Raw genomic sequence first — 57,671 nt, 5'->3', positions numbered from 1 at the left:
CTCGGTGTTGTTCGTGATTTCCGGAGCCGCCGTGCTGGTGTCAACGGTAAAGCTCCAGTCGCCGTCTGCCTGCGGGCCTTCGTTGCCCGCCGCGTCCACCGCCGCAACCGTCAGGTCGTGAGAGGTGCCGTCCGCCATATCCTGCTCCGGCGTCCAGCTCCACTTGCCGTCCGCGTCCACCGCTGCGCTGCCGACGAGCTCGCCGTTGTCATAGATATTGACGTGATCGATGTCGGCGGTTGCGTCGCCGGAAAGGGTCGGCCGCGCGTCGTCGGTGACCGAGCCGCTGGCAATCTCGCCGGTGATCGCACCGACGTCGTCCGTCAGGGTGACTGAGTCACTGACAATGCCGGAGTTGATGTTATCTGGAGGAGTTATGTCCGGTCGGGAACCGTTGGACGGCGGAGAGACATTACCCGCAGGATCGACAACCACGATAGTTACGTCGGTATCCCCTTCATGGACAGGGTTAGGCTGGATACTCCAGTCACCATTTTCATCAACTACAACCGTGGTGGTTTCACCGGTACTGCCATCGGAAATAACCACAGTTGAACCAGGTTCTGCTTTACCTGAGATTTGTCCATCATCATTGCTATTTATAACCGCCGCTTCTGGCGAAGAGGTGTCAGTAAACTCTTCAGTCAGGCTACCGCTATTGCCCGCACTATCAGTTACCGTAACAGTGACGGTGCCATTTGGTTGTGAAGTCGGTGCTTCCACATACCAGTTACCTTCACTGTCCGTCTGGGTCGTGATCTGGGTGCCATCAGGCAGTTGAATGACAACCTGTGAGTCAGGGCTATTCGATGTTCCGGAAAACTCTGGACGACCATCATTATCACTGTCCGCAACAGGATCAAGTGTCACCGATACACTCTTAGCGGAAGAGTCATGGCCACTGCTACCACGCCCGGACGCACCAATAGCAACGCCGCCTGCCGCGCCGCCCAGCAGCATAAAAGGCAACCAACCAAAATTGTTGTGACTGGCAGTCAGCGGATCGGCACTGGCATATCCTTCACCACCTAATACCTGTTCACCGCTCTGACCTTCAGTTAAAGCTGGCGGGTATTCAGCCACATCGCCGGAAGTCGGCACATATTCATAAAATTGACCGTTTTCGCCCAGCCCAATCAGATGAACGTTTTCATTATCATAATAATCTTCCAGTACAATATCAGGATGCTGAGAATCATCCTGGCTAAAGAAAAGCTGCAGATTATTGCCAACGCGCCTGGTTACAACCATTTGCGGAGCATGTCCTGTAGCGCTATCGATCAGTTCTATATTTAATGCACCCTGATGCGGAACTTTGATCGTTGTAGGATTTTCAGATTTTGTATCAACAGTGTATGAAGAGATAATACCCTTCACACCACGCAAGTTCACTTTCAACATAACAACCTTCTTAATTAACGAGGATTGATTAAATTCAATAGAAATAAGGCTTTCACAAACCCTTAATCTCTATATTCATATACTTCGAATAACCGTGATTTTATGACGAGATAATCTGCAATCCTGACATTGCTTCCAGCACAACTCTTGATTCTGGAGTCAGTGAACGGCATTATCAGAACTGATTAATAAAAAATATGGTGCCAGATTGCATCAATGCAGTGAGTATGCAGCGCCCTGAGCTTTACTGCTTTTATCAGCTATCTTCATAGCATTGCTCTGAGCATGACTACTGTCAGAATTTAATAGTGAAGAAGCCACCGGGTGATTCAATAGTTTTGACTCGCCCGCTTCAGAACAAGAACGTTCATTCACTACACGCGATAACGTACGTGATTGTGCTTTGAGACTGGTTAAAACAGATTCAGCTTCCTTTGCAGGCACCAGACGCGCCGTGATTTTCTGCTGATCATTTACCGCTAACTGATAGTAATAGCGCTCACCTGATTTCAGCTCTGGTGTGGGTACTTCAATTTTTGCTGGCTGGACAAAATCATGCTGGCTGAACATAACGTCCAGTTTTTTCTGGCCAGGACACACACTAATTTCAGTCCCTCTATCACCTGACATTACGCTAGTATAGTATTGATTATTAACAAATACGTTAACGACGCGTTTTGATGCGGCAGGATTTTTTTCATCAATACGGTAGACAATAATGTGCGCACGCGGTTCGTGTATCTGCTCCGGCGCCTTGTCATTTTTGACTTCTTTAAACAACGATGGCGCAGGAGCGTTCTGCAATGGCGCCGCCTCAACATAATTGCAGTACAGGTAGCCTGTAAGTAATAAAACCATACTCAGCATTACTCCCTGCATAAATTTAAAGGGACTATTCGATGCTTTGCATGTTAAACGTGAATTATTTTCCATATAACTCTCCTTAAGGTGCTTAATCACTATATTTAAAACACCTTATATCCGATGTTGAACAGGAGTTGACAACTCCTTAAAAAATAAAAAATGGGAAATTTAAACAGCGCAGAAGGGTGAGCCTACGCCTCTGGATAACGTTAAATCTCATTTACATTGATAACTCCTTTGTAAAGTTCAAGCAACGAGACATCATTGATAAATGCATTAAATTCTTTGTCTCCTTTCAGAGCGAACTTTCTCATCACATTATATTTATGTGCATAGATTGTTTTAACTGACAAATCTAACCTTTTTGCTGTCTGGATTACACTGTATCCTTTCTTCAAAAAACTAAGCACCTGAAGTTGCACCACGGTGATACGTGCAAATTCGCACCGTAAACAGTCTGAAGGCAGATATCCCATAACTCTTCCCTGAGTGTTTAACCAGGCCTTGGTTATTTTCTCAGTGATTAAACGTACCGAATCCCTTTTTGACACTTCAAGCAAAGATTGATAACAAAATGGTAACGGGTTTTTAATTTTCTCTCCGAAATCATCGGTAAATACCAATATGATACTGCCAGGCTTTCGCTCGCGATAAGCGGGTTGACACATATAAAGACGCCATTGCGAAACATTGATCAGGATGAAGTCAGCCTGCCGCAGGTTATGACTATCAAAACCTGATAAAAATTTTACTTCTGCATCAGATAGCAGTGCCTTCTCAATTACCTTTGATATGCCCAGTCTGAAGAAGTAATTGTCATCCGTACAAACCACATTAACATCCATTTTTTCCCTTCAGCATCACAAAATTCACGATGACAAATATTATATTCAGGTGAATTTACCGTTAATCAGTACCAATTCGCCTTTCTCTTTTAGTTCCTTGAGCACTCTGCAAATGGAACTTTTTGATAAATGAGAACTATTTTCAATAAGATATAGTGCTGAAAATCGTTTCTTTAAATGAGTCGGCAGTTTTTTCCATCTTTCAATCAAAGAAAGAACTTCATCATATGAGTTACTTTTTGGTAACTGAATGTAATTCATCAGATCAGAATACTGTCCTGATAAAATAGACATTGCGTCATTAAAAAGATCTTTCTCAAAAACCAATCGCCAGAACACGTCATAGTCAATGAAACTGACTTTTCCATAATCGACTCGTTCCAGATAGACTGGCGGCTCGTCTAAAGCTGGAGTGACGCCGACAACAAACGGAGCGGATAAGATATTCAAAACCTTATTCTCGCCTTTAAGTTTAAGTAAAAAATCGCCGTCAAGAATGAACATAACGCGACGTACATGATCTTTAGTCAAATGATAACGGCGCTTGCCTCTTGAAATTTCATCTGGATTAGCAATCTGCGTAAATCCTGCTAATGCATCGATGATCCGTTCATGATTTTCAGTCACTCTATACATATTAATTAACTCAATCTAACTGACGCATTGGTCAGTGATTAGCAACAATTCGTAAAATCAGTTTTTTATAGTCTCTTTCTCTTTCGCCTGGTGTACTCGCTTACCTGAGCTCGCCTCCATAACTCGGGCAGTTAAAAATAGTCTTTATCGGTTCCACTATAATAAAACCGTCCCAACAAAATTCAAAACCGCAAATACAAATAAATAAAGACATTCAGGCTAATAAAAGAAACAATAACCAGATCTTACACCATTCAAACGCTGTTTAGTTAGCACATAAATCTACTTTGTAGCACCTTACGGGCAGTGTTATAACTTTTTTCCTAAAAAAAGAATTTCCCATTACCATTTGAAAGATGATGTTATGAACATGCTATTTTAAAAGCACGCATTTAAACACCTCTCTCAATTTTCCAGCATGGCTGAAAAGAAACAAATCAAATTGGCATCAATGTTAATGCTCCTTACTAAAGTTACGCTGTCAGGCAGCATTGCATGGAAGGAATTAAACCACGGCACCCATCGAACAGACACTTAAATTGATTATCTTTAGATATTTAGTTTTTTATCCTGACATATATGATTTAATTAGCTTAAATCACCAGAAACTGGCAGATGGGATTTTTCCCTTTTTAATTCCACTTCTCAAATGACATCACATTCAGGCAAGTGAAATCATTAACTCATGACTTTATGCACAAGCTTATTCATAGATGAATCAGTTTTACTGAACCGCGTTCATGGCATGCGTTTCCCGGATGCCAGATAATTTTAAGCATCAGGCATAAGCAGTGCTGTTAATGGTTAAATCACGCATAAGAATAATGTACGCTCAAAAAATTCCAGAATACCAACAGCAGTTAATATTATGTAAAAATATAATAGCCATATCCTTGCTTACGATAACAAAAGAAGAATTATGGATGTTTTACTATTTCATTTTTTATGGCCACCCATTCTAATAGCGCCGTTCGCTAGAAGCGGCATAAATAATAATATTGAAAAAATGATACATGGAGATATCGATGAGAGAGTTAACATCTTTTGAAATGCAAAACGTTTCAGGAGCAGGTTTTTTTGACTTTATTGGTGCTGTAGTTGTCGGTGCCGTTACGGGTATTAGTTCTTTTGGTCTTAAATGGGGAATGAGTGGCGGAAGTACCGGTGGCGTGTTGGGTGTTGGTATTGTCTCTGCCGGTGTAGGTCTGATTGTCGGCGCAGTCCTTGGTCTTGTTGATGGTGCTTTATATGGTGCTATGAATGGCTGGGATAGCACGGCAGGCTGGTTTAACGCGGTCGTTGAAAACCAGTTTGATCCTAATGCATCTGTAATTACAGCTTAAGGAAACAACATGCGTGAATTGAACAATAAAGAAATCGAAGGCGTTAGCGGTGGTTCATTAACTTCGGTGATCCTGGATTTCTTTAAGCAGCTAGGCGCAAGCTCAGAAGAGAAAACTGAATGGACGCGCCCAGACTCAATTCCAGCAGCGAACCCGGTTAGTGGGTCTGCCTTTGGCATGGGTATTGTTGGTGTCGCAGCAGCAGTCGTATTTGGATTGCTGATTTTCTAATTCTCTTGTGAGGAATGAATCCTCCAGGGAAGTGAACGATTATTAAATCGTTCATTAATTGATGTTATTAATTATTTTATACAAAGGAAAGTATATGAAAAAGTTATCTATGGTTGCTCTTGGTCTGATGCTGGCTGCTGCTCACGTTAATGCTGCTGAAGCTTCAGATGGCACCATTAACTTCACAGGAAATATTGCGTCTCAGACTTGTACTGTAAGCGTAAACGGCGGCGGCAGCACTGCAACCGTTACACTGCCTAAAGTAGCAAGTAGTATTTTAAGCACATCTGGTCAGACTGCAGGTAACACTCGCTTCACTATGGCGCTGAGCAATTGCTCAGCTACGACTGGTGACGTGTACGCTTACTTTGAACAAGGTGCCAACGTCAATGCTGATGGTCGTTTGACCAATACTGGTACTGCAACGAATGTTGACCTGCAGCTGCTGGATAGCGGAAATGGCGTGTTGAACGCGGGTAGCACTGAGCAGACCACCTCTCCAAAAACTGTCGCTCTGACTGCTGGTGCAGGTACTCTGACCTATTCTGCTCAGTACTATGCAACTGGTGCAGCTACTGCTGGTACCGTCTTATCAGCTGTGAACTATTCAATCAATTACCTGTAATTGATTATGGTGGGAGCATCTGTTCCCACCTCTCTTCCTCTATCATCATTTCTGTCAAAATCATGAAAAAAAAAAGTTTTAAATTTTTGATCTCCTGTCTGCTGGCTTTTACGGTGACCTCATCGGCTTTTGCCAGCGTGACGATTATCGGCACCCGGGTAATCTACCCCGCAACAGAAAAAGAAGTCACAGTCCGCTTAGATAACCATGGCAATCAACCTGCGCTGGTACAGGCCTGGATTGACAATGGAAATCCTGATGAAGCACTGGATAAAATAAACGTACCGTTTGTCTTGCTACCGCCTGTTTTCCGTATGGAGGCTAACAAAGGACAGACATTACGTATCGTTTATACCGGTTCAAACCTGCCCAAAGATAAAGAGTCGGTATTCTGGCTTAACGTACTCGACATCCCTCCTCGCGATAAAAGCCTTGCGAATCAAAATCAGTTGCAAATGGCTATTCGTAGTCGCATCAAAATTTTCTTTCGCCCAGCCCGGTTCGATGCGATGCAAGCCACAGAAGCAGCGTCGGGTCTTATCTGGCATCAAGGGGAGAAAGCGAATCAGCTGACAGCAACCAATAACTCTTCGTTTTACGTCAACGTTTCACAGATCAATGCCGAGGATAACGCGGGGCGAAAAGTAGTCAGTGAAAAGGGAGATATGCTTGCACCAGGCGAAACAAAAAGCTTCTCCCTAAAAGGATTGAACGCAAATCAAATAAAAACAAACTTTCATTATCAATATCTGGATGATTATGGCGCTGCACGCAATGTAGACGCCAAAATTAGTCAGTAACTTTGGTAACTCATCAGGGGTAATAATGATGGCAAGGATGATTAAAAATAATAAACCAACGGCAAAAATATTTTACCGATCTTTTCTGGCGCTTTTTTTAACTGCATCAACAGGCGCCGCATTTGCAGAAAATTCGTATGATTTTGACGAATCATTTGTGAAGAATTTACCGGGCGTTAAAGTTGATGTGGCCCGCTATGCAACCGGTAACCCTATTGATCCTGGTACTTATACGCTGGATATTTTCCTGAATGGTCGTCAGATTGGTCGGGAAAATGTTCAGGTCATTCGTGAAGGGGCGGGTACCAAAGCGTGCCTTTCCTATGATCTGGTCAAAAGCTTGTCACTTAAGGACACAGTTTTTAGCCCGGGACAAGCTGAAGATTTGCGCTCTGGTAAACAGTGTATGGCGCTGGAGGAGGTAGTTAAAGAGAGTCATGCAGCTATCAATTCTGCCGATATGCAGATGGATATCTCAATTCCGCAAATTTATCTGTTGCGATCTGCGCGCGGCTACGTTGCGCCAGAATTCTGGGATAAGGGTGAAACAGCACTTACGCTAACCTATAACACCAACTATTATCGCTCTGTAAATCACGGTCAGCCATATGACTCATTTTATGGCCGTGCGCTGGCGGGCTTTAACCTTGGCGGATGGATGTTCCGTCACGATGGTTCTCTCAGCTGGCAACGTCAAAAAAACAACGAGTATCATCATTACGATGCAATTAATACCTATGTCCAGCGTGATATTCCGCAAATAAAATCACGGCTGTTATTAGGTGAAGGCAATACCAGTGGAGAAATTTTCGATACGCTTTCTTTTCGTGGTGCGCAAATATCTACAGTTGACCAGATGTGGCCAGACTCTCAGCGAGGCTATGCACCAGAAATCCGCGGCGTAGCCCGAACCAACGCTCAGGTAACTGTATCGCAAAATGGCAACAAAATTTATGAAACGACGGTCTCACCAGGCCCTTTTAATATCACCGATCTCTATCCTACAGGCTACGGTGGTGATTTAGACGTGACCGTGAAAGAAGCTGACGGCGGTGAGACCCGTTTCTCAGTTCCTTACGCAGCGATGACGCGTCTGAAACGTCCGGGCATGACTTTTTATAGTCTGACCGGTGGTGTATCCCGAAAAGACAATATGGTTTATACACCTTCGGTCTATCAGGGCACTATTCAGCATGGTTTTAGCAATAGTCTGACTGGTTACTCAGGTATTCTGGGATCAGATAACTACACCTCTGTGCTATTGGGAGGTGCATTTGGTTTACCTGTTGGTGCGATCTCACTGGATATTACTGGCGCTCAGACAAAATATGGTGATGAGAAAAAGCAAGGTGTAAGTTATCGGGCAACTTATAGTAAGAAGGTTTCTCAGACTAACACGAATTTTACTCTGGCGGCTTACCGCTTCTCATCATCCGGTTATTACAGTTTTGATAACGCATTACAAATCAATAACTATTATAAAAAAAATCATAAAAACAGTTCGTCAAATTATCTTTCGCGCCCCAAACAACGTTTTTCTATGACGGCAAGCCAAAATTTTGGGGAGTCATATGGGAATATGTATCTTACTGGTTTCGTTCAGAATTACTGGGATTCTGCCGGAACAAATACGCAATTTCAGCTGGGTTACAATAATACAATTGGTCGGGTCTCCTATACTTTATCAGCAAACCGATTATTATATTCAACCGGCGGGCATGACACTCAACTGTCACTCGACTTCTCGGTGCCAATTGGCAGCGAAAGTCAAAGTTATGTAACCGGAAGTGCGACACATAATAAACAGGGTGTGAATGCACAAACAGCAGTTAATGGTGTTCTGGGTGAACATGACCAATATAACTACAACGTTGGAATAGCGCGCGATACTGATAATGAGAAGTCCGGTTCAGTTAGTGGGCAATACCGTTCGCCCTACAGTATGCTGACGGCGTCTTATACTAAAGGGGAAAACTATTATTCTGCCTCGGGTGGTATCAGCGGTGCGGTAGTCGCTTTACCTGATAGCATTAATTTCAGCGCTTATCAGTCTACGACTTATGCTGTTGTTACCGCAGAAGATGCAGAGGGCGCGCGTGTACTTGGCTATCCAAATATTGTGTTAAACGGCAGCGGCAAAGCTATTGTGCCAAACCTTAACCCGTACCGGATAAACGAACTGGCCATCGACCCAAAAGGAATTCCACTGGATGTTGAGCTCGAATCAACTCAGCAGCGCGTTATTCCTGTTGAGGGTGCAGTCGTCAGACTTGATTATAAAACCAGCAAAGGAAAGCCACTGTTAATTCGGGCTAATCAGCCGAACGGAAATGCCTTGCCATTTGGTGCAACGGTTAATGATGAAGACGGTAACCTTATCACCACTGTTTCACAGGGTGGTCAGATTTATGTGAGGTTAAATAAAGATGTCAGCCGCCTGCATATTTCCTGGGGTAAAGCAGCCAGTGATAAGTGTCTGGTTAACCTGGAGTCTGGTGTTGTTAATTCCAGTGAAAACAACACCCTTGCAAGGCTCACAACAACATGCAGCAGCGATCAATCAAAACCTGTTCGCTACGTATCTAACGGCGAAATAAACAAAGATAATCAGGGTTAATCGGGTGACATTATGATGTTTATTAACTTAAGAAGGACACTGACCAGAATAGTCAGCATCATGACTATGGTATCTGGTTTCGTCATGCTAGCACCAATTAATGCGAACGCGGCAGATGATGTCACACTGACGTGCAAAAAATCTCTTTCTGATGCGGTATTAGATTTCCGCTCGCTGGGGATAAACATTTCGGCAGCTGTTCCGGTTGGCACGGTCGTGCATAGTGGCAATTTAACAGTCACGTTCAAATGTGCCCTGGATAATCTGCAACAGTTTTTAGATGGATTAACAGCAGAGGTTTACTTAAAGCGTAAAACAATAGCTGAAGATGCACTTGGTTATGGCTTAACCATTTATACCGGTTACGGTGGTGAAATGTCCACCGACGCTGCCATTATTCCTACCGGCAACAAGATCGCTACTTACGCGTTAACCAGTGGTGGTACAGTCGGTTCTTATACTGAGGTCACGTTAAATGTGCCTTTTCAGATTGTGCGGACGTCAAACTCGATGGCTGGCCCCAATTTGCTCCCGGACTATGTCAACGTATTTGATGTAGGCTCATTGGTACCAGGAAATGACCTGAAACTTTATGTGAGATATATTAAAAGCGGCATCACTGTGAGGGATCAAACCTGCTCAGCAGCAGGTGATGTTAACCCGAAGGTGTCATTAGGGAGTTACACAGCGAATACCAGCAGTGGTTTGGGTTCCGGTATTGGACAAACCAGCCCATCTACCGCTTTTAATCTTCAGCTTAACTGTGAGGCACTTCTTTCAGGTACCTTTGACGTTATGATGCAGTTGGATGGGGATGCGGCTGATGGGCTATCGGATGTCGGCGTAGTTTCTCTGAATTCGACCTCAACTGCCAGCGGAGTGGGTGTTCAGATTCTGAATGAAAGCCAGCAACCTGTTGCACTGGCAGCACCATACAGAGTTGCAGCTTATCCACTGTCGTCTGCATTGATAACAGTGCCCTTATATGCACGTTATTACCAGACTGCTGCCACAATAACTCCTGGTAGTGCTAACGCAGTTGCTACCTATACCATTAGTTATCAGTAACCATATGGGCTCTTCGGAGCCCTTTACCAGACTTTATAAACTGAGAAAGGATTTTATCAGTGGATAGGCCATTAAAAGGAAGGAGGTTTAAAGTTGGTGTCTCTGATGAGAGTCCTTTTATTTTTTATTCAATACAAAAAATACTCTCAACCGGATTTCACAACCTGGACATTGCAGCATACCCGGTAGAAGCAGAAAACCTTTTTGTAAAACTGAATAGCGATCCTCCTGATATATTAATTACTGATTTTTGCTTTAACTTTGAACGTAATGATTTGAACGGCGTTAGAAAACTAGAAGAAATTTACAACCATAATGCTAACCTTAAAATCATTATCTTTACGGCACAGAATAGCCCGGCCATTTTGAAAAGAATATTGCAAATTCCGGTAAATGCAATAGTGAGCAAACGTGATGATATACGGGATCTGGTAGAAGCTTTGCACTGGGTTTGCTCATCGAACTCTGAAATATTTTATTCAGAAAAGATGAAAGATCTGGCGCATTCTGCTTCAGAGGAGCCTGCACAGACACTTTTATCACCCGCAGAAGTTGAAGTAATCAGGCTTTTTGCTATCGGGTACAGTTTAATGGAGATAGCAAAATCACGTAAACGTAGTATCAGTACGGTTGCAACGCAGAAATATAACGCCATGCGTAAACTTCAGCTGCAGTCTAATACTGATTTGATTAAATATGTCTTTGCCCAGCAACTCATTTAATTTCGGGCTTAATTTTTAAGAAACAGCGAGCATCATGAAATTTTATAATTTTAAAATTGCATTTATTGTACTGTCCTGCGTGCCATTTGGATCTTATGCGACCAGCTTACAGCAGGCTGCCCGAGCCGCATTAACCTATGACTCTGCATTGCAATCCAGCCAGATGACCAGTGAAGCCGATCAGCAAAAATACTGGCAGGGTATGGCCGGAATGTTGCCCACATTGACGCTCGAAGGAAACTGGGATCGTCAGGAACAGCCGGATAAAAAATATCAAAGTGGTGTAACAAATCACAGTTACGATCTCAGTGTCAGACAACCCCTGTTTGATATGAGTAAATATGCTGGCTGGCGTAAAGGCGTTGCTATTGCCAATACCGCTGAAGCCCAGTCAAAAAAAGCTGAAGAAAAGTTATTAAATGCGATCAGTAATGCCTACTTTTCGGTGCTCTATCAGCAGGAAGTTTTACAGGCTGCGAAAGCTGCCAGTCACAACTTCAAACAACAGCAGCAAAAACTGCAGGCCGGTATTCTGAATGGACAAAACACCCGTACAGAGCTGGATGAAGCTAAGGCCAATTACGCTCTTGCTCAGGCCAAAGAAATAGAGGCGAGTAGTCAGTTATTGCTGGCTGGAGAAGCATTTCGTCGCTTATCGGGTGTCAGCCCGGACACTGTCGAGCCGGTAAACTTTCAGTGCCTTAACGCTTCGCCCTACGCTTCTTTAACTGATGCGATTAATGCCAGCCAGCAACGTAACACTGAAATCAAAATTGCCCTGTTTCAGAATGATCAGGCCGATGCTGATGTATTGGCTGCAGATGGCGCACATATGCCTGTCGTGTCACTTTACGCCAGATATGGCAAAAACTGGAGCCGTAACGATAACGACGATAATTTACTTTATGATGCTATTTTTGGCACTAACTCTAAAAGTAATAATCTGCAGTATGGCGTTAACGTTTCTATTCCATTATTCGCGGGTGGCAGCCAGATTTCACAATCTTATGAAGCTGCCTATCGCCGTCAGGCAGCGAAATATTCCACCATGGAAGCACAACGCAAAGCGGCTACAGATACACGTTCAGCATGGCTTAGTCTTACGAATGGAAAAGCGTTAATCAACGCGCAGAAAAATGCCGTCGAGTCTTCACGCGAAAAAGTGGTGTCTGTTCAATATGGCCGGGAAATGGGTTTCCGTACGGTAAATGATGAGCTTGATGCTCAGCAAAAATATTTTAGCGCACTTAAAGATCAGGCTGAAGCTCGCTTCAATTACCTGAACGCCCTCATTAATCTGGCACAAAGTACCGGATCACTATCAATCGACATGCTGAATTTTTTTCAGTGCCGTTAATCCCTTACTCATGATGATTATATAAATGGAACAGTCACTATTCCGTCAGGAGGCACTTGATGCAGCCAACCGTGGAAACCTGGGCATTGTGGCACTCTATTGCCCACCTTATCGCTGGTTAGTTATTTCCGTTGTAGTGCTGATCACTGCCGCGACAGCGCTGTTTTTTATATTTGGCAGTTATACAAAATATGAATCCTCTACCGGAGAACTTCTGCCTAAAAATGGCATGCTGATCATTCCGCCCCCCGTAAGCGCCACGGTGGTCGATATTCCGGTAAAAGAGGGCCAGCATGTAGAAAAAGACGATGTGCTGATGGTGTTGTCATCAGAGGTTTCAACACAGTTAGGTCAGACTCGTCAGGTTATTGCCGAGAATCTGAAAGGCCAGCGTGAAAGGCTTCAGCAGGATCTGGTGACGCTTGAAAAGCTTCATCAGGTTGAAATGAAGGGCCTGACCGACACTATTGCCAGCCTGAAACTGCAACAGGAGCAGCTGAAGCTGCAACTGACACACCGTCGGAAACAGGTTTCCCTGGCGAAAATGCAGTTGGACAAGCTGGAAGCCATGCACAACGAAGGGTATGCCTCAAGCCGTCAGATGGAAGAGCAGGAGTCTAATCTGCTCGATAGCCAGGCGCGCTACCAGGAATATCAACGTCAGCTGTTGGACATCTCGCAAAAAATTGTTCAGACCGAGCAACAGCTGCATGAAAAACCGCTGGATGACGAGAAAAAGCGTAACGATATCGAGCGCCAACTGGCTGATAACCGGCAGTCGATGGCTGAAAATGAAGCGCGCCGCTCGTTTGAATTACGTGCGCCTAAAAGCGGATATGTCGGCATGATTATGGTCAAAAATGGACAGATGCTCACCGCCGGTCAGTCAGCCATAGCCGTTTTGCCAAGCAATACTGAACTGGTCGCCCGCATCATGGTAAACACGCAGTCCATTGGTTTTATCCAACCGGGACAGCGGGTGGTGCTGCGCTATAAAGCGTTTCCTTATCAAAAGTTTGGTCAACAGTATGGAAAAGTTATCGAGGTTTCACGCACCGCTCTGTCTCCTCAGGAAGTCACTACGTTAACCGGCAAAAATAATATTCAGGAACAGCAGTACCGCGTGCTGGTCTCCCTGGACAAACAATCAATTACTGCTTATGCGCAGAATGAAAAACTCAAGCCGGGTATGGCGCTGGATGCCGATTTTATCGTCGACAAACGTCGTCTTTATGAATGGGTGCTGGAGCCAATTTTTGCGCTTGGACACAAAATCTCTCTCTGATTAAAAGGTCTGTTCTGTGTTGTCATTAGAGAAACTCAATTTTAAATGGTTTAACCGCCTGCCGATGATTCGTCAGTCACAGGCGACGGAATGTGGTCTTGCTTGTCTGGGGATGATTGCCAATTATCACGGTCATGAAATCGACATGATCACCCTGCGTCGCAGGTTCGCAACGTCGCTTAAGGGTGCAACACTTAGTGATGTCATTGCCATGGCACAACAACTCAATATGAGTTCCCGTGCGTTACGCGTTGATATGGAAGAGCTGTCTAAATTACGCATGCCCTGCATTCTGCACTGGGAATTGAACCATTTCGTTGTGCTAAAAAAAGTGCGTGGCAATAAGATCACGCTTCACGATCCTGCACGCGGCATTCGGGAACTGACATTTAAAGAAGCATCACCGGCGTTCACCGGCGTTGCACTGGAGCTGGTTCCCTCCTCCACTTTTGAGGTCAAAAAAGAAAAAGAAAGCATCTCGATGATGAAGCTGGTGGGCAGTGTGACAGGGGTGAAATCTGCCTTTGCCCAGGTGCTTATCCTGTCCATCGCTCTGGAGCTTTTCGGCGTACTCTCCCCCTTCTTTATGCAGTGGGTGATGGATATGGTGCTGGTCTCCGCAGATTACTCGCTACTCTCCTTGCTCGGGATCGGCTTTATCATGATTGCGTTGTTTCAGACCATGATTACAGCGCTGCGCTCATGGGTGATGAGCTGGTTCTCAAGCCAGCTCAGCGTGCAGTGGACGGTCAATGTCTGTCACCATATGTTAAAGCTGCCACTTGAATGGTTCGAATCCCGTCACGTTGGTGACATTCTGTCCCGCTATGGCTCGCTGAACACCATCCAAAGTACGCTGACCAGCCGCTTCATTAGTACTGTGCTGGATGGGGTAATGTCGATCGTGACAGTAGTGATGCTGTTTATCTATAACGCTAAGCTTGCCTGGCTGGTAATTGGCCTTTTTGTCGCCTATGCACTGTTACGCTTCATGGCTTATGATCCTGTTCGCCGCGCCAACGAAGAGCAAATCATCAGTTCAGCCCGCACGCAATCTTCATTACTGGAAACGCTTCGCGGTATCCAGGCGGTAAAAACCAATAACAAGCAGGTGCCTCGTCTCTCCGCCTATATGAATTTCCTGGTGGATACGACCAACAAAGGCATTGTGATTCAGAAGCTTAACATTTTGTTTGGTTCCGCCCAGGGATTGCTCACTTCTGTAGGCAGGGTAGTACTGGTCTGGCTGGCTGCGCTGCAAGTACTGGATGGCAACTTCTCTGCAGGTATGCTTACCGCCTTTATTAGCTTCTCCGATCAGTTTATGAGCCGCGGTGCAGGTCTGATCAACGCCGTAATCGACTTCAGAATGCTGCGTATGCATGGTGAACGACTGGCCGATATCGTGTTGTCAGAAACTGAAGTCAGCTCAGAAGCCAGTCCGGTACTGGTGAGTAAAGATACGCATGATGAGACAGAAACGCCGCAGGATATCAAACTAACGGATATCCGCTTCCGCTATGCACCTACCGAACCCTGGGTAGTAAATGGTGCCAGTCTGGAAATTAAGGCTGGCGAAAGCGTTGCGATTGTCGGCCCTTCAGGTCAGGGAAAGACCACCATGGCCAAAATCATTCTGGGTCTGCTGCACCCGGAAGGTGGAACAATCACCGTGGGCGGAATGGACATTACCCAGACAGGACTTGAACACCATCGTAACCGCATCGGCTGTGTTATGCAGGATGACATCCTGTTCTCAGGCTCGATCAGTGAAAATATTAGCTTCTTTGATAATAATCCTGACCACGCAAAAATTACCCGTGTAGCACGCCTGGCGCAAATTCACGGCGATATCATGAAAATGCCGATGAACTATCAAAGCCTTGTCGGTGATATGGGATCGTTTCTCTCTGGCGGGCAGCTGCAGCGTATTCTGCTAGCTCGCGCCCTCTACCGCGAACCAAAAATACTGGTACTGGACGAAGCAACCAGTCATCTGGATATCTATAACGAAGCGCAGATCAACAATGCAATAAAGCAAATGAAAATTACCCGAATCATGATTGCACATCGCCCGGAAACCATAAGAAGTGCAGATAAAATCGTCCTGTTAAATAACGGTACGCTCAGTGAAGTTACCGCAGAGCAGTTATTTGGCCAGACAGAAAAAACTAAAGAAATGGAGATTACACATGGATAAAAATATTTGCCGGTTTAGCGAAGGTATGATTACTTTACCGGAAGGCTACTGCGAGCGAACCCTGAACACGCTGGCGGATCCCCGTTCAGCGATGCCACCCGTCACTATTTCTCGTGATAAACTGGCCAATCACAACAATCCAGAAGAATATATCAGCAGCCAGCTCGCTATTCTGCAGAGACAAATGAAAGACTGGCAACAGCAAGCAAATCAACCCGTGGTGTTGGGCGATAATCTGAGCACAGGCATCATGATTACTTATGATTTTCTGCGCCCGGATAATATCCGGCTTTATCAAAAACAGGCGATTTTCACCTTAAACCTGGAGGATGTATTAATTTTCTCTTTGTCAAAGGCTGCCCCCCTGACCGATGAAGAAATTCAGCTGTTTAATAATATCCTGAAGAGTTTCCAGAGCTGGCCCTGATGCTTTTCCTCAGCAAAGCCTGACGACATAACGTTAAAAGAAAAACCGGGCAGGATAAATCCTTCCCGGTTTCATGCATTCTGAACACCGCTAAGTTAGCCGTTTACAGAGCTTAGTAACGCTGGCAGGTAAAGAGATAGGAGATCGGCCCACCGATAATATAGGTATTTTTATCAATCTTATCGACATCCAACTGCAGATGCGTTGGATCCAGTGTGATCTCTGCTAACAACTTATTAAAGATGACATCAGGGGTAGTATCAGTATTCGAAGTGACAACTTTGCTGATCTGATACTGGTAAGTATCATCGGAAATTTTAGCGCCATTGATTAATGCAACCCTTCTGTTAAGAATAGTAACACCGTCATTGCTCGTTGCCTGCCCATTCAGCAACAGATAGCCTGAATCCTTTTGATCAAAACGTAAATCCTGGGCAACAGCGAACTCAATTCGTTTATCGTCATTACGACTGAGATCGTAACGGCTAAATGCTGAGCAGCGAAAAGGAAAATCTTTGGCCTGATGTGTTAAGTAATAAACCCCTGCAAAAGTCACCATTAATAGCGCAGCCAGCATGAAGATAATATTAATACCAATGCTCCGCTTCATCCCATTCTCCAGTCAAGATAATAAAAATTGTCGCATGAGATGATATGACCATCGCTATTAATTTTACACGATGAAAGAATTGTTCTTCCGAAATTCTTAGTAGTAAAAGAGGTGTTTTTATCAAAAATAATCCGGTGACCCGCATCGCAGGTTTGATTATTTTCCCTTAGAATTTGCACTATTTGCTTACCCAATGCCTGTCGTTCAACCTCATCCAGACCCTGCAATAATACTGCTTCGCAGCCACCTTCAAGTTTTATGGCACTCATTGGAATAATTTGCTCGTCAGGACGCGATACCGTGAAATACCAGAGCACCATGCCCAGCACTATCAGAGCAACAGAAGCAAACCAGTATCGCCGGGTGACGTTAACGGACGTAGCTGGCAGCTGATTACCGGTCGGAGTGGCAGGCAGGACAACGTTTTCAGCAGACCCTTCAGTTATACTTCCTTCCGATATGTCATCAGTTAAAACTTCCGTCACCCCCATGACCGGGGCTGATTGACGTTCAATTTTAATATCGGTATTCAGGCGTATACCAATTTTCGGGATGGTGATAATCAGATTTTCACAACCATAAGCCGCGAGCGCCCTGCGCACAATACTCAGATATTGATTCAGATTACTATTCGATCCACGCAGGCCATATTTATCCCAGACCTCGGTCAGCAACGTATCACGCGCCAGTATTTCTCCCCCGGAATTCAGTAACTGTTCAAAAAGCCGACCTGAAGAAATACTGAGGCTCAGCGACTCCTGAGTAGGAATGTGGCTAAGCGTGCAGTCATCAGAATTGTAAGAAACCTGATCATCGATTATGTAAATCATTAAGAAATCACTGAATTCCCGCTCATTTATCGACAGTATAATTCAGCTTATATGAAGAAGCACTACAGACGCGTTAATCAGGCGATTAAGGAAATTTTTACAGATTAGCCAGCAGAACGGGCCGGGCAGAGTGCGTCCCTGCCCGGCAGCTGGTTAATAATTTAAGAAACGTCAAAGAATCATAAGGTTAGCGGCGATTTTTATGGCTGATTAGCGGCAGCAAACTCCGCATAATTACTTTGAGTAATGGTTTTATAGGGGATCCAGTTCAGTGATTCGACTTTCTGTTTATCCAGTAACGCTTTCACGACTTTCACAGCGCCTGTCGCCTGCCCTTTCGCATCCTGGAAAATAGTCAGCGTCATCTTTCCATTTTTGACGAACTGCTGACCATCAGGCGTGCCATCGATCCCGGCAACCAGAATGTGGCTGTTTTTCGCCTGATTCAGCGCCATAATAGCCCCGATAGCCATTTCATCATTATTGGCGGCGATTGCATCGATCGGTCGCTGATTAAGCAGCCAGCCCGAAACTACGTCTACCGCTTCATTACGCTGCCAGCGTGCAGTCTGTTTTTCGATTACCGCCATCTGCTTATATTTAGCGATCACCGCTTCAACGGCACGCGTCCGTTCCCGCGCTTCTTCATTTGATAATGCGCCCATTAAAATGGCGACATTGCCCCGATAGTTCATCTGTTTTGCCAGCGCTTCCATCTGCATCTCACCCCCCAGGGCAGAGTCAGAACCGACATAGGCCATACTGGACGGTAATTTCACTTCCGGTTTACGGTTAACAAACACCAGCGGAATGCCCGCCGCTTCTGCCGCTTTCACCATCGGCAGTACGCCCTGTGTATCGACCGGGTTGAGAATAATGGCATCCACGCCCTGATTGATAAAGTCTTCAACCTGCTGTACCTGAAGAGCTACATCCCCTTTGGCATCGACGAACTGCCCATCCATTTTCAGCGCTTTTATCTCATCCACCATCTGCGTCCGCAGAATCGATACGAAGTTAAGATCGAAATTAGCCAGTGCGACACCGATTTTAGGTGTTTTAGCCCAGGCGGTAACGCTGATCATCAGGCTGAGCAGCAGTGCTAACATTTTGGTTTTCATCGCGTAATCCTGTAGGGTTTATTATTGATAGAACCGCCGGGCAACAGGCAAATACCCGGCGGCAGAGCTCACAACGTAAAGTGATCGCGGAACTGTGCCAGGGCTGTTTCGCTGTCGCCTTCGGCCCAGCCCTCCAGCGCAACGACGCCGCAATAGCCGACCTGCTCCAGCGCACGGGCAATGGCGCGATAGTTAATTTCCCCGGTGCCAGGCTGCATGCGCCCCGGCACATCAGCCACCTGGATTTCACCGATAGCGGGGCCGCAGCGTCGTATCAGCTCTATCAGGTTGCCCTCTCCAATCTGGGCGTGATAGAGGTCCAGATTCATCTTCAGTGCCGGGCTGTTGACCGCTTCGACCAGCGCCAGCGTATCGGCAGCCCGTGCGAACGGCGTACCCGGATGATCAACTGCCAGATTCAGGTTTTCGAGAGTAAATACCCGCCCGGCCTGCTCGCCGAGCGCAGCGACACGCCGCAGGGTGTCGGCCGCTTTAAGCCACATCTCACCGGTAACCACCTCAACCGGACGAACCGCCTGGCCGTGAGCATCCAGCCCGGTGCCATGCAGATTCAGGCTCGGGCAGTTCAGACGATCTGCAATCGCCAGTGAGGTTTCTGCGCTATGCAGCAACTCTGCAATCTCATCATCATCAGTCAGGTTACCGTTGAGGTAGCCGGTCATGGAGGTAAAACGCGCACCTGTCGCCACCAACGCGTCGATATCTTTGTTGGCCCAGTTCCAGATCTCCACGCCAAATCCCAGCGCATGAATCCGCTCAACACGCGCGATAAAAGGCAGTTCGAGAAACACCATCTCCGCACAGACTGAAAGCTGATAACCGGCCATTAGCGTTCTCCCAACAGAATGGGTTTGCGTTGCTGCACCGATTCAATACAGGCCAGCGCAATTTCCAGCGCGTTACGCGCATCAGTGCCAGTAGCGCGCGGCGTGTCACCGTGCAGAATCGCGCGGGCGAATTCTGCCATTTCAGCAACATAGGCCTCACGCAGCAGATCGGTATCCATTCGAGACGTTGCGATGGCAATACCCTCGGCGTGATAGCGCACACAGTTGTCCTGATTGATGTTGCCCGCCTGCAGCATACCTTTACTGCCAAACACCTCACCGCGAACGTCATAACCGTAAACTGCCTGGAAGTTGGCTTCCGCAGTGGCAATGGCACCGTTATCAAAGCGGATGGTCACCACCGCGGTATCAAGTAATCCCTTATCTTTAAAATCGGGACGCACCAGCGCATCAGCCAGCGCATAGACCTCAACCGGCCGGGAACCCGGATTGAAGTGCAGCAGGGTGTCGAAGTCATGGATTAAGGTTTCAAGGAAGATGGTCCACTGCGGGATTGGGGCCGGATCGCGCAGGCCAGGGTCGCGTGTCACCGAACGGCTTAGCTGGGTGGTGCCATTGGTGCCTGCTCTGACAGCTTCAATAGCTGCGGCGAAGCCTGCACTGAATCGACGATTGAAGCCGACCTGCAACACAACGCCCGCATCCTGTGCGGCCGCGATCGCCCGATCTGCCTCATCCAGCGTTACCGCCATCGGTTTTTCGCAAAACACGTGCTTGCCAGCCCGGGCTGCAGCGATCACCAGTTCGGCGTGAGTGCGAGCCGGCGTAGCAATAGCAACGGCATCGATTTCGCTATCATTGAGTAACGCCTGGATATCGGTATAGGCTTTCTCCACCCCCAGCCGTTCTGCCAGTTTCTGCGCTGCGCCGGGTTGCAGGTCGGCGACCGCTGTCAGCCGTGCCCCAGGCACCCGCAGCGCCAGATTCTCTGCATGAAAACTGCCCATGCGGCCAGCACCGATCAATCCCACTCGTACTGTATTAAGGTTCATAACTGCTCCTGTTTTTTGTTGTCAGCCCAGTCAGGCTGAATAGGGTGTCCGGATGTCGCCTGCGCTTTGGCGGCAAAACGACGGGATTTTGAAAGCATCAGCGGCTCGATGTGCTCCAGTGAGATGCCTCGGGTTTCAGGCAGAAAACGTTTTACAAACCAGAAGGCCACCAGGCAGCCAGCGGCGCAGAGCATCAGTGGAAAAGCACCATGGAAGTGATCCATCAGCAAACGGCTACGGTTCATCATCGGGAAAGTCTGAGTAACGAGGAAATTGGCGAGATACATTGAAGAAAAGGCGTAGCCCATCGCGACGGCACGAATCCGGTTGGGAAATATTTCAGAGATCAGTAGCCAGGCACCCAGACTCCATGACATACCAAAAATCAGTACGAACGCCACCAGGCCCACGACCGGCAGCAGGCCACCGATCTGCGCTATAAAGGCCCAGGCCGTAATCACCAGGCTGACAGCGCAACCCAGCGCTCCCCAGCGCAGCAGACGCGTCCGTCCCCAGCGATCCACTGCGTTCAGACAAAACGCTACTCCGACCAGCAGCGCCAGTCCGAGGAAAATGCTGTGATAGAGGGAGGTCTGTGTATCCGGTGAGATGTTCTGCAGCAGCGACGGTGCGTAATACAGCAGGATGTTGATGCCCGAAACCTGCTGCAGAATCGCAATCGCGCAGCCGATCAGCAGGATGTAACGCATTCTGGCGTCGCGGAGCAGACGGGTTCCCTGCTGACGGGTAACAGAATCCGCGTCCGGCGCACTGATTTCTGCCAGCAGACGCCGCGCATGTTCAGGCGTCGAAAGCCGGGTCAGCACTGCCAGCGCGCGTTCACGCTTGCCGTTTAACGCCAGCCAGCGTGGTGATTCCGGCATAAAGGGCACCAGTGCCAGAAACAGCAGGCAAGGCACCACACCCGACGCCAGCATCCAGCGCCAGCCTTCACTGACTATCCAGGCATGGGGCATACCGCGTGCAATCAGGTAATTCACCACATAGACCGTGACCTGACCGCCAACCATCAGCATCTGCTGCAGCCCAAGCATGCGCCCTCGCCAGTCCTTAGGTGAGACCTCTGCGATATAGAGCGGCGTAATTGCCGACGCCATCCCGACCGCCAGGCCACCCACCAGCCGGTAAATCACAAACCCGGTTAGGGAATCTGCCAGCGCAGAACCCACCGCAGACACGGCAAACAACAGCGCGGTGATCACCAGTGTAGGTTTACGCCCGATCCGATCTGAGATCGCGCCGACACAGCCAGCGCCGACGATACAGCCGAGGATGACATTTGAAACAGCCCATCCACTTTGCCACGGCGTTAGTGCAAGGTGTTCCGTCAATGGCTCAATAACGCCGGAAATCACTGAGGCGTCATAACCGAGGATCACCCCGCTCAATGAGGCGATGGAACAGATGAACAGCAACAACTTCAGATTATGTTTACGCATAACACCTTAACTTTCCCATTGTTTTTGACAGGTGAGAGTTAGTGTCAGCGTTGCAAAGTGGATGCCAGTTTTAAAGCGGGCTTTTATGTGAACGCGCTCGCAGATGGCACATCAGAATTGAAAATAAAATTTACATGTCAACTTAACATGTCATTAAAATGGACATTCCATCGACCACGAGAGAGTGAAATGCAATCTTTGCATGATTTGCTGCCTAATAAAGAAGAGAGCGATGCCATATTCAGCCTGCCGGAAGGCGGTGATGCGGCACAGTGGGAAGCTCGGTTTGCCCGGGGCTGGCAGGCATTTAGCCAGGGTGAACAGCCGCGCTGGATCCGCCGCAGTATTTTGCAGTCATGGAACCGCTCGCACGAACATGGCATCGATCCGGTATCTTTTGAGTACAGTGCCTCCGATCCAACGGAGCTGGCCGCCGTTCTGCGTCATAACAGTGAGCTGATTACTGTGGCGCATAGCGTGATGGAGAACCTGCTGGCTTACAATCCCGACGGTCATATCAATCTTACAGATGCGCAAGGCATCGTACTGAGTTTTTGCGGCAGCGACCTGACTCCGGTCGGCAGCATCCTGCGTGAGGAGGTGCTCGGCACCAACTGCACCGCGCGCTGCCTGCGCGAGCAGCGGCTGGTCTATGTACTCAGCGGAGAAAACTGGAAAATCGCGCTGCGTGAACGTAACCGGCAGTGCGCCGCAGCTCCTATCCGTGATGCCAGCGGTCGTATGACCGGCGTACTGACGCTGACCGCCACGCCTGACAATTTCAGTGCCCATACGCTGGGCACCGTGCAGGCTGCCGCAGAGGCAATTGGCCAGCAACTCACCTTACGCCGTCTGCTGGCCGAGCAGCAGTCGATACTGGAGACCCTGAATGAGGGCGTTGTGGTCTGCGACCGCGACGGGCGCATCAAAACCCTGAACCGCTACGCTCGTCAGATCTTTGCCGGTATTGATACCGACAACGCCCTGATCGATCAGGTGCTGCAGCCCCAGTCCGGTTCATTGCTCACACTGCCCTGCTGTAATGACCGCGAGATGGTGTTCCGCCCCGATGGCAGACCCAGTGTTTCATGCCTGGTCTCGCTGATGCCGGCACCGGACGGCGGTCGCATCCTGTCGCTGCGGGAAAATCAGCGCATCCGTGCCATTACCCGTCGTGTGCTCGGCGTCAGCGCCAGCTATACCTTTGAGATGATTCGTGGTCAGGCACCCACGCTGCAGAAGGCTCTTCAGGATGCCCGCGCCAGCAGTCGCAGTGACAGTACCGTTCTGCTGACCGGTGAAAGCGGAACCGGTAAAGAGCTGTTTGCTCAGGCGATCCACAATGCCAGCAGCCGGGCGCATGAGTCCTTTGTCGCGGTTAACTGCGGCGCACTGCCGCGTGACCTGGTGCAGAGTGAGCTATTCGGCTACGTCGATGGCGCGTTCACCGGCTCACGGCGCGGCGGTTCGGCAGGTAAATTTGAGCTGGCCGACGGTGGCACGCTGTTTCTGGATGAGATTGGCGAGATGCCACTGGAGGCACAGACCAGCCTGCTGCGCGTGCTGCAGGAGAGTGAGGTGCTGCGCATCGGAGCGGCGCATCCGCTGAAAGTGGATGTCCGCATCGTGGCGGCAACCCATTGCGATCTGCTCAGTGCAGTGGAACAGGGTGCTTTCCGCCGTGACCTGTTCTATCGCCTCAATGTTATCTCCCTGACCATCCCTGCCCTGCGTGAACGCCAGAGCGACATTCCTGATCTGGTGAATACCTTCATTCACGCCCTGTGTCAGCGGCTGAATAAAACGCCTCCGCAGGTGAGCATTGAAGCAATGAACGCCCTGCAGGCATGGCACTGGCCCGGCAACGTGCGCGAGCTGGAAAATCTGGTCGAGCGGATCGTTAATCTTTGCCAGAGCAGCATCATCGACCTTGCCGATTTGCCGCCAGCGATGGTGACGCGCGCAGCCGAAAACAGACCAGCGGCCAGCAGCCTGTTGCAGGATAATGAACGAGCCTGCATCCTGCAGACCCTTCGCGCGCAGGGGGGTAATCTGCGGCAGTCCGCTAAGCTGCTGGGCATTTCTCGCACGGCGCTCTATAACAAGCTCAATCACTGGAATATCTCTATAGATACGCTGCGCCAATAACCGGCTGGTGGCACTCAGCAACACCAGCATACATTCAGCCCGTTCAAAATATGGCTTTTGATCGCAACAGGGCCTAAAATGTGACCACCCTTAACAGTGGTCACTGAATTTTTTCACCCACCTTTGATCTGCCAGGTTCTGACAATGACTCAATCCGTAACGGAAAATGGCACACGCGGCCCGGCCGGGCACAATGTGCGTGACCAGATTGTCGATGCTGCCATGCAGCACTTCGCGCATTATGGTTACGAAAAAACCACCGTCTCCGATCTCGCCCGTGCTATCGGCTTTTCCAAAGCGTATATCTACAAATTTTTTGAATCAAAACAGGCGATTGGCGAAGTGATTTGCTCCACCCGGCTTGCGATGATTATGCAGCACGTCGAAGTCGCTATCGCCGATGCGCCTGGAGCATCGGAACAACTGCGGCGACTGTTCCGCACGCTTTCCGTCACCGGCACTGAACTCTTTTTTCACGAACGTAAACTCTATGATATTGCTGCCGTCGCGTCGCGTGACCGCTGGCCGTCGGCGATGGCGCATGAAGAACGACTGCTCAGCCTGATTCAGCAGATCCTGCGCCGGGGGCGTGAAGCAGGTGAGTTTGAGCGTAAAACCCCGGCTGACGAAGCGGCGGAGGCAATCTATCGGGTGATCAAACCCTACGCCAGTCCGGTACTGCTGCAGTACAGCCTTGATGACGCTGAAGAAGCCTCTGCACAACTGGCAGCGCTGGTGTTACGTAGCCTTGCGCCCTGAACAATGCGCATGATGTGACTATTGACTTATTTAGTCACAAGAGCAACGATAGCACTCTGTCTGGTTATCGCTCAGGATTCTGATGCTGCTAAGCTTATCTCTCTCTGCTCTATTCCATCCCTGCGTTCGTCCATCGCACCATTCTACGCAGGGTCTCACCTTCCGCGCTCAAGGCGTGTATCCATTGTCTGCGGCAGCATTTCAATTACTGTCCGGACTCTCTACGGGAGTAATCCAATGAGTCACTTAGCCTCATCACAACGCATTGTCATTACCGGCGCGGGCATCGTTTCGCCACTGGGTTGTGGCGTTGAAACCGTCTGGCGGCGATTAACGGCTGGAGAATCAGGTATACGTACCCTTCCCGATACGCTTACTGCTGGCACCGGTATTTCAGTAGGTGGCAGCGTGCCGGGCATCGATGAAGATCCGCTGGCAGGTTACGACCCCGAAGCGTTCATTGCGCCGAAAGAGCGTAAAAAGATGTCGCGCTTTATAGAATTCGCGCTACTGGCAGCAGAAGAAGCGCTGAATCAGGCGGCCTGGCATCCTGAGAATGAGGCAGCGCGTGAACGTACCGCGACGATTATTGCTTCAGGCGTCGGCGGCTTTGGTGCCATTGCCGACGCGGTGCGCACCACCGATGCACGCGGCCCGCGCAGGCTCTCACCCTTTACAGCACCTTCGTTTCTGGCCAACATGGCCGCGGGTCATGTCTCGATCAAACACGGCTTCACCGGCCCGCTGGGTGCGCCCGTTACCGCCTGTGCGGCGGGAGTTCAGGCAATTGGTGATGCAGCCAGGTTGATCAGAAGCGGTGAAGCGGACATTGCTATTTGTGGCGGCACAGAAGCGGCGCTTGATCGCGTCACGCTGGGCTGTTTCGCGGCTGCACGTGCGCTATGTGTGGGCTATGAAGATCAGCCGCACCATGCCTCACGTCCGTTTGATCGTGACAGAAACGGCTTTGTGATGGCCGAAGGTGCAGGCCTGCTGGTGATTGAGTCGCTGGCCCATGCCGAAGCACGCGACGCGACACCGCTGGCGGAGATTGTCGGCTATGGCACCAGCGCCGATGCATACCACTTAACCGCGGGTCCGGAGGATGGCAGCGGAGCTGCGCGGGCGATGAGAACCGCCCTGCGTCAGGCGGGCATCAGCCCGGAAGACGTCCAGCATATCAACGCACACGCAACCTCAACTCAGGTTGGCGATCACGGTGAGCTGGCGGCTATTCGTGCAGTGTTTGGCGATGATTCGCAGGTCGCGATCGCCTCAACGAAATCCGCCACCGGCCATCTGCTGGGTGCGGCAGGCGGCGTTGAGGCGATATTCACCCTGATGGCGCTGCGGCAGCAGCTTATTCCGCCGACGCTGAACCTCCATCATCCCGATGAAGCCGCAGGCAATCTTGACCTGGTGGCGCTCAATGCACGTCCCAAGGCGCTGACTTATGCCATGTCGAACGGTTTTGGTTTTGGCGGCGTCAACGCCAGTCTCCTGTTGCGTAAGTGGCAATGACTTCAGAGTGACGATTAAGCCCGCGCTGCCAGACACCCTCTCAGCGCGGGTAATACATCGGACGTCCTTAAAAATCATGCACAGCTGTTCCCTGTGTGCCGGGGTTTATCAAAACACCCTCTGTACAACACTCGCTTTATAAATCTGTACCTTTCCTGACAAAATTGCCTCCGCCAGACCTCCTGCCCTTTTTCTTTCAGAACTACAATTAATCGGATGAAAACAACCTCAGAGAACGTTAATGAAGATTGCAGCTTTCGATATTGGTGGTACCTCTTTAAAAATGGGCGTGATTGATGAGCAGGGAAATATTCTGACCAGTGAGAGTGCTGATATTTCCCATAATTCACGCGACAAAATACTTGATGAGATCCTGGCCTGGCTGGAGAAAAATCCCGGCTGTGCTGGCATCGCCGTCAGCACGCCCGGTTATATTGATGCAGAAGCCGGATATATCGCCATGGGCGGCACCATTCGGGACTTCGACCAGTTTCATCTGAGCCAGTGGCTGACGGAAAAAACCTCACTGCCTGCCACGGTCGAAAATGACGCCCACTGCGCCTTACTGGCTGAACAGTGGCTGGGCAAAGCAAAAAAACTCAGTGATTTTCTGATGTTAACTATCGGCACAGGATTAGGCGGAGCGGCCTTCTGCAACGGCGCGCTGATCCGGGGCGGTCGTAACCGCGCGGGCGAGTTTGGCTGTCTGCTGACTTCGCGCCCCACCAGCAGCAATATTGAACGCCATACCATGAGCCAGAGTTGTACCATGACGGCGCTTCGGGAGAATTACAGCCAGCTCATCGAAAAATCTTCCGACGACGTCACGGGTAAAGATGTCTTTGACGCATACGATCGCAAAGAAGAAGCCGCGCAGCAGGTGGTGAATAAATTCTACCAGGATCTTGCAGCCTGCTTATATAACCTCTTCAGCGTGTTCGATCCGCAGATGATATTTATCGGTGGTGGAATTACCGAGCGGGAACCGTTCCTCGAGGAACTGGCAGAGCAACTGGCAAAATATGATCTTGATATCCGCATTGATACCGCGACCTACGGCAACGACTCCGGCATGTTGGGCGCAACCTGGAATTTCCTGCAGCGTCAGCCAGACAAATAATGGCTTGTAGTTCAGGACGTATGCAGGTTACACCTTTCTGATAATTATGATGATTTATCTGGTGCGGTATTCAAAACGATAACCCGGTCATGACCGGGTTTACTCTTGTTTATATTAGTGTCGTATTTGCGCCAGATCGTCTGACGTCAGGCCAGTCATTTCTATGACAGTTTTACGATCAAGGCCGTTTTGTAGCATAGTGCGCGCAATTTTCAGGGTAGCTTCACGCTGTCCTTCAGTACGACCTTTCTCAATACCACGCCGTTCACCAAGCTCGATACCTTCTGCGCGACCTTTTTCGATCCCTTTTTGTTCAAGCTGCTGTGCGATGGTCATCAGTGCGTCTCCGTGTTGTGGCACCCGCTGTGCCAGTTCGCGAACGAAAGCTTCGTAGTCAGCTGACTCACCAGCCTGCAGTAAATAGTGTATCAGCGTCATCACCTGGGGTGAAGAAAGATAATCGGCCATGAGTAGCGTGACCAGATGGTCAGTCAGGCTTGCAATGTCGCGTTGATGAATATGTTTCTGCAAAAGCGTCAGGGCGGCCATACTGCGATGAGTCATGATCTCATCATCCGGGATGACCGTAATGTCCACCAGCGGGAAGGCGCCTCTATAAAGGCTTTCAGCCACTACCGGATCATCAAATTCGTCGAACCAGCGGGTCGACCACGGATAGGGAGTGCGCTTACCGGTATAGAACAGTACAGGTATGACTAAAGGCAGTTTTTTATGGCCAGCTTCAAGGTGGCGCTGCATAGCGGCTACCGCATAACGTATCAGGCGGAATGCCATATGCCTGTCAGGGGTGGATTGGTGTTCAATCAGAACATGAATATATCCGTCACCGGTTGAGGTTCTGAGACTATACAAAACGTCACTGAAGTATTGACGCAAATCGTCTTCAACAAATGATCCGGACTCAAGCTTCAGTGTGGTGAGATCGCAGATTTTAAGCAATTTCTCCGGAAGGTGGATCTGCATAAAATCTCTGGCAACATCCGGATGCGTAAGAAACTGTCGAAAAGTAGCATCATGAGGTGTAGCACTTTTTTTATTTTTCATCAGTTCAGCCCCTGTAAATTCCATGCGCTGCTACCACAGCGAAGAGGCTATCTTAATGGATCAGATTTTAATTTATAATATTTAAACCTTGCCCAGTCTATATAGATTAACTACACCCATAGTCTTTTAAAAAATTTATTAGCAAGATGCATTATGACGCAATCTAAATTAACCACCTTAATCAATTTATATAGCGATAATTAAAACATCCGGATGTACCCGAAACTTCTAACGCTGACCATTAATGTCTGAACCGCTTTACGAAAAGTTAATTTTCTATTTAAGTCACGGCATAACCAGCCCGATCACGCTGTTTATACCGCTCGCTCCCTATCCCTGTCCCGGCGCATCCAACAGGCTAAGCGCCACGCCTGTCAGGGTATAGACCACGACATACAACAGAATCAGTGCCGCAAGCAAAAGGCGGTGGCTGCGCATCTCACTTTTCTTCATGGTGCCATTCAGAAGGTGTAGCTCAATGCCAGGGTGGCCGATGCGCCGTTGTGCCGTGCAACGATGGGGCTATCTGAAGCATGCTTATCCAGCCAGCTGTAGTCACCGATCACACTGGCAGCCCAGGCAGGCGTGAACTGATGGCTCCAGGTCAGGCTGGTATCGGTGCCATAAAATCCACCCGCGGCGTCGTACCGTTCAAATCCGCTGCGCGCACTTTGCTTGCTGTTAACGCCATACCAGGTATTCATATAACGCCCGTCGCCAAACAGTCCCGCCACCTGCAGTGCCACCGTATCGTCACTGGTCTGCCAGGGGATCAGGGTTACGGAAGTCCGGTACTGCACACCCTGACTATCACTTAATGGCAGCGTCGCTTTGCCCTCCAGCACCAGCCACGGCGTTACCGACCATCCCAGCGCCAGCGCGGTGTTCATCGTTGCGTCGATGTTCCCCATGCCTCTGAGCCGGTCATCCCCGTCACGCCAGGATGAATTCTGGTCAGAACGGCCCAGCCCGTAGCCCAGCGTATGTTCCAGATACAGTCCATTATCTGCCTGCAGGTCATAGCCAATGCCTTTCTGTGAGTCTAAAAAGAAGGCCCCGTCGCGTGCCTGGATCACCGGCATCAGCTGCCAGTGCTGCTTATCTGCGCCGCTATAGCGTGGTGCATTGATACCTGCAATGCCCAGCGTGACGCTTGGCGGCGGTGTAGTCTCATTAGCCATGGCAGTCGCGGCACTGAATCCCAGCGAAAAACAGACCATGTGCAGCGTTATTTTTCCGGTTATCATCACGTTTCCTCATTATCACATCAGGTGCGGAGCTGAGGGGTTCAGAGCCGCGTCAATGGCCGGAGTATGCGAGGCGAGTGTCAATTAACGACCAGGGATTTATGAAGAAACAGTCAAGGTGATCCGAAAATGCAGTCAAAACGTGTACTGATTATTGAAGATGATGCTGATGCGGCGGGCGTACTTGAGGCCTACCTGAAACGTGAAAATTATGAGGTCATGATTGCCGGTGATGGGCCAGGCGGGCTGGATGCCGCCAGACGCTGGCAGCCCGATCTGATCCTGCTGGATATCATGCTGCCCGGCATGAACGGCACTGAAGTGCTGGCAGCGCTGCGACGTCGTGACGATACCCCGGTGATCATGGTAACCGCGATGGGTGATGCGCCGGACCGCATCGGCGCACTGCGCTATGGCGCGGATGACTACGTGGTCAAACCCTATCATCCGGGCGAAGTGGTGGCGCGCGTTCAGGCAGTACTGCGCCGTAGCCAGCAGAGTCAGGTACCCGCGGCAGAAACCCTGCGCTGGGCGGGTTTAGTGGTGGACCCGGTGGCGCTCACCGCAGTGGTCGATAGCGACAGTGCTTCACCGCGCCGCCTCGATCTGACACCGACCGAATTTTCCCTGTTGGTCACCCTGATGCGCGCTCCGACGCGTCCGTTTACCCGCCTGTTTCTGCTGGAGCACTGTCTGCCGGAAAGCGATGCGCTTGAGCGGGTGGTCGATACCCACGTCTATAACCTGCGTCGCAAACTGGAAGCCGCGGGCATCTCTGATGTCTTACCGGCAGTGCGCAGCGTCGGTTACCGGTTCAGACAGCCATGAAGAACGATACGCATACTTCATTGTGGCGCTGGATCTGCATCCGGGTGCTGTTTCTGGCGATTGGCAGCGTGGTGCTCATTGCCATCTGTATGTGGCTGCGCTTCGCAGTGCAAGCGTACTGGGTCTATTACCGGATGCCGCCCGCGCTGCTGGATGAGTTCACCCGGTTGCGCCACCACCCTGCCAGCGATCCTGTGCGCTTTCATCAGATTATGGACCAGTGGTGGGGCATCAACTTCTCCGATCCGTCGCTGGCCTCGTCGGACTGGCTTACCGTGATCGTGCTGGTCGTGGTAACGATTCCGTTTATGGTGCTGATGGCGCTGCGTTTCGCCCGTCCGCTGTCGGCGCAGTTCAGCCAGCTGGCTACCGCGGCGCGAGCGGTTTCAAAAGGCGAATTTGGCCGATCGGCGGTAATCGTAAAAGAAGCCCCACAGGAGCTGGTACGTTTTACTGAAGATTTTAATCAGATGACGCAGCAGCTGGCGCGTTACGAGCGTGAGCTGCGCACCTCGCATGTGGCGATGGCGCATGAGCTTCGCTCGCCACTTACGGCGGCGATGGGCCGCCTGCAGGGGATTCTGGATGGCGTCTTTCCTGCCGAACCGCAACAGCTGGCAATGATCATGAAGCAACTGACGCAGCTCAGTCGCCTGACAGACGAACTGCATCTCTTGTCGCTGGCGGATGCCGGGCAGCTTACCCTGAACCGCGAGTGGTTTAATCTCAGCGAGTTACTGCGCGAGCGCTCCGGCTGGCTTCTGCCGCAGGCAGAACAGGCGGGGATTGCCATCAGCGTGACATCACCCAACGATCTGCGGCTGTATGCCGATACCTTCCGGCTGGGCCAGGTAGTGACCATCATCTGTGAGAATGCAATGCGCTACGCTGCCGACGGTGGCGCGTTGCTGATCACGGCCAGCCAGAACGATCAGGCGATCATAATGACCTTCCGCGATTATGGTCAGGGTGTGGAGCCGGACTTCCTGCCGCAATTGTTTGACCGCTTTACCCGCGCTGACTCCTCACGCGCCCGCCACTCCGGCGGCAGCGGTCTGGGACTGTCGATTGCCAAAGCGATTGTCGAGGCGCACGGCGGGTCGCTTCACGCCACACTGCCCGCCGACGGCGGTCTGCTGATCGGGATAACGCTGCCGACGAGATAAATTGTTCTGGCTTGACCATTTCTTGATGGTTCATGGAACGTTTCTGGACACATGCCGGGTTCAATGAGCACAACTCATTAAAGGAACCCGGTTATGACAGACTTCTTATCGGATGCTGCCCGCCAGGTGTGGCGTCATCTCTTCGGTATTCACATCTTTGCGCCGATCATCTTCGTGCTGCTCGGGGTATTCATCATGACCGGTTGCCGGGACAATAGTTCTGCTCCGCCTGCCGCCCCGCTCCGCCCGGTTAAATCGGTGATTGCTCCACCGCTCAGCAGTGATGCATCGCTGGTGCTGACTGGCGAAATCCGCGCTCATGAAGAGGTCGCGCTGGCCTTCAGACTGGATGGCCGGGTGGTGAGCCGTGCGGTTGAGCTGGGCGATCGCGTCAGCGCCGGGCAATCGCTGGCAGCGCTGGAAAATGATCAGTCACGCAATCAGCTAAGCAGCGCACGGGCCGATCTCGACAGCGCACGCGCCGCCGAACGGGTCGCCGCGCTTAACCTGCATCGGATGCGGCTGCTGATGCCCGGAGGGGCCATCGCCCGCAGCCAGCTGGACAGCGCCCAGGCGGACTGGCAGAGCGCACAGTCCCGCCGTCTCAGCAGCGAAGCGGCTCTGAAAAATGCCCAGGATAACCTCAGCTGGACTCAGCTGACTGCGCCTGCAGCAGGCCGGATCACCGCCATCACGGTTCAGCCAGGTCAGGTGGTCAGCGCCGGACAAAATGTGATGACGCTGGCAGCAGGGGATGCACGCGATGCGGTGTTTGACCTGACAACGCCTGCGCTGCTGCATCCTGATGATCGGACACCGCTGAAAGTGACGCTGCTCGCCGATCCCGGCGTGCAGGCCAGTGGCACAGTGCGTGACATCAGCCCGCAGGCCGATCCACAGACCCGCACATGGCGGCTGCGCATCTCACTGAATCAGCCGCCTGAGGCGATGGCACCCGGTGCCACAGTCATTGTCACCCTTCCCGATGCGCAGCCGCCGGTCATCGCCCTGCCCGCCAGCGCCCTGACCCGCTCCGCAGACAAACCCGCGCTGCTGGTCGTTGATGCGGCGTCACGCCTGCAGCTTCGTCCGGTAGTGCTGGCCCGCTTTAACGCGCAGCAAATCTTCGTCACTGCCGGGATCAAGCCGGGAGAGCGCGTCGTCACCGCCGGAGTCAGCACCCTGCAACCTGGCGAAAAAGTGGCGCTTTCGCAGGAGGCTCCATGAAAAAAACGTCTGGCTTTAACCTCTCCGGCTGGGCGCTGGCGCATCAGCAACTGGTGATCTTTTTCATGCTGCTGGTCATGGCGGCGGGTGTGCTGAGCTATGAACATCTGTCACGCAATGAAGACCCGGCGTTTACTATCAAAACCGCCGTAATATCAGCCCAATGGCCAGGCGCTGATGTGAACACCACGGTGCAACTGCTCACTGACGTACTGGAACAGAAAGTGCAGGAGATCCCGTCGCTGGATGCGGTTGAGAGCGAAACCCGCGCCGGACAAACCGTCATCTATGTCAACCTGCGCGATGACACGCCGCCCTCTCAGGTGGCCGGCATCTGGTACCAGCTGCGTAAAAAGATGCAGGATGTTGCCCCTTCACTGCCGCAGGGCGTGCAGGGTCCGGCCGTTAACGACGAATTTGATGACACCTTCGGCACCATTTATGGCTTCACGGCGGAGGGTTTTACCGCCAGAGAGCTACGCGACCGGGTCGATAACCTGCGTCGCAATCTGGCCAGTCTGCCCGACATCGGTAAAACCAGCCTGTTAGGTGTACAGGAGCAGCAGGTGGTTATCGCCTTTTCGCCGCGCAAGCTGAACGGCATGGGGCTCGATTTACAGCAGGTCAGCGACGCCATTAAAGCTCAGAACGATGTCGTTCCGGCGGGCAGCCTGCGTACCGACCGCGAGAATATTGCGCTGCGGGTCAGCGGCACCCTGACTTCGGTTGAAAATCTGCGGGCGATTACCCTGCATATCGGTGAGCGTTTTATTCCGCTGACCGATCTGGCCACCATCAGCCTGCAACCTGCCGAACCACCAGTCCCGACGTTTCGGGTTAACGGCGTTCCGGCTATCGGGCTGGCGATCTCCATGGCCGGCAGCGGCAACATGCTCGATTTCGGTCAGCAACTCAGTCAGCGCATGCAGATGCTGGCCAGTCAGTTACCGCACGGTATTACTATGACCCGCGTGGCCGACCAGTCTTCCGTGGTGAAAAACGCGGTCAGCGGCTTCGTCCGGATACTGGGCGAAGCGGTCGTCATCGTGTTAGCCGTCTCCTTTGTCTCACTGGGACTGCGTGCCGGTCTGGTCGTTGCGGCGGCGATCCCGCTGGTACTGGCAATGACCTTTACCGGCATGTTAATGGCAGGCATCGGACTCCAGCGCATCTCGCTTGGCGCGCTAATCATCGCGCTGGGGCTGCTGGTGGATGATGCCATGATCACTGTCGAGGCAATGGTGGCGCGACTGGAAGCGGGCGACAGCAAGTGGCAGGCCGCCACCTATGCGTTTAAAACCACCGCATTTCCGATGCTGACCGGTACGCTGGTAATGATCGCCGGGTTCATTCCGGTCGGGTTCGCCGCCTCCAGTGCCGGAGAGTATTGCTACTCATTGTTTGTGGTGATTACCCTGGCGCTGCTCTGCTCGTGGGTCGTCGCGGTCATCTTCTCTCCGCTCACCGGCTGCTGGCTGCTGTCGGCCAGGCACATCAAGGCCGATAAGCCGCCGGGCGTGCTGACGCGCAGCTATCACCGGCTGCTGGAGGTGATTCTGCGTCACCGGCTGGTGACGATTGGCACAGCGATGGCGGTGCTGCTGGTCAGCCTTTACGCCACCACTTTTATGCAGGGTGAGTTTTTCCCTGCATCGGATCGCCCCGAGCTGCTGGTCAGCCTGACGCTTCCCGCCAGTGCAGCCCAGGCTGAAACCACCCGCCGTACCGCACAGCTGGAACAGATGCTGCGCAACGATCGGGATGTGGCGAACTACACCAGCTACGTTGGCTCGGGCGCAATACGCTTTTATCTGCCGATGGATGTGCTGCTGGATAATGAGAACATCGCGCAGCTGGTGGTGGTGGCGAAAGATCTGGCGGCACGCGATCGGCTGCGCAGCAGGCTGGAGCAGAAGCTGGCGGTGGATTTCAGTGATATCACTACCCGGGTATCGCCGCTGGAGCTGGGGCCACCGGTCGGCTGGCCGCTGAAATATCGCATCACCGGCCCGGATAATGCCAGGGTGCGTCAGGCGGCCGATCGGCTGGCGGCGCTGATCGCCCGCTCATCGCTGACACGCGAGGTCAATCTTACCGCCGGAGAGCCAGAACGGGTCATGACGCTGGCGGTGAACCAGACCGCAGCCCGCGCAGCCGGACTCTCTTCCGAAACGATAGCCACCGCGCTGAATACTCTGATGTCCGGCAGCGTGGTGACCACCCTGCGCGATCGTAACCGCCTGATCGACGTCGTGCTGCGCAGCAATGACCCGGAGCGGCAGGACACTGACACACTGGCAGGATTGATGATCACCAATGCCAGCGGACAGAAAATCCCGCTGCGACAGGTGGCAACCCTGAACTGGGGAGTGGATGACCCGGTGATATGGCGACGTCAGCGGCTGGCTTACATCACCGTACAGACCGATATTGCGCCCGGTCAGCGGGCTGAACAGGTCTCGCAGCAGCTCGCACCAGCCGTCGCCGCCCTGCGCGCCTCGCTGCCGGCCGGATACGGTATTGAAGAAGGTGGCGTGGCGGCCGAATCGGACAAAGGCAACGGTTCAGTGTTTGCTCTGCTGCCGGTAACAATCTGCGTCATGCTGGTCTTGCTGATGATTCAGCTGCAACGCTTCTCCGGCATGCTGCTGGCGCTGAGCATGGCACCGTTTGGCCTGCCCGGCATCGTATCCGCAATGCTGCCGGCTGGCACACCGCTGGGGTTCGTGGCGCTGCTGGGGATTATTGCCCTGGCGGGAATCATCATCCGCAACGCGGTGATCATGATCAGTGAAGTCGATGCGAATAGCCGGGCCGGACTGTCCGCGGGTGAGGCAATCCGGCAGGCTGCCCATCACCGTGCACGTCCCATTCTGCTGACTGCCTGTGCGGCAATACTCGGCATGATCCCCATCGCCCATCAGGTTTTCTGGGGGCCCATGGCACTGGCGATTATTGGCGGTCTGATCAGCGGTACGCTGGTAACGCTCACGGTGCTGCCCGCCGCGTTAAGTCTGTTGATGCAGCGCGGCTCACGTTAAAACAACACCCGGCGATCCCGTGCTGAGAACGGCGGGATCGCCGGAAAGGATCAGTTCATCACCTCGACCAGAATCAGCGGGCACTTTCTGACTTTGCAGGCCTGACTGTAGGCCAGCGAGCAGACCGAACAGAGATCGCGCACGTCAGACTGGTACTCATACTCCATGAAATAGCGGAACTGGCCGCCCGCCGAATCTGTTCTCCAGAATCGCTGCGGCTCCAGAATTTCATCCAGTTGCCTGAATGTCAGGGCTGACGGGTTGTGAAACCCGACTCTTACGCGGTATGTAGTCATGCACCGATTATTGGCATCCCGGTCCCTGGCCGCCAGTTGGTTATTGTTTTCAGTTCAATAGCTGGCGCTTATCAACCCGCTTCGCCTGGTGCCGCAGGCTGTTCTGCCAGCAGCGCCAGCAGGTGCAGTACTGCTTTTGACGGGTGAAGCCGACGCCAGGCAAAGGCAACGTCGGTAAATAGCGTGTTGTTTTCGATATCGCAGAAGCTGACCCCGGGGTTATCGACGCAGCGCATCGACTCCGGCACCAGCGCAATCCCGCAGCCCGCCGCCACCATGCCCAGCGACGTAGTGATCTGCGGAGCCTGCTGAAAAGTGTGGCGCGAAAAGCCCGCCCGCAGACAGGCAGTGACAATCAACTCATACAGGCTAGGCGAGACGTCGCGCGGGAAGATCACCAGGGTTTCTCCCGCCAGCGCGGATAGTGCCACGGTGGGTGTGCCGCTGAGGGGATGGCAGCGCGGCAGCGCAATCAGCATCTTTTCGGTGGAGATGACACGCAGATTAAACGCCTTGCTGCTTTCACACGGCAGCCGGATAAAAGCGGCATCCAGCAATCCTTCCTGTAAATCCTGCATCAGCAAAGACATATTCTCTTCGCGGGTCAGAAGCTCCATCGCCGGATAACGTTCTTTAAACTGGCGGATCAGGGTGAAGATGCGTGGATTAAACGCCACCGAGCTGGCAAAGCCCAGCGACAGCTGACCACTGATCCCCCGCGCAATACCGCGTGCGTTCTCCAGCGCCTGATCGGCCAGTTGCACAATCTGCCGGGCATCCGCCAGAAACGCTTCGCCCGCTTCGGTGAGTTCCACTCCGCGCGTCAGGCGCTTCAGCAACGGTGTGCCAATTTCCTGCTCCAGCCGCAGTATCTGCTGACTCAGCGGCGGCTGCGATATGCCCAGTATCTCTGCGGCACGAGTGAAGTGAAGCGTCTCGGCTACGGCAACAAAATAACGCAGATGGCGAAGTTCCATATCAAAAACGTCTCAAAGTTAACAGGTTTCGCTATTGGACCCACCGACTGAATCGGTTCACCATTAGGTTAACACGGCTTAACGGTTAATCGATGAGGCATCAAATGAGCAATTGTGTAACTGATTGTTCCTGTGAGGATCAACTAAAACATACTGTCCTGACGCTTTCACAGGATGCACCAGAAAGCGTTATCTATCAGACCTCTTTAATGAGTGCGCTGCTGAGCGGCGTTTACGACGGCAATGTCCGTATTGCCGACCTGCTGCGTAAAGGGGATTTCGGCCTGGGTACCTTTAACCGGCTGGATGGCGAGATGATCGCGTTTGACAGCAAGGTCTATCAGCTGCACGCCGACGGCAGTGCGCACCCGGCCGATCCGGCGCAGAAAACTCCGTTCGCCGTGATGACCTTTTTTAAACCGCAGCATCTGTATGAATTTGACCGGCCGATGTCGCGTGAGGCGATCCATCAGGTGATCGACAACGAAATCACCTCCGATAACCAGTTCTGCGCGCTGCGCATCAGCGGTCGTTTCAGTCGCGTCGAGACCCGCACCGTGCCATGCCAGTGTCGTCCCTATCGCTCAATGCCGGAAGTGCTGGGCGATCAGCCGACCTTTGCCTTCAGCCAGCGCGCGGGCGAACTGATCGGATTCCGTACGCCGCAATATATGCAGGGCATTAACGTTGCAGGCTATCACGAACATTTTATTACCGACGACCGCGAAGGCGGCGGCCACATTCTCGATTATGCGCTGGAGCAGGGCACCCTGACCTTTGGTGCCATCAGCAAGCTGGTCGTGGATTTGCCGCAGGACAGCGATTTTCTCAATGCCGACCTGAACCCCGCCAATCTTGACGCCGCGATTCGTGCGGTAGAAAGCTAATCAGAGGAATGACGATGAAAACTCCAACCGATACCACACTCTGGACTTGTGGCGCTGACCTGGTGGTGGCGCAACTTGAGGCACAGGGCGTCCGCCACGTCTTTGGCATTCCTGGCGCAAAAATTGATAAAGTCTTCGACTCACTGCTGGATTCCTCCATCCAGACCATCCCGGTTCGCCACGAAGCTAACGCCGCATTTATGGCCGCCGCAGTGGGCCGCCTTACCGGCAATGCGGGCGTGGCGCTGGTCACCTCCGGGCCGGGCTGCTCCAACCTGATCACCGGCATGGCCACCGCCACCAGCGAAGGCGATCCGGTGGTGGCTATCGGCGGTCAGGTGAAGCGCTCCGACAGCGCCAAGCAGGTTCATCAGAGCATGGACACGGTTTCAATGTTTCGCCCAATCACTAAATATGCAGTTGAGGTCACCGACCCCGCTGCGCTTTCTGAATGCCTGTCGAATGCGTTTCGCCACGCCGAACATGGCCGGGGCGGCGGTGCCTTTATCAGCCTGCCACAGGATATTGTCGATCAGCCGGTTACCGGCAAAGCGTTGAGCAGCAAAGGCCGCCCGGTACTGGGCGCCGCACCTGACTCAATGATCGACGCCGTCAGCGAAGCTATCGCCGGGGCTAAAAATCCGGTCATCCTGCTGGGATTAATGGCGAGCCAGACAGAGAACAGCGAAGCGATTCATGAGCTGCTGACACGCAGTCACATTCCGGTCACCAGCACCTATCAGGCAGCAGGAGCGGTCAGACAGGATCACTTCTCACGCTTCGCCGGGCGCGTCGGGCTGTTTAACAACCAGGCGGGCGACAGGCTGCTGCAACAGGCTGACCTGATCGTCACCATCGGCTACAGCCCGGTGGAATATGAACCGGCGATGTGGAACAGCGGTAACGCCACACTGATTCATATCGACGTAATACCCGCTGAGACCGACAACCGCTATCTGCCTGACGCAGAACTGGTGGGTGATATCGCCGCCACAGTGCGTAAACTCGCCGCGCGCATCACTGCCCCACTCCAGCTGACCCCGGAAGCCGCCACCATCCTTGAGGATCGTCAGCAGCAGCGCAAATTGCTGGCGATGCAGGGTGCCAGCCTCAATCAGTTTGCTCTGCATCCGCTGCGCATTGTCCGCGCCATGCAGGACATCATTAACAGTGACGTCAGCCTTACCGTCGATATGGGCAGCTTCCACATCTGGATCGCCCGCTACCTCTACAGCTTCCGCGCCCGTCAGATCATGATCTCCAACGGTCAGCAGACGATGGGTGTGGCCCTGCCGTGGGCGATTGGTGCCTGGCTGGTCGAGCCGCAGCGCAAAGTGGTTTCAGTTTCCGGCGATGGTGGTTTCCTGCAATCCAGCATGGAGCTGGAAACTGCCGTCCGCTTAAAAGCCAACATTCTGCACATCGTCTGGGTCGATAACGCCTACAACATGGTGGCGATGCAGGAAGAGAAAAAATATCACCGCGTCTCGGGCGTCAATTTTGGGCCGGTCGATTTCAAAGCCTATGCCGAAGCGTTTGGGGCAGCGGGCTTTGCGGTGACCAGTGCGGCAGAGCTGGAGCCGACGCTGCGTAAAGCGATGGATGTTCAGGGGCCCGCCGTGGTCGCGGTGCCGGTCGATTACACCGACAACCCGCTGCTGATGGGTCAGCTGCATCTGAGCCAGCTTCTTTAATTTCTCAAAAAGGAAATCATGATGAAAAACAGAGTGGCATTTGTGACCGGCGCAGGCCAGGGCATTGGTGAAGCGATCGCCCTGCGTCTGGCGAAAGATGGACTGGCGGTTGCAGTAGCCGATTTTAATCAGGAGACCGCACGCCAGGTCGCGGAGAAGATCAACCAGCAGGGTGGCAAAGCGATTGCGCTGAAAGTCGATGTCTCGCAGCGTGATCAGGTGATGGAAGCGGTAGAAGAGGCGCGCCGCACGCTGGGCGGCTTTGACGTCATCGTCAATAATGCCGGTATTGCGCCCTCCACGCCGATTGCTGAGATCACCGAAGCGGTGGTCGACAAGGTCTACAACGTCAATGTCAAAGGGGTGATCTGGGGCATGCAGGCCGCGATTAAAGCGTTTGCTGCAGAAGGTCACGGCGGCAAAATCATCAACGCCTGTTCTCAGGCGGGTCATGTCGGTAATCCGGAGCTGGCGATTTACAGCTCCAGTAAGTTTGCCGTGCGCGGGCTGACGCAGACCGCTGCGCGCGATCTGGCACCTGCCGGCATCACGGTTAACGCCTTCTGCCCTGGCATTGTCAGAACACCGATGTGGGAAGAGATCGACCGCCAGATCTCTGAAGCAGCCGGCAAGCCCGCCGGCTACGGCACCGAGGAATTTGCGAAACGCATTACGCTGGGACGTCTTTCTGAACCGGAAGATGTGGCTGCCTGCGTCGCCTACCTGGCCAGTCCTGACTCCGATTACATGACCGGTCAGTCGCTGTTGATTGATGGCGGCATGGTGTTTAACTGATCTTCGTTCGCCTGCTGCGTTATCGCGTGGCAGGCGTTTTTCCTGACCGGGTTGAACCGTTAATTTTTTTTATCTGAAAAGCGGTTTACCATCAGCCTCTTGACCGTCTGACCGCGTATTTCCTGCCTTTTTGTCGCCACAGAGATTAAAGCTGCTTATCACCCTGCCGATAAAACAGAGACTCCTCTCCCTGTTCGAAGCGACCATGTTAACGATCAACCATAACGAAACCGCCGCGATTACGAACAAAACGCGGTACAGCACTGACTCTGTTCTGGGACGAACGGTTGAACGGTTATCATCAGGGATGAGAATTAACAGTGCCAAAGATGACGCGGCAGGTCAGGCGATTGCCAACCGCATGACGGCCAATATTAATGCCGATGCGGTGGTAGCGCGTGGCCTCAATGACGCCATCAGCTATTCCCAGACCGCCAGTGGCGGCCTTGGCAGCATCGTCGATCTGCTGATCCAGGCGCGCACCCTGTCGGTCCAGGCAGCCAACGGCACGCTGTCGGACGCCGATCGACAGAGCATCAACGGCCAGTATCAGCAGATTATGGCAGGCATCAATGAAGTGGCAGACCACACCGAGATTTTTGGCCGCTATCCACTGGCGACGAATAATCCTGATCTACCGCCTGCGAAGCTGGGTAACGTTGACCCTATCAACACGAAGTTTCCGGTGCCCGGCAAGAATTACTCCTTTACCTCAGGCGTGATCCCCCTGGCCTATATCCCGGCAGGCTCGACGGCGATAAGCATCACCATCGACTCACTGGGTATGGATGACGATCTCCAGCTCTTTACCCGCGACGGTAAGCACCTGGTCGGTACACCGCTGGACGGCAGTGCGCCTGATTACACCTGGGCCAGCAAAAGCATCACTAATGCGGCTACCGCGGATAGTCGCCTGCTGACCAGCAGTAACGGATTTGCCAGCGGTGCGGCTTATGACAGCTCGCAGTTGCTGGAGGGCGGCCCGAGCTGGACGCTGGCGGGCAGTAACAGCAGCACCTACAACGGCATGAACTTCACTTACAGCGGTGACGGCGATCGCTATGAGGATATCGCCAGCGGCGATTTCAACAACGGCACCATCACCAGTAACCGGCTTGAGCGCATCACGCTGGATACCGTCAGCGAGGATTTGATTGTGGTGGTGGTGGGCAATGGTTCCTTCACCGGTAATCTGACCTGGGGAAATCTGCCGGAACCCAAAGGTGTGCCTGCGACGCCGCCGAAGAAGAGCGAACCTATGGAGGTGGTCACCAGCGCCGATTACGGTCAGCCGATCCAGTCGGATACTATTCCGGCAACGCCATCGGATACCAAAACGCTGGGGCTGAACAACACAACGCTGCTTACAGAGGGCGATATCTCAACCACCATGAAGGCACTGGATAGCGCGCTCGAGAAGATCAGCGGTTATCAGTCGATCTATGGCGCAAAGATCAACCGTTACGAGTCCAACCGTAATGTGTTATCGCAGCAGGGTGTGGATACCTCAGCGGCTCGCAGCCGCATACAGGATGCGGACTATGCTGAAGAAGCAAGCCAGCTGGCACGCAGCCAGATTATTCAGCAGGGTCAGACTGCCGTCAGCAAAATGGCGAATAAAACCCCTGAAATGATTATTCAGCTGTTAGGCAGCTAATAACGTTAACCGGCTGAGCATCAAGGCTCAGCCGGTTACCCTGTTTCTCCACCACTCTACTACCCGCCTGATTCAGCCCCCAGCTGGCCCGAAACCCCGGTTACACTTCGACACCCTTTGATCTCAGTCACACAATCTCGTTTAAGAACCGTTTAAAGATGATCATGATCACCCTTCTTTGTTAAAGAAATGCTAAATACTGACAACTATTTATTATCATCTTTGAATGCAGGGTTAATTAAAACAACAGGTTAATCATTACCACGCTAAGTAATTACCTGAATTTTCCTGTCGATATGTAACTTTTTCATTACTTTTCCGCCATTGCGAGGGCTGTTAATTTGCTGACGATACTGGGTTTTTCCATGGTTGTTTGCTTCATGTATCTGATCATGACCAAACGCATGTCAGCCTTGATTGCGCTGATCCTGATACCAACCATATTTGCGCTGATTGGCGGTTTTTACGCAGGCCTGGGTGCCATGATGTTGGACGGCGTCAAAAAGCTGGCCCCTACCGGCGTGATGCTGACCTTCTCCATTCTCTATTTCGGTCTGATGATCGATGCCGGATTGTTTGACCCGCTGGTGCGCTTTATTCTTCGGATGGTGCGCGGTGACCCCCTGAAAGTGCTGGTCGGAACGGCGGTACTAACACTACTGGTTTCTCTGGATGGTGACAGCTCTACCACTTACATGATTGCCATTGCCGCATTCCTGCCGCTCTATCACCGGCTGGGCATGAACGTGTTGATGATGACCTGTCTGGTGAACCTCGCCAGCGGCATCATGAACCTCTCACCCTGGGGAGGTCCGACAGCCCGTGCCGCGGCGGCACTGCGCATTGACGCCCTCGATATCTTTATTCCGATGCTGCCAGCCATGCTGCTGGCCTGTGCCAGCCTAGTGGCGATGGCGGTGCTGTTTGGCCTGCGTGAGCGTAAGCGCCTTGGCGTGATGACCATGAAAGATCATCATCTCGACAACATTGAGCTGGGGCTGGGCGATGCCGAAGAGTGCGCAGCCAATCGCCGTCCGAAAATGTTCTGGCCTAACTTCATCCTGACCACCGTGCTGCTGGTGCTGCTGGTGATTGGTTTAATGCCGATTCAGATCCTGTTTATGCTGGCGTTTGCGATAGCGGTGATGCTCAACTATCCCACGCTGGAGGAGCAGAAAGCCCGCATCAGCTCTCATGCCGGTAACGTGCTGGCGGTGACCGCATTAATTTTTGCCGCCGGTATTTTCACCGGCATCCTCTCCGGCACCGGCATGGTTGACGCCATGGCGAAGAGCCTGCTGGCCGTGATCCCGCCCAGCTTCGGACCTTACCTGGCGGTCTTCACCGCGCTGGTCAGTCTGCCGTTTACCTTCTTTATGTCGAATGATGCCTTTTACTTCGGCATTCTGCCGGTTATCGCCCAGACGGCGGCCAGCTACGGCATTACCGCAGAAGAGATTGCCCGCGCTTCTATTGTCGGCCAGCCATTCCACCTGCTGAGTCCGCTGGTGCCGTCAGTCTACTTGCTGGTGGGTCTGGCGAAAGTCGACATCGGCGACCACCAGCGCTTTGCAATTAAGTGGGGGATTCTGGTCAGTCTGGTGCTGATGGCAGGCGGTCTGCTGACCGGTGCTTTCCCGCTGTTCCACACCTGATAATCCTCTGCTTTCTGGCGGATAACCGGCAATTTTGCCCGGTTATCCGCTTCACCGCTCCGCCTACTGCGTCATCCCTCTCTACACTCTATAGCCAGGCTGATGTGCTACGCGCCGGACAGGCCATAGCCTCTCAGAGATATCCCCATTGCCCCTATGGAGGCCCGATGAAAATTCACCACCTTAACTGTGGCTGTATGTGTCCGCTGGGCGGCGCGTTCTATGATGGATTCAGTAAAGGCCTGAAAGCACATCTGGTCTGTCACTGTCTGTTGATTGAGACGGATCGCGACGGGCTGGTGCTGGTGGATACCGGCTTTGGTCGCCAGGATATCCATGCGCCCGGCAGCCGCCTGTCCGGCTTTTTCCGCGCATTAAACAATATTCAGCGCCGCGATGAACTGACCGCACTGTCACAGGTTACGTCACTGGGTTTCCGGGCTGAGGATGTGCGGCATATTATTCTGACCCATCTCGACTTTGATCATGCTGGCGGACTGACCGATTTTCCGCAGGCGCGAATCCATCTGTTGCAGCAGGAGGTTGATACCGCACATCAGCGCCATAGCTGGCTGTCACGGGAACGTTACCGTCCCGGACAATGGGGTGGGATCAGCAACTGGGAGACCTATCAGCCGCAGGGAGAAAAGTGGTTTGGTTTTGAGTCCGTTAATCGCCTGCGTGACTTACCGCCGGAGATCTTGTTAGTTCCGCTGGCGGGCCATACGCCGGGTCACGCGGGTATCGCGATTCAGCAACCCGATGGCTGGCTGCTGCACGGCGGCGATGCCTGGTTTTACCGCGGCGAAATGCGGCAGCAGACGCGACACTGCACGCCAGGACTGCGCTTTTACCAGTGGATGATGGGCATGGATAACGTAGCCAGACGGCACAATCAGCAGCGACTGCGTGAGCTCTCCTGCCAGCGCGGCGGCGAAATCACCTTTTTTTGCAGTCATGATGCCCGTGAGCTGGATGCATTACAGGTTAATGCGCCGCTGCGCTGATGAGAAAATACCCGTATTCACTGATTCGAGCAGCATGGTGACCGGATGAAAACTCAGGGTTATGGTTTGTCAGGCGCCTGTTACTTTGTCGCTTTCGCGATTTCATATCCAGTCTTCTCACTTAAGCTTCCTTGTCATAGCTTATCATTGTACAATGATTTGTATTACTTACTACGGAGGTGCTATGAGAGCAATCAGTTACAGCGAAGCCCGACAGAATCTGTCTGCCACTATGGTTCAGACAGTTGAAGATAAAGCGCCGGTATTGATCACTCGCCAGAACGGTGAATCCTGCGTGCTGATGTCGCTTGAGGAATATAACTCACTGGAAGAGACGGCATACCTGCTGCGGTCACCTAAAAATGCGCGCAGGTTGATGGATTCTATCGAAAGCCTGCAAAGCGGTAACGGGACTGACAGGGATATTATTGAGTGAAACTAACCTGGTCCGCAGAAGCCTGGGAAGATTATCTCTACTGGCAGGATGCCGATAAAAAAACCGTTAAAAAGATAAACGAGCTGCTCAAAGATGCCAGCAGGACGCCTTTTGAAGGCAAAGGAAAACCCGAGCCGTTAAAGCATAATCTTGCAGGTTTCTGGTCACGCAGAATCACGGCAGAACATCGGCTGGTGTACGCTGTCAGCGGGGATGCTCTATTGATTGCCTCATGCCGTTATCATTACTGACGGGCTCAGGAGCTTGCGCCTGAGCCCTTACAATGCACCAGTTTCAGCGGCGTAATCATCCACCGCAATCCGGATCGCCCGCCCTCTTTTTCAGCTGTGCGGAAAGCCAGGGCGCAGTCAGACTCTCTGCAGATGCGCTGACCTCTTCCGGTGAGCCGGAGGAGACAACCCTTCCTCCTTTAAGACCCGAGCCGGGACCCAGATCAATCACCCAGTCCGCCTCTGCCACTATGCGCATGTTGTGTTCCGCCATAATTACGGTATGACCACGCTTTACCAGTTCATCCAGCACTACCAGCAGCTTATCCATGTCAGACGGGTGCAATCCTGTTGAAGGTTCATCAAGCAGATAAAGCGTGGGCGTACGCTGGACCCGCTGCAGCTCCCAGGCAAGCTTGATACGCTGGCACTCGCCGCCAGAGAGTTCAGTGGCGGGCTGACCCAGGGTCAGATATCCCAGCCCCAGCGACGTCAGTGCCTTAAGCGAACGCTGGATCCCGTCATGTCCATGAAACACCTTAGTGGCGTCGTCCACGGTCAGATCAAGCACATCCGCTATCGTCAGGTTGTTCCATTTCACCTCCAGCGTTTCGGGGTTATAACGGCTTCCCGCGCAGACGGAACAGGTTGCGGTAGCGCTCGGCATGAAGAGCAGCTCAATCGAAATCTGTCCCTGCCCTTCACAGGCAGGACAGCGTCCGGCTGGCAGATTGAATGAAAACCGGCTGGCGCTGAAGCCTTTGGCTTTCGCCGCGTCGGTGTCTGCAAACAGCCTGCGGACGATATCGAAAAATCCGGTGTAAGTGGCCAGATTTGAGCGTGGTGTCCGGCCAATAGGACGCTGATCGATTCTGACCAACCGGCCGATGGCGTCACTTCCGCTGACAACCTGACCCTTAACGTCCGGCACCAGATCCTCTTCCTCGCCCTCCTCGATGTCAGGCGTTTTGTCAAAACGTCCGAGCATTTCCGGAAGCACGCGATTCAGCAACGTCGATTTTCCGGAGCCGGACACGCCGGTGACGGCCGTCATTCTCCCCAGAGGGATGGCGATATCCACTCCGGCAATATTGTTGCAATAGACCTGTTCAAAGCAGAGCCAGCTCTCTGCGGGCCGGCGCTGGCGCAGCCCGGTATAGTTTCGTGAGAAAAGATAGCCCGAGGTGGGTGACGCACTGACTTCTTCAAGCCCTGCTGGTTCGCCGTTATAGACGATCTCGCCGCCATGCGTTCCCGGGCCGGGGCCGACCTCAATGAGCCAGTCTGCCTCGGCGATGAGGTCAATATTATGTTCGACGACCACCAGCGAATTACCGGCACGCACCAGGTTCTTCAGGGATGCGAGCAGCGATTTGACATCATCGGGATGCAGCCCGGCTGACGGCTCATCCAGCACATAAAGCACGCCAAACAGCCGCGATATCAGCTGGGTGGCCAGACGCACGCGCTGCAACTCGCCGGATGAGAGTACGGTGGTACGGCGTCCCGGCGCCAGATGACCCAGACCCAGCGTTTCCAGCTGCTCAAGCCGCATACAGATATCCGACGCCATCCGGATGACCGCCTCACGCAGTGCCGCCTCTGCCGGCAGGTCCGGCGATGCGCCACGTGCATAAGGCTTCAGCAGTTCAGCAAGCTCTGAGACCGACAGCTCACTCAGGCTGGCAATGTCATGACCGGCAAAGGTCACGGACAGCGCATCCCGGTTTAGCCTTTTACCGTGGCATTCAGAACAGGGAGTGACCGTCACAAAGCGCGCCAGCCGTTTCTTCGTCGTCTCGCTGCCACCCGAATAACTCTGCAGCACGATTTTTGCTGCACTGGTGTACGTGCCGGTATAAGCCGGCTCTTCGCCCGCCGCCAGCGCGTTTTCGCGCTGCTCAGCGTTCAGACCGACAAAAATCGGCACCGATGGCTGTTCGTCAGTCAGCAGTATCCACTGCTGGTCGCGGGCTGAAAGCGTATTCCAGGGCGCATCGACATCGTAGCCGAGCGTCTCAAGGATGCTGCGCAGATTTTTGTTATGCCAGCCTCTGGGCCAGGAAGCGATAGCTCCCTGGCGGATGCTCAGTGAGCTATCCGGCACCATCGACTCGGTTTTAACGGTGTGCACTCTTCCCAGTCCCTGGCAATGCGGACAGGCACCTTCAGGATTGTTAGACGAGAAAAAATCGGCGGTCATAAAGGGAACGCCTTCAGGCCTTACGCCCGCACGGGAAAACAGCAGACGCAGCGTGACAGAAATCCGGGTGAGGCTGCCCACCGTTGAACGCTCCTGCGCGCCAGCCCGGCTCTGCTGAAGCGCCACCGCGGGTGGAAGTCCGTCAATATTATCCACATCCGGTGCAGCAGCCTGATCGATCAGACGACGGGCATGTGGCGACACCGATTCGATAAACCGGCGCTGGGCTTCCGCATAGAGGGTATCAAAGGCGAGGGACGATTTACCGGAGCCTGAAACCCCGGTGAACACCACCATGGCGTTACGGGGAAATCGCAGCGAAACATCTTTGAGATTATGTGTTCTTGCACCCTGTACCGAGATATAAGGATCAATGTGCTCATCAGCACGGTAATGATCGGCGTTGCGTTGTTCTGTCATGATTTCCCTGATTGATAATGCACGGCAGATTCACGATCGCCTGCCGTTAATGACTAAAAATTGCAGATGCTAATCCGGCGTTCAGGCTATCCGGCCCGCTTTGGGAATAGAAACAACAGCAAGGGTAGTCAGGGATCGCGGTCTGCACAACGCGAGGGGGGTTCATCGCTTCGTGGCAGCACAGACTGGTAAGCAGCATGTACAGGAAGCCTTCTTATCTCTTAAGAAAACCCTGGAGCAAACTTAAATAAGGCAAAGCCGTCACTAGCAAATCGCTTATGTGACTCTGATGTAGATTCCTGTGGTATCGATAAATGCAGGTCTATGTAAGGTATGGATATAGACAATGGGAAATGTTTAATACCCCAGGAACCTTTCTATAACCTTTATCTCTCTATGGCCAGGTATGCGCCCCAGAGTGCCTGATGATGCCCCGCTCCCGATATTCAGCGCGCTGACGGCATAAAAAATCATTTAAGACATAAGGATAGCGAAACCATGCCCATTTCTGAAATGATGCCGCGAGTGCCTGCAGGGAGATGAGGTGAAATTACCGTTTTTTATTATCCTGTCCCAGACCGTCAGGTTGTCAAGCATGAACGCGCGAGGTATTGTTTAAAAAGCATCAGGATGATGAATGAAGTGAACTTGTGGGAGCTGGCAGTGGATACGACTGAAGAACTCAATAACACCTATTTCTACGCAGGCAGACCGAACCTCACCGCTGGTGAGCTCTTTTTCATGATTTTCTGTGAAGAAGTCGCTGAACAGCTGGACATTGATGACTTCGGAGCGATCGTGGCCATCCTGTCTGGACGTAATGTCCTGACTACCCGCACCAAACCGCGCGATGCTCTCAAAGGTACCTCCTATGCCTCACGGGCAGCACGCAGAGTATTCCCTAACGCCAAGTTTCCTTTCGGCATACAGCTCCCCACCATCGTAGGGGGATACCCGCCCCGGACCGCGCGTATCCTTTTTACGCATAAGCTCAGCACCTTTGTTGGTCGGGCGATACCCGTCGTGGGCTGGGTGATTCTGGCAAGAGACGTTGCCGATATCAGTTTCAATTCGGTCAGACTGTACAATGCCATCGCTCGCGGGGAGGATAAGTTATGGTAGATGACACACAGGCACGCGTAATGGCACTCATTGAGCCGTGGAACGGCCGATCGCTGCTTACGTTCCGGAAAAAAACACTCACGCCAGAGATGTCGCTTAATCAGGACATGAAGCTTGACCCGGAGGACGCTGCGGAATGCCTTCAGAACGTCTTCGATGCGTTTGGAATGGATTCTGATCTGGTGACTTTCAGCCTCTACTATCCAAAAAACCCGCGCGAGGCCATCCCTCTTACTATCGGGATGGTAATCGAGTCAGCCCGTGCCAGGCGATGGTGCTATGACTGATATGACCTGCTCCCCGTTGATTAGTACACCCCGATGTTAGTAATGTCTTCATAAGCCACATGAGGGCATCCCCATGAAGAAGCGTTTTCCTACGAACAGATCATCAGTATCCTCCGCGAGGCCGAAGCCGGGGTTTCTGCACGGGAACTCTGCCGTAAGTATGCTATTTCAGACGCTACTTTCTACACCTGGCGCAAGAAGTTTGGCGGCATGGAAGTCCCTGAGGTAAAGCGGCTTAAGTTACTTGAAGAGGAGAACGTCCGCCTTAAGAAGCTGCTCGCCGAAGCCATGCTGGATAAGGAGGCGCTTCAGGTGGCTTTGGGTCGAAAGTTCTGACGACAGACCAGAAGCGGGAAGCCGTGGAAGTCATATGTGATGCAACGGGTCTGTCGCAACGTCGTGCCTGCAGGCTGGCAGGTCTGTCTCTTTCAACCTGCCGTTATTGAGCTCAGCGTCCGGCTGCTGACGCGCAGCTATCTCTACGCATCACAGAGCTGGCACCTGAACGCCGTCGCTTTGGTTACCGGCGGATCTGGCAGTTATTGCGTCGTGAGGGCCTTCACGTCAACCACAAGCGGGTATACCGCATTTATCACCTTAACGGCCTGAATGTGAAGCGCAGACGACGTCGTAAGGGTCTGGCGACTGAGCGGCTTCCGCTGCTTCGCCCGGATGCGCCCAATCTGACCTGGTCAATGGATTTCGTCATGGATGAACTGGCCACCGGTCGCAGGATCAAGTGCCTTAACTGCGTCGATGACTTCACAAAGGAATGCCTGACTGTCACTGTTGCCTTTGGGATTTCAGGCGTGCAGGTCACGCATATTCTGGACAGTATTGCGCTGTTTCGCGGATATCCGGCTACGATAAGAACTGACCAGGGGCCGGAGTTTACCTGTAGAGCACTTGACCAATGGGCCTTTGAGCATTGCGTGGAGCTGCGGCTTATTCAGCCCGGTAAACCGACACAGAACGGATTTATTGAGAGTTTTAACGGACGCTTTCGCGATGAATGCCTGAATGAACACTGGTTCAGCGATATTGTTCATGCCCGGAAAATCATTAATGACTGGCGGCAGGACTATAACGAGTCCAGACCTCATTCATCGCTGAATTACCAGACGCCGTCTGAATTTGCAGCAGGCTGGAGAAATGGAAAATCAGAAGGTGAACAAACCGACATTACTAACTGATCGTTGTATCTAATACTAGGGGCAGGTCACGAATAACGTACACACACTTAAGACGAGAGCTCTATACAACTTTCAATGTGGCCATTCTCCATCAACGGGTGTCAGGTCTAAGTGATGCCATTAAATTGCCTACAGAATTTCAGTGTGATTTATGAAAAAAACCCGTCTGCGACGGGTTTTCAGGCATAGAAGGCGACAATCACCGTTCCGGCATTACGGCTTTTTAAACTTGTCTTCGACCTTCTCTTTCGCTTCTGCGATTTTATCACCGGCCTTTTCCGCGAAACCCTCTTTATGCGCTGGCTCGCTGCCTGGCGTTACCGGACGGGTGTCGTGGTCAGCGCGGGCCTGACGCGTGCTTTCAAGCAACGGATCGGCCACAGTACGATTCCCGGTCAGCCGATCTGCGCCGAGAGGATCTGTACTGGCATGGTCAATATCCACTTCCTGACGGCGTACCGAATCGTTGATAGTTTCAACCCGATCGCTTGTCTCTTTGCGTAACACCACCTCTTCAATGATCTCCGCGGTCTTATTAATCACGGGCTGCTCATGCGTCTCTTCCACTTCGACAGTTTTTTCAGACCAGTCAACATGGGTGGGTGAACCTGATTCATTCACCGGACGACGGAAGATTGCGGCGTGCTGCTCATGCAGCGAGACATTTTCTGAGACCTGATCGGTGACAGTGTAGCGACGAACGCGGGTTGAACCTTCACTTACCAGACGTTTACCCACTTCCAGTCGCTCCTCGGCCAGACGCAGTACATCCTCGTCACTTTCGTCACCGGTCAGGGCGGTACGGGCAGCGCCACGATGGGCAGGATCGTTAGAGAGCGGATCGACGGCGGCATTATCCTGAAGCGTTCCACTGGCAGGTGCAGTCAGACCATCACTGGTCGCGTAACCGGGCGCGTAATCATCGGGCAGCGCCGCACTGCGCTCGGTAAGTTCTTCATGTGCATCAAGGATGCCCAGGGCGCGAGGTAACTCATCTTCATCGGCCCGCAGCGACAGCACTACTCCGCCGGTTCGCATCGCGTCTTCATACACTTCGGCCTGATCCTCCTCCAGCGTATTGCCGAACAGGCGTTGCCAGAAGCCAGGGTGACGGGCCTCCTGACCTTCGGTACGCAAACGATCACCGGAGATGATATCAATGTCATCATCCAGGAACCCGGCCTTGATCAGGTTACGCTTTGCACCCTCTGCCAGTGAGATATTGCTGAACATTGTTACGATTGTTTCACGCGCCATGTTGTGTTCCTCGGTGATGGATTCGGACGGCTCTGAATAAGGTGTACGGGTCAGGTGAGCGTGCTGTTTGCGCAGGGAGACGACCTGTTCTGTCGCTTCCTCACTGACAACTTTGCGGATATGCCACTCCTCTTTCAGCACCAGATGACGAACGATCTCGATTTCCTCTTCAACGACAGGAATGATCAGAACGCCATTTTCTTCACGGATCTCCGGCATCTCAGCCAGCCGTTCCGATTTAGGAATGCGTTCTATTTCCGCCGTCTGGTGCCGGAGCATCAGCGCAATCTTCTGCTGATGCTCAGTGACCTGTCGGGTAACCCTGACATGACCGTCGATGACCCGCTGTTTTGAGACCTCAACGGTTTCCTCCGCCAGGCTTAGCACCTGGTCGCTACCCTCTGACCCTGGTTTTTCAGGAGGTTGATTGTTCATGTTTAACCTGCCTGTAATACAGAGCGATCATTTGTACTTTTCTTTACCTTGAGCATAAGTCACTGCTTTTCGGTTAGTTAAAGCCTGGCACAAACAATGACAAAAGATAGGAAAAAGCAGAAAAACGCCATTATATGAAGATAACGTGGTGCTAAAATCGATTAAGCGGTGCGGCAGATAAAAAACAGCTAACGAAGCGGCAGACAGTGAAATCTCTTTTATCCAGTGCGCGAAAAGAGGATCAATCAGGCGTTAACCCGACCCGAAGTGAATCAGGCATATCGGGTCAGGGGTTAAGCCATTCGCTTTCCTGCAGTCCGCCATTAGCCGAATAGCGAAACAGGGCGCGCTGATTTTCGTTTCGCTGAAGCTGATAGGCGTCCAGCACACTGGCCTGCAAAATCACCACGCCAAAACGGGATTTCCCGGTTTCCGCTGCCGTCGCGTCAGACGTCTCGTTAGCCGTTGTCCGCGCTTCCCCAGGAGGTCCGCCGGTGTAAGTCTGCCGCGTGTGCTGCGGTAACGCACGCCAGGCTGCCCGGGCAACATCACTTCCCGCCGCATAACACGCAACCCGCCCTGCCAGTCGTAACTGCAGGCGACGCTGATGGCAATATCCCAGCACGGTGACCTGCGGATTCGCCGCCATCTCCTGCCACTTCGGGCTGCGAACATCCGTATGAAATGTCAGCATCCTGCGGTCGTCGGCACACTGGCGCAGAACCACTGTGCGCGCCTGAGGTTGTAGCAGAGTATCGACCGTACAGAGCATCAGATAACGAAATCCACCCTGTGGATCGGTTGCAGATTCCTGCAGCGCAGCCCAGGCTCCAGTTTCAAACGTTTTCAATTCCATGGGGATTACTCTCATCAGGATCAATTTTCAGCCATCTGGCTAAAAGCGTAGCAATGAAGTGGGCAGAAGGCCTGACAGCGCAGCGATAAGAGCAAATGTGGCAGCGGGAGCTGGACAATGCACGAGACCAGGAGCTGGTGAAATAGCGTCGGGATTGCGGGATACCTCGCAGAGCGGCAAAAGCGCGTCCCGCCAGTCAGCCACTCTGTGTTATTTTTGCGCCATCGCCACAGAGATCCGATCCGCAGGGAGTTGCACGATGACAACTGAAGAGTCTGCTAAAGTACCGGCTGAAATACCGCTGAAAGTCACCTCGCCGCGCCTGACTTATCGGCCACTTCGGCAGGAAGACTGGCCCTTCTATCTGGCAGTCAGTCAGGATAGATCGGTGATGCAGTACATCAGCGATCCGCGCAGCGCTGAAGAGATCAGAACCCACTCATTTGATGTCCGCCTGCCCGCCTGGTACAAGGGCTGCAGGCACTGGCTCTGTCTGGTTATCGGAGAAAAAACATCCGGTGCTCCGGCTGGCTTTTGCGGGTTTATCGATCGCGGAGAGGGTATTGCGGAGTTTGGCTTTATTCTGGCCGCAGATGCGCAGGGCAAAGGCTACGGCAGCGAGTCTCTGCATGCCATTATCACCTTCTGCTTTGAGCAACAGGAATACCGCAAACTGATCGCGACGGTGACGGCAGGCAATGCGGCCTCACGCCGGACCCTGATTTCAGCGGGCTTTGTGCAGGAGGGGACGTTGCGGCAGAACTTTTTCCTCAACGGCCAGTGGCAGGATGACTGGATCTTCGGCTTGCTGAAACAGGAATACCAGCCCGCACACTCACCCTGAGGCGCAGACCATCAGCGTCGGGCATCCTCCGCTCCGTTCGCCACAATCAGACCGATTAGCGTGGCGTAACGTCATAACCGCTGGCGATAGCGATAGCGATAGCGGGCGCACAGTGCTCCTCTCCGCACAGCATCGCCTCAAAGTCCGCCGGCGTCAGTGGCTGGCACAGGCCATTGCCCTGCATAATGTCGCATCCGGCGGCTGTAACAAAAGCGATCTGCTCTTTATCTTCCACTCCTTCGGCGGCCACCCGGATACCCAGGCTTTTGCCGAGCGCGGTAATGGCCCGGAACATCATACGCACCCGCATGCTGGAACCCAGCTCGTGCGTCATCGACTTATCGATTTTAAAACCCGTCACAACACTGTAGCGCAGCAGGTTAATCGCCCCCAGCGTACGCCCGTAATGATCGATAACGAACGAAGCTCCCGTTCGGCGTACGGCGTCAACCTGAACCGGCATATCCTGCATCAGCACGGCCAGCAGTGGCTCATCCACTTCCAGCTCAACAAAACCGGCATCGCCTCCGGCACTCTCACGTATTACCGTCTCCAGGCTGTTCCCTGCAAGCTGGCGCGGAAACAGGTTAATGCTGACGCGAAGCTGAGGAGAGCGAACCTGCCACTGCCGGACCTGTGCCAGAGCACTGCGGATGATCCATTCACCCAGCGTGACTGAAAGCGGACTTTTAACCAGCATGCCGATAAATTCAGCCGGCAACAGCAGCCCGCGCGTCGGATGCTGCCAGCGTACCAGTGTCTCGCAGCCAATAAGCTTTCCGCTTTCAACGTCGTAGCGGGGCTGATAGTAAAGAGTGAACTGCTGCTGCCGCACCGCCGTTTCCAGTTCGCGCTCAAAGCGGCGGCGCTGCTGCTCCGCTTCACGAAACGCGGGCATAAACAGCATGCTGCAGCCTTTACCCGACGCTTTGGCGCGATAGAGCGCCAGATCAGCGGCGGACATCACCGAAGAGGGATCCCTGCCGTGCTCCGGATAGGAGGCGATGCCGGTGCTGGCACCGACCACCACCGGTGAGTCGTGATAGCGGAACGGCGTCTGAACGGCCGCAATCAGTTTCTCCGCCGTGATCGCCGCCTCTGCGCTGCCGCCCGCTAACAGGATCACAAATTCATCACCGCCCAGGCGCGCAGCCGTCACGGCACTGGCGCACACCGCACGAATCTGTTCGGCAACGTGGCACAATAACGCATCGCCTGCAGCATGCCCCAGCGTATCGTTAACCTCTTTAAAACCATCGAGATCGGTCATCAGTAACGTATAGGGGACGCCCGCCCTGGTCAGCTGGCCGACCTGATCCATAAACGCGCTGCGGCTGGCGAGACGTGTCAGCATATCCAGTGAGGCCAGCTCACAGAGCCGCGCCTCACTCTCATAGCGGGCCGTGACATCGCGGATGATCATGCCCACCAGCCGTTCGCCCTCTTCACGCCAGCCCGAAAAAGAGACCTCTGCCGGAAATTCACGACCTTCACGCGTGACACCCCATATCTGCAAAGAGCGTGGGTGCGAGATAGCTGCTTCGTCAGAGGTAATCCGGACCAGTTCATTACGGTAGTCAGTCTGACAGCGAGCAGGGATCAGCTCACTGATATACTGGCCGCGCATCTCCTCTGCGCTGTAGCCGAACAGCGCGGTGGCGGCCGGGTTCCAGAAGGTTATGCCACGCCGAAGGTCAGTGCAGACAATGGCGTCAGGCGAAGTAGATGAGATCGCCTCGAGTCGCTGCTGGCTGGTGTAGCGCAATAACTCCAGACGATGCATCTCCATGCGATCCATCACCAGTGCAGCAATATCGTTCAGATGCTTTCGATCCTCTGCAGTTAACGGCTCACGAGGATGGCTGTCGGTCAGGCAGACCGTGCCAATATGATGCCCATCCGGGGTCGAAAGCGGGATCCCCGCGTAAAAGCGGATAAAGGGGTAGCCGTGAACCAGCGGACTGTCGCGGAAGCGCGGATCTTTCAGCGTATCGGGCACGCAGAGGATATCGCCCTGCGCCAGCGTATGGTGGCAGAAGGCGACGTTGCGTGCCGTACCTGAAATATTTAAACCGTACCGGGAGGCGAAGAACTGCCGCTTTTCGTCGATAAGCGAGACAAAAGCGACCGGCACCCGAAACAGCCGTGCGGCAAGCGTAGTGAGGCGATCCAGCGCATCGGTCGGCGGTGAATCCATCAGATGATACTGCTTAAGTGCGTCGAGGCGAGCCGCCTCGGCATCATGATAAACTGGACGTTTCAGCGTAACTCTCCTCTGATGTTATCTGCTGTGGCTGGCCTGACACAGCATAAAGAGGACACGTTCAATCAGACAGAACGCGCAGAGTTCGCTGCCGATCCGTTGCCGGAAGAAAGGCCCGTCAGTAAACCCGGCAGCAACAGGTTGCCGCACTGAGTCCGATAAAGCTGACACCGCAGACAGCGAGGCATCAGTTAACACGTTATGCCTGCCAGAGAGAGTGCGGCGGACCGCCCAGGATTATCTGGCCAGAGCATATCAGACAGGCGGTAATGCGCCTCGCTTAGCTCTCTATATCGGCCCGACATGATTTTACTTAAGAGAAAACAGAGGATGAACGCCTTACTTTTTCAGCTTTGGTACCAGTTGATAGTGCGGATGCTCTCCGGCGAGCAGCATCAGCAGTTCATACTCTCCCTGACTGAGCAGCGCAGGATTTTTCGATGCTTCTTTCGTCTGCCAGACACGCTGGCTAAGATCGAAACGCTCGGCTGCAATCTCCTGAGAGAGACCGGCCGCAAGGCGCAGCTCACGCACGTTGTGCTGGACGGCGACAGGCCGCTGTAAAATCTGATTTCCCATATAAACGCTCCGCATACGGTGCCCCGGCGAGATGGCCGGGCGGAAGTACACGCCTGCGGCCAAAACATAAATTTGAGTTAAGTTTTAACAACCCGGCGTTTTACACTTATCAGGAAAGCGTAACGCACCAGTAAAAACAGAGAAAATAACCTG

General features: G+C 52.6%; 50 protein-coding genes and 1 pseudogene (1 of these 51 only partly in view). 31 read left to right on the top strand and 20 right to left on the bottom strand.

Going from position 1 to position 57,671, the window contains the following annotated elements:
* From OK412_RS23355 to OK412_RS23340, 4 genes are all read right to left on the bottom strand, one after another.
* Nucleotides 1-1,401, bottom strand: part of the annotated coding region (locus OK412_RS23355) for an Ig-like domain-containing protein (protein ID WP_264353656.1) (this coding region is incomplete at its 3' end). Its footprint begins 9 nt before the window's first position; 1,401 of its 1,410 annotated nt are in view.
* A 213-nt stretch (nt 1,402-1,614) separates the two neighbouring features.
* Nucleotides 1,615-2,334 carry a hypothetical protein gene (locus OK412_RS23350; protein WP_264353655.1) on the bottom strand — a complete coding sequence of 240 codons (720 nt, stop codon included), beginning with the start codon at nt 2,332-2,334 and terminating at the stop codon, nt 1,615-1,617.
* 140 nt (nt 2,335-2,474) lie between these two features.
* On the bottom strand, nt 2,475-3,110 hold the full coding sequence (locus OK412_RS23345; protein WP_264353654.1) for a helix-turn-helix transcriptional regulator: 636 nt from the start codon (nt 3,108-3,110) through the stop codon (nt 2,475-2,477).
* Between the two features lie 45 nt (nt 3,111-3,155).
* Complete coding sequence (locus OK412_RS23340) at nt 3,156-3,746, bottom strand: helix-turn-helix domain-containing protein (protein ID WP_033770258.1); 591 nt, start codon at nt 3,744-3,746, stop codon at nt 3,156-3,158.
* A 1,025-nt stretch (nt 3,747-4,771) separates the two neighbouring features.
* Between OK412_RS23340 and OK412_RS23335 the strand changes: the two genes are divergently transcribed.
* From OK412_RS23335 to OK412_RS23285, 11 genes are all read left to right on the top strand, one after another.
* Entirely contained in the window at nt 4,772-5,089 is a 318-nt protein-coding gene (locus OK412_RS23335; protein WP_010256762.1) for a hypothetical protein, read from the top strand.
* 9 nt (nt 5,090-5,098) lie between these two features.
* The gene (locus OK412_RS23330) at nt 5,099-5,320 is read left to right on the top strand and encodes a hypothetical protein (protein WP_010256766.1); all 222 of its coding nucleotides are present in this window, start codon (nt 5,099-5,101) and stop codon (nt 5,318-5,320) included.
* Between the two features lie 94 nt (nt 5,321-5,414).
* Complete coding sequence (locus OK412_RS23325) at nt 5,415-5,945, top strand: fimbrial protein (RefSeq protein WP_010256772.1); 531 nt, start codon at nt 5,415-5,417, stop codon at nt 5,943-5,945.
* A 62-nt stretch (nt 5,946-6,007) separates the two neighbouring features.
* Nucleotides 6,008-6,745 carry a molecular chaperone gene (locus OK412_RS23320; RefSeq protein WP_033759838.1) on the top strand — a complete coding sequence of 246 codons (738 nt, stop codon included), beginning with the start codon at nt 6,008-6,010 and terminating at the stop codon, nt 6,743-6,745.
* 25 nt (nt 6,746-6,770) lie between these two features.
* Nucleotides 6,771-9,362: a fimbria/pilus outer membrane usher protein gene (locus tag OK412_RS23315; RefSeq protein WP_264353653.1), complete on the top strand. Its 2,592-nt coding sequence runs from the start codon at nt 6,771-6,773 to the stop codon at nt 9,360-9,362.
* A 12-nt stretch (nt 9,363-9,374) separates the two neighbouring features.
* A complete protein-coding gene (locus OK412_RS23310) occupies nt 9,375-10,430 on the top strand; it encodes a fimbrial protein (RefSeq protein WP_264353652.1) in 1,056 nt (351 codons plus the stop codon).
* A 59-nt stretch (nt 10,431-10,489) separates the two neighbouring features.
* Nucleotides 10,490-11,152, top strand: coding sequence for a response regulator transcription factor (locus OK412_RS23305; protein ID WP_264353651.1), 663 nt, complete (start codon nt 10,490-10,492; stop codon nt 11,150-11,152).
* Between the two features lie 34 nt (nt 11,153-11,186).
* On the top strand, nt 11,187-12,509 hold the full coding sequence (locus OK412_RS23300; protein WP_010256785.1) for a TolC family outer membrane protein: 1,323 nt from the start codon (nt 11,187-11,189) through the stop codon (nt 12,507-12,509).
* A 25-nt stretch (nt 12,510-12,534) separates the two neighbouring features.
* Complete coding sequence (locus tag OK412_RS23295; protein WP_022624194.1) at nt 12,535-13,794, top strand: HlyD family secretion protein; 1,260 nt, start codon at nt 12,535-12,537, stop codon at nt 13,792-13,794.
* A 16-nt stretch (nt 13,795-13,810) separates the two neighbouring features.
* Nucleotides 13,811-15,994 carry a peptidase domain-containing ABC transporter gene (locus OK412_RS23290; RefSeq protein ID WP_264353650.1) on the top strand — a complete coding sequence of 728 codons (2,184 nt, stop codon included), beginning with the start codon at nt 13,811-13,813 and terminating at the stop codon, nt 15,992-15,994.
* A complete protein-coding gene (locus tag OK412_RS23285; RefSeq protein ID WP_010256796.1) occupies nt 15,987-16,421 on the top strand; it encodes a DcrB-related protein in 435 nt (144 codons plus the stop codon). Before OK412_RS23290 ends, OK412_RS23285 begins: the two co-directional genes overlap by 8 nt.
* A gap of 112 nt (nt 16,422-16,533) precedes the next feature.
* On the opposite strand, the gene OK412_RS23280 is transcribed toward OK412_RS23285, so the two are convergent.
* The 6 genes from OK412_RS23280 to OK412_RS23255 all read right to left on the bottom strand — a co-directional run bounded on the left by OK412_RS23280 (nt 16,534) and on the right by OK412_RS23255 (nt 22,303).
* On the bottom strand, nt 16,534-17,031 hold the full coding sequence (locus tag OK412_RS23280) for a FidL-like protein (RefSeq protein WP_089415074.1): 498 nt from the start codon (nt 17,029-17,031) through the stop codon (nt 16,534-16,536).
* Nucleotides 17,028-17,861 carry a winged helix-turn-helix domain-containing protein gene (locus tag OK412_RS23275; RefSeq protein ID WP_264353649.1) on the bottom strand — a complete coding sequence of 278 codons (834 nt, stop codon included), beginning with the start codon at nt 17,859-17,861 and terminating at the stop codon, nt 17,028-17,030. The genes OK412_RS23280 and OK412_RS23275 overlap by 4 nt, the downstream gene beginning before the upstream one ends.
* Nucleotides 17,862-18,061: 200 nt before the next feature.
* Nucleotides 18,062-18,982: a substrate-binding domain-containing protein gene (locus tag OK412_RS23270; RefSeq protein ID WP_010256805.1), complete on the bottom strand. Its 921-nt coding sequence runs from the start codon at nt 18,980-18,982 to the stop codon at nt 18,062-18,064.
* Between the two features lie 68 nt (nt 18,983-19,050).
* The gene (locus tag OK412_RS23265; RefSeq protein WP_010256807.1) at nt 19,051-19,830 is read right to left on the bottom strand and encodes a TIM barrel protein; all 780 of its coding nucleotides are present in this window, start codon (nt 19,828-19,830) and stop codon (nt 19,051-19,053) included.
* Complete coding sequence (locus OK412_RS23260) at nt 19,830-20,843, bottom strand: Gfo/Idh/MocA family oxidoreductase (protein WP_264353648.1); 1,014 nt, start codon at nt 20,841-20,843, stop codon at nt 19,830-19,832. The genes OK412_RS23265 and OK412_RS23260 overlap by 1 nt, the downstream gene beginning before the upstream one ends.
* A complete protein-coding gene (locus tag OK412_RS23255) occupies nt 20,840-22,303 on the bottom strand; it encodes a sugar porter family MFS transporter (protein WP_187500832.1) in 1,464 nt (487 codons plus the stop codon). The genes OK412_RS23260 and OK412_RS23255 overlap by 4 nt, the downstream gene beginning before the upstream one ends.
* A gap of 189 nt (nt 22,304-22,492) precedes the next feature.
* Here OK412_RS23255 and OK412_RS23250 point away from each other — a divergent pair, with 189 nt between their 5' ends.
* The 4 genes from OK412_RS23250 to OK412_RS23235 all read left to right on the top strand — a co-directional run bounded on the left by OK412_RS23250 (nt 22,493) and on the right by OK412_RS23235 (nt 27,851).
* Nucleotides 22,493-24,451, top strand: coding sequence for a sigma-54-dependent Fis family transcriptional regulator (locus tag OK412_RS23250; RefSeq protein WP_033786420.1), 1,959 nt, complete (start codon nt 22,493-22,495; stop codon nt 24,449-24,451).
* A gap of 144 nt (nt 24,452-24,595) precedes the next feature.
* Nucleotides 24,596-25,210, top strand: a complete 615-nt coding sequence (locus OK412_RS23245) for a TetR/AcrR family transcriptional regulator (protein ID WP_010671991.1) — start codon at nt 24,596-24,598, stop codon at nt 25,208-25,210.
* A gap of 237 nt (nt 25,211-25,447) precedes the next feature.
* Nucleotides 25,448-26,731 carry a beta-ketoacyl-ACP synthase II gene (gene fabF / locus OK412_RS23240; protein ID WP_264353647.1) on the top strand — a complete coding sequence of 428 codons (1,284 nt, stop codon included), beginning with the start codon at nt 25,448-25,450 and terminating at the stop codon, nt 26,729-26,731.
* A 241-nt stretch (nt 26,732-26,972) separates the two neighbouring features.
* A complete protein-coding gene (locus OK412_RS23235) occupies nt 26,973-27,851 on the top strand; it encodes an ROK family protein (protein WP_010256830.1) in 879 nt (292 codons plus the stop codon).
* Nucleotides 27,852-27,965: 114 nt separating this feature from the next.
* Here OK412_RS23235 and OK412_RS23230 read toward each other — a convergent pair whose 3' ends face one another.
* The 3 genes from OK412_RS23230 to OK412_RS23220 form a co-directional block, all read right to left on the bottom strand.
* Nucleotides 27,966-28,916 carry an Rpn family recombination-promoting nuclease/putative transposase gene (locus OK412_RS23230; protein ID WP_010671988.1) on the bottom strand — a complete coding sequence of 317 codons (951 nt, stop codon included), beginning with the start codon at nt 28,914-28,916 and terminating at the stop codon, nt 27,966-27,968.
* 330 nt (nt 28,917-29,246) lie between these two features.
* Nucleotides 29,247-29,369 carry a hypothetical protein gene (locus tag OK412_RS23225; RefSeq protein ID WP_264353646.1) on the bottom strand — a complete coding sequence of 41 codons (123 nt, stop codon included), beginning with the start codon at nt 29,367-29,369 and terminating at the stop codon, nt 29,247-29,249.
* An 8-nt stretch (nt 29,370-29,377) separates the two neighbouring features.
* Nucleotides 29,378-30,163 carry a MipA/OmpV family protein gene (locus OK412_RS23220; protein ID WP_264353645.1) on the bottom strand — a complete coding sequence of 262 codons (786 nt, stop codon included), beginning with the start codon at nt 30,161-30,163 and terminating at the stop codon, nt 29,378-29,380.
* A 129-nt stretch (nt 30,164-30,292) separates the two neighbouring features.
* Here OK412_RS23220 and OK412_RS23215 point away from each other — a divergent pair, with 129 nt between their 5' ends.
* The 4 genes from OK412_RS23215 (at nt 30,293) to OK412_RS23200 (ending at nt 36,425) form a co-directional block, all read left to right on the top strand.
* Entirely contained in the window at nt 30,293-30,991 is a 699-nt protein-coding gene (locus tag OK412_RS23215) for a response regulator (RefSeq protein ID WP_010256840.1), read from the top strand.
* Entirely contained in the window at nt 30,988-32,157 is a 1,170-nt protein-coding gene (locus OK412_RS23210; protein ID WP_033770228.1) for a sensor histidine kinase, read from the top strand. The genes OK412_RS23215 and OK412_RS23210 overlap by 4 nt, the downstream gene beginning before the upstream one ends.
* Nucleotides 32,158-32,250: 93 nt before the next feature.
* Nucleotides 32,251-33,384, top strand: a complete 1,134-nt coding sequence (locus tag OK412_RS23205; RefSeq protein ID WP_010256842.1) for an efflux RND transporter periplasmic adaptor subunit — start codon at nt 32,251-32,253, stop codon at nt 33,382-33,384.
* The gene (locus OK412_RS23200; protein ID WP_264353644.1) at nt 33,381-36,425 is read left to right on the top strand and encodes an efflux RND transporter permease subunit; all 3,045 of its coding nucleotides are present in this window, start codon (nt 33,381-33,383) and stop codon (nt 36,423-36,425) included. The genes OK412_RS23205 and OK412_RS23200 overlap by 4 nt, the downstream gene beginning before the upstream one ends.
* A gap of 50 nt (nt 36,426-36,475) precedes the next feature.
* Here OK412_RS23200 and OK412_RS23195 read toward each other — a convergent pair whose 3' ends face one another.
* A complete protein-coding gene (locus tag OK412_RS23195) occupies nt 36,476-36,721 on the bottom strand; it encodes a hypothetical protein (RefSeq protein WP_010256845.1) in 246 nt (81 codons plus the stop codon).
* Between the two features lie 71 nt (nt 36,722-36,792).
* Nucleotides 36,793-37,698, bottom strand: coding sequence for a LysR family transcriptional regulator (locus OK412_RS23190; RefSeq protein ID WP_022624205.1), 906 nt, complete (start codon nt 37,696-37,698; stop codon nt 36,793-36,795).
* Nucleotides 37,699-37,802: 104 nt separating this feature from the next.
* Here OK412_RS23190 and budA point away from each other — a divergent pair, with 104 nt between their 5' ends.
* The 8 genes from budA to OK412_RS23150 all read left to right on the top strand — a co-directional run bounded on the left by budA (nt 37,803) and on the right by OK412_RS23150 (nt 46,080).
* Complete coding sequence (gene budA, locus OK412_RS23185; RefSeq protein ID WP_033781025.1) at nt 37,803-38,585, top strand: acetolactate decarboxylase; 783 nt, start codon at nt 37,803-37,805, stop codon at nt 38,583-38,585.
* Nucleotides 38,586-38,599: 14 nt separating this feature from the next.
* Entirely contained in the window at nt 38,600-40,279 is a 1,680-nt protein-coding gene (gene alsS / locus OK412_RS23180; protein WP_010256852.1) for an acetolactate synthase AlsS, read from the top strand.
* A gap of 21 nt (nt 40,280-40,300) precedes the next feature.
* Nucleotides 40,301-41,074 (top strand): (S)-acetoin forming diacetyl reductase, encoded by a 774-nt coding sequence (locus tag OK412_RS23175; protein ID WP_264353659.1) that lies wholly within the window; start codon nt 40,301-40,303, stop codon nt 41,072-41,074.
* 205 nt (nt 41,075-41,279) lie between these two features.
* Nucleotides 41,280-42,731, top strand: a complete 1,452-nt coding sequence (locus OK412_RS23170) for a flagellin (RefSeq protein ID WP_264353643.1) — start codon at nt 41,280-41,282, stop codon at nt 42,729-42,731.
* A 341-nt stretch (nt 42,732-43,072) separates the two neighbouring features.
* On the top strand, nt 43,073-44,386 hold the full coding sequence (locus OK412_RS23165; protein ID WP_010256858.1) for a CitMHS family transporter: 1,314 nt from the start codon (nt 43,073-43,075) through the stop codon (nt 44,384-44,386).
* Between the two features lie 167 nt (nt 44,387-44,553).
* Complete coding sequence (locus OK412_RS23160) at nt 44,554-45,393, top strand: MBL fold metallo-hydrolase (RefSeq protein WP_264353642.1); 840 nt, start codon at nt 44,554-44,556, stop codon at nt 45,391-45,393.
* Between the two features lie 184 nt (nt 45,394-45,577).
* Nucleotides 45,578-45,829 carry a YoeB-YefM toxin-antitoxin system antitoxin YefM gene (gene yefM, locus OK412_RS23155; protein ID WP_010256861.1) on the top strand — a complete coding sequence of 84 codons (252 nt, stop codon included), beginning with the start codon at nt 45,578-45,580 and terminating at the stop codon, nt 45,827-45,829.
* On the top strand, nt 45,826-46,080 hold the full coding sequence (locus OK412_RS23150; protein WP_010256862.1) for a Txe/YoeB family addiction module toxin: 255 nt from the start codon (nt 45,826-45,828) through the stop codon (nt 46,078-46,080). The genes yefM and OK412_RS23150 overlap by 4 nt, the downstream gene beginning before the upstream one ends.
* A gap of 55 nt (nt 46,081-46,135) precedes the next feature.
* On the opposite strand, the gene OK412_RS23145 is transcribed toward OK412_RS23150, so the two are convergent.
* On the bottom strand, nt 46,136-48,682 hold the full coding sequence (locus tag OK412_RS23145; protein WP_264353641.1) for an excinuclease ABC subunit UvrA: 2,547 nt from the start codon (nt 48,680-48,682) through the stop codon (nt 46,136-46,138).
* Nucleotides 48,683-49,345: 663 nt separating this feature from the next.
* Between OK412_RS23145 and OK412_RS23140 the strand changes: the two genes are divergently transcribed.
* From OK412_RS23140 to OK412_RS23130, 3 genes and pseudogenes are all read left to right on the top strand, one after another.
* Nucleotides 49,346-49,804, top strand: a complete 459-nt coding sequence (locus tag OK412_RS23140; protein WP_158150254.1) for an STM2901 family protein — start codon at nt 49,346-49,348, stop codon at nt 49,802-49,804.
* The gene (locus OK412_RS23135; protein ID WP_022624214.1) at nt 49,798-50,091 is read left to right on the top strand and encodes a DUF1493 family protein; all 294 of its coding nucleotides are present in this window, start codon (nt 49,798-49,800) and stop codon (nt 50,089-50,091) included. Before OK412_RS23140 ends, OK412_RS23135 begins: the two co-directional genes overlap by 7 nt.
* Before the next feature lie 99 nt (nt 50,092-50,190).
* Nucleotides 50,191-51,284: pseudogene (locus tag OK412_RS23130) on the top strand (IS3 family transposase).
* 213 nt (nt 51,285-51,497) lie between these two features.
* Here the strand turns inward: OK412_RS23130 and OK412_RS23125 are convergent.
* Together OK412_RS23125 and OK412_RS23120 are read right to left on the bottom strand one after the other, a co-directional pair.
* Entirely contained in the window at nt 51,498-52,976 is a 1,479-nt protein-coding gene (locus OK412_RS23125) for a YsnF/AvaK domain-containing protein (protein ID WP_061902429.1), read from the bottom strand.
* 286 nt (nt 52,977-53,262) lie between these two features.
* A complete protein-coding gene (locus OK412_RS23120; protein WP_264353640.1) occupies nt 53,263-53,832 on the bottom strand; it encodes a pyridoxamine 5'-phosphate oxidase family protein in 570 nt (189 codons plus the stop codon).
* A gap of 259 nt (nt 53,833-54,091) precedes the next feature.
* On the opposite strand from OK412_RS23120, the gene OK412_RS23115 reads away from it, so the two are divergent.
* The gene (locus tag OK412_RS23115; RefSeq protein ID WP_010671972.1) at nt 54,092-54,676 is read left to right on the top strand and encodes a GNAT family N-acetyltransferase; all 585 of its coding nucleotides are present in this window, start codon (nt 54,092-54,094) and stop codon (nt 54,674-54,676) included.
* A 55-nt stretch (nt 54,677-54,731) separates the two neighbouring features.
* Here the strand turns inward: OK412_RS23115 and OK412_RS23110 are convergent, their stop codons facing one another.
* Both OK412_RS23110 and OK412_RS23105 read right to left on the bottom strand, forming a co-directional pair.
* A complete protein-coding gene (locus OK412_RS23110) occupies nt 54,732-56,873 on the bottom strand; it encodes a putative bifunctional diguanylate cyclase/phosphodiesterase (protein ID WP_111534844.1) in 2,142 nt (713 codons plus the stop codon).
* A gap of 405 nt (nt 56,874-57,278) precedes the next feature.
* Nucleotides 57,279-57,518, bottom strand: coding sequence for a hypothetical protein (locus tag OK412_RS23105; protein ID WP_010256895.1), 240 nt, complete (start codon nt 57,516-57,518; stop codon nt 57,279-57,281).
* Nucleotides 57,519-57,671 lie beyond the last annotated feature (153 nt).

It is taken from the genome of Pantoea sp. JV6 (assembly GCF_025910055.1).
Taxonomy (GTDB): domain Bacteria; phylum Pseudomonadota; class Gammaproteobacteria; order Enterobacterales; family Enterobacteriaceae; genus Pantoea; species Pantoea agglomerans.
The sequence above is the reverse complement of the archived record's forward strand: the minus strand, read 5'-3'. Positions and strand labels throughout refer to the sequence as shown.

What these genes read in the sequence shown, in the direction of transcription:
- OK412_RS23350 (WP_264353655.1), bottom strand. Translation starts at nt 2,334, where the DNA reads ATGGAAAATAATTCACGTTTAACATGCAAAGCATCGAATAGTCCCTTT.
- OK412_RS23345 (WP_264353654.1), bottom strand. Translation starts at nt 3,110, where the DNA reads ATGGATGTTAATGTGGTTTGTACGGATGACAATTACTTCTTCAGACTG.
- OK412_RS23340 (WP_033770258.1), bottom strand. Translation starts at nt 3,746, where the DNA reads ATGTATAGAGTGACTGAAAATCATGAACGGATCATCGATGCATTAGCA.
- OK412_RS23335 (WP_010256762.1), top strand. Translation starts at nt 4,772, where the DNA reads ATGAGAGAGTTAACATCTTTTGAAATGCAAAACGTTTCAGGAGCAGGT.
- OK412_RS23330 (WP_010256766.1), top strand. Translation starts at nt 5,099, where the DNA reads ATGCGTGAATTGAACAATAAAGAAATCGAAGGCGTTAGCGGTGGTTCA.
- OK412_RS23325 (WP_010256772.1), top strand. Translation starts at nt 5,415, where the DNA reads ATGAAAAAGTTATCTATGGTTGCTCTTGGTCTGATGCTGGCTGCTGCT.
- OK412_RS23320 (WP_033759838.1), top strand. Translation starts at nt 6,008, where the DNA reads ATGAAAAAAAAAAGTTTTAAATTTTTGATCTCCTGTCTGCTGGCTTTT.
- OK412_RS23315 (WP_264353653.1), top strand. Translation starts at nt 6,771, where the DNA reads ATGATGGCAAGGATGATTAAAAATAATAAACCAACGGCAAAAATATTT.
- OK412_RS23310 (WP_264353652.1), top strand. Translation starts at nt 9,375, where the DNA reads ATGATGTTTATTAACTTAAGAAGGACACTGACCAGAATAGTCAGCATC.
- OK412_RS23300 (WP_010256785.1), top strand. Translation starts at nt 11,187, where the DNA reads ATGAAATTTTATAATTTTAAAATTGCATTTATTGTACTGTCCTGCGTG.
- OK412_RS23295 (WP_022624194.1), top strand. Translation starts at nt 12,535, where the DNA reads ATGGAACAGTCACTATTCCGTCAGGAGGCACTTGATGCAGCCAACCGT.
- OK412_RS23285 (WP_010256796.1), top strand. Translation starts at nt 15,987, where the DNA reads ATGGATAAAAATATTTGCCGGTTTAGCGAAGGTATGATTACTTTACCG.
- OK412_RS23280 (WP_089415074.1), bottom strand. Translation starts at nt 17,031, where the DNA reads ATGAAGCGGAGCATTGGTATTAATATTATCTTCATGCTGGCTGCGCTA.
- OK412_RS23275 (WP_264353649.1), bottom strand. Translation starts at nt 17,861, where the DNA reads ATGATTTACATAATCGATGATCAGGTTTCTTACAATTCTGATGACTGC.
- OK412_RS23270 (WP_010256805.1), bottom strand. Translation starts at nt 18,982, where the DNA reads ATGAAAACCAAAATGTTAGCACTGCTGCTCAGCCTGATGATCAGCGTT.
- OK412_RS23265 (WP_010256807.1), bottom strand. Translation starts at nt 19,830, where the DNA reads ATGGCCGGTTATCAGCTTTCAGTCTGTGCGGAGATGGTGTTTCTCGAA.
- OK412_RS23260 (WP_264353648.1), bottom strand. Translation starts at nt 20,843, where the DNA reads ATGAACCTTAATACAGTACGAGTGGGATTGATCGGTGCTGGCCGCATG.
- OK412_RS23255 (WP_187500832.1), bottom strand. Translation starts at nt 22,303, where the DNA reads ATGCGTAAACATAATCTGAAGTTGTTGCTGTTCATCTGTTCCATCGCC.
- OK412_RS23250 (WP_033786420.1), top strand. Translation starts at nt 22,493, where the DNA reads ATGCAATCTTTGCATGATTTGCTGCCTAATAAAGAAGAGAGCGATGCC.
- OK412_RS23245 (WP_010671991.1), top strand. Translation starts at nt 24,596, where the DNA reads ATGACTCAATCCGTAACGGAAAATGGCACACGCGGCCCGGCCGGGCAC.
- fabF (WP_264353647.1), top strand. Translation starts at nt 25,448, where the DNA reads ATGAGTCACTTAGCCTCATCACAACGCATTGTCATTACCGGCGCGGGC.
- OK412_RS23235 (WP_010256830.1), top strand. Translation starts at nt 26,973, where the DNA reads ATGAAGATTGCAGCTTTCGATATTGGTGGTACCTCTTTAAAAATGGGC.
- OK412_RS23230 (WP_010671988.1), bottom strand. Translation starts at nt 28,916, where the DNA reads ATGAAAAATAAAAAAAGTGCTACACCTCATGATGCTACTTTTCGACAG.
- OK412_RS23225 (WP_264353646.1), bottom strand. Translation starts at nt 29,369, where the DNA reads ATGAAGAAAAGTGAGATGCGCAGCCACCGCCTTTTGCTTGCGGCACTG.
- OK412_RS23220 (WP_264353645.1), bottom strand. Translation starts at nt 30,163, where the DNA reads ATGATAACCGGAAAAATAACGCTGCACATGGTCTGTTTTTCGCTGGGA.
- OK412_RS23215 (WP_010256840.1), top strand. Translation starts at nt 30,293, where the DNA reads ATGCAGTCAAAACGTGTACTGATTATTGAAGATGATGCTGATGCGGCG.
- OK412_RS23210 (WP_033770228.1), top strand. Translation starts at nt 30,988, where the DNA reads ATGAAGAACGATACGCATACTTCATTGTGGCGCTGGATCTGCATCCGG.
- OK412_RS23205 (WP_010256842.1), top strand. Translation starts at nt 32,251, where the DNA reads ATGACAGACTTCTTATCGGATGCTGCCCGCCAGGTGTGGCGTCATCTC.
- OK412_RS23200 (WP_264353644.1), top strand. Translation starts at nt 33,381, where the DNA reads ATGAAAAAAACGTCTGGCTTTAACCTCTCCGGCTGGGCGCTGGCGCAT.
- OK412_RS23195 (WP_010256845.1), bottom strand. Translation starts at nt 36,721, where the DNA reads ATGACTACATACCGCGTAAGAGTCGGGTTTCACAACCCGTCAGCCCTG.
- OK412_RS23190 (WP_022624205.1), bottom strand. Translation starts at nt 37,698, where the DNA reads ATGGAACTTCGCCATCTGCGTTATTTTGTTGCCGTAGCCGAGACGCTT.
- budA (WP_033781025.1), top strand. Translation starts at nt 37,803, where the DNA reads ATGAGCAATTGTGTAACTGATTGTTCCTGTGAGGATCAACTAAAACAT.
- alsS (WP_010256852.1), top strand. Translation starts at nt 38,600, where the DNA reads ATGAAAACTCCAACCGATACCACACTCTGGACTTGTGGCGCTGACCTG.
- OK412_RS23175 (WP_264353659.1), top strand. Translation starts at nt 40,301, where the DNA reads ATGAAAAACAGAGTGGCATTTGTGACCGGCGCAGGCCAGGGCATTGGT.
- OK412_RS23170 (WP_264353643.1), top strand. Translation starts at nt 41,280, where the DNA reads ATGTTAACGATCAACCATAACGAAACCGCCGCGATTACGAACAAAACG.
- OK412_RS23160 (WP_264353642.1), top strand. Translation starts at nt 44,554, where the DNA reads ATGAAAATTCACCACCTTAACTGTGGCTGTATGTGTCCGCTGGGCGGC.
- yefM (WP_010256861.1), top strand. Translation starts at nt 45,578, where the DNA reads ATGAGAGCAATCAGTTACAGCGAAGCCCGACAGAATCTGTCTGCCACT.
- OK412_RS23145 (WP_264353641.1), bottom strand. Translation starts at nt 48,682, where the DNA reads ATGACAGAACAACGCAACGCCGATCATTACCGTGCTGATGAGCACATT.
- OK412_RS23135 (WP_022624214.1), top strand. Translation starts at nt 49,798, where the DNA reads ATGGTAGATGACACACAGGCACGCGTAATGGCACTCATTGAGCCGTGG.
- OK412_RS23125 (WP_061902429.1), bottom strand. Translation starts at nt 52,976, where the DNA reads ATGAACAATCAACCTCCTGAAAAACCAGGGTCAGAGGGTAGCGACCAG.
- OK412_RS23120 (WP_264353640.1), bottom strand. Translation starts at nt 53,832, where the DNA reads ATGGAATTGAAAACGTTTGAAACTGGAGCCTGGGCTGCGCTGCAGGAA.
- OK412_RS23115 (WP_010671972.1), top strand. Translation starts at nt 54,092, where the DNA reads ATGACAACTGAAGAGTCTGCTAAAGTACCGGCTGAAATACCGCTGAAA.
- OK412_RS23110 (WP_111534844.1), bottom strand. Translation starts at nt 56,873, where the DNA reads ATGGATTCACCGCCGACCGATGCGCTGGATCGCCTCACTACGCTTGCC.
- OK412_RS23105 (WP_010256895.1), bottom strand. Translation starts at nt 57,518, where the DNA reads ATGGGAAATCAGATTTTACAGCGGCCTGTCGCCGTCCAGCACAACGTG.